General features: G+C 33.6%; 64 protein-coding genes and 1 pseudogene (2 of these 65 cut by a window edge). 16 read left to right on the forward strand and 49 right to left on the reverse strand.

Translation table 11 applies throughout. The features are described 5' to 3' along the window. Positions 1–169: the end of a hypothetical protein gene (locus tag QUF93_RS15735; RefSeq protein ID WP_000606233.1), read on the forward strand. The gene continues 188 nt to the left of window position 1, outside the view; the window shows 169 of its 357 coding nt (coding positions 189–357); its start codon lies beyond the left edge, outside the window; the stop codon is at positions 167–169. Between the two features lie 135 nt (positions 170–304). Continuing rightward, the gene (locus tag QUF93_RS15740; RefSeq protein WP_289375711.1) at positions 305–757 is read left to right on the forward strand and encodes a hypothetical protein; all 453 of its coding nucleotides are present in this window, start codon (positions 305–307) and stop codon (positions 755–757) included. Positions 758–884: 127 nt separating this feature from the next. Here the strand turns inward: QUF93_RS15740 and QUF93_RS15745 are convergent, their stop codons facing one another. Continuing rightward, the gene (locus tag QUF93_RS15745) at positions 885–1022 is read right to left on the reverse strand and encodes a hypothetical protein (RefSeq protein WP_157380761.1); all 138 of its coding nucleotides are present in this window, start codon (positions 1020–1022) and stop codon (positions 885–887) included. 227 nt (positions 1023–1249) lie between these two features. Continuing rightward, positions 1250–1699 (reverse strand): DUF6884 domain-containing protein, encoded by a 450-nt coding sequence (locus tag QUF93_RS15750; protein WP_289375713.1) that lies wholly within the window; start codon positions 1697–1699, stop codon positions 1250–1252. A gap of 319 nt (positions 1700–2018) precedes the next feature. On the opposite strand from QUF93_RS15750, the gene QUF93_RS15755 reads away from it, so the two are divergent. Then, entirely contained in the window at positions 2019–2207 is a 189-nt protein-coding gene (locus QUF93_RS15755) for a DUF4017 family protein (RefSeq protein ID WP_000789863.1), read from the forward strand. Positions 2208–2338: 131 nt separating this feature from the next. On the opposite strand, the gene ppaC is transcribed toward QUF93_RS15755, so the two are convergent. The 3 genes from ppaC to QUF93_RS15770 all read right to left on the reverse strand — a co-directional run bounded on the left by ppaC (position 2339) and on the right by QUF93_RS15770 (position 4778). Next, positions 2339–3268 carry a manganese-dependent inorganic pyrophosphatase gene (gene ppaC / locus QUF93_RS15760; RefSeq protein ID WP_289359387.1) on the reverse strand — a complete coding sequence of 310 codons (930 nt, stop codon included), beginning with the start codon at positions 3266–3268 and terminating at the stop codon, positions 2339–2341. A 217-nt stretch (positions 3269–3485) separates the two neighbouring features. After that, on the reverse strand, positions 3486–4001 hold the full coding sequence (locus QUF93_RS15765) for a DinB family protein (RefSeq protein WP_289375715.1): 516 nt from the start codon (positions 3999–4001) through the stop codon (positions 3486–3488). Between the two features lie 273 nt (positions 4002–4274). Then, a complete protein-coding gene (locus tag QUF93_RS15770; protein WP_289375717.1) occupies positions 4275–4778 on the reverse strand; it encodes a GNAT family N-acetyltransferase in 504 nt (167 codons plus the stop codon). Positions 4779–4883: 105 nt separating this feature from the next. Between QUF93_RS15770 and QUF93_RS15775 the strand changes: the two genes are divergently transcribed. After that, positions 4884–5525 carry an HD domain-containing protein gene (locus tag QUF93_RS15775; protein WP_289375718.1) on the forward strand — a complete coding sequence of 214 codons (642 nt, stop codon included), beginning with the start codon at positions 4884–4886 and terminating at the stop codon, positions 5523–5525. Between the two features lie 61 nt (positions 5526–5586). Next, positions 5587–5883, forward strand: a complete 297-nt coding sequence (locus QUF93_RS15780; RefSeq protein ID WP_289375721.1) for a putative GTPase — start codon at positions 5587–5589, stop codon at positions 5881–5883. 264 nt (positions 5884–6147) lie between these two features. On the opposite strand, the gene QUF93_RS15785 is transcribed toward QUF93_RS15780, so the two are convergent. The 6 genes from QUF93_RS15785 to QUF93_RS15810 all read right to left on the reverse strand — a co-directional run bounded on the left by QUF93_RS15785 (position 6148) and on the right by QUF93_RS15810 (position 13346). Continuing rightward, entirely contained in the window at positions 6148–7638 is a 1491-nt protein-coding gene (locus tag QUF93_RS15785) for an alanine/glycine:cation symporter family protein (protein ID WP_289375723.1), read from the reverse strand. Between the two features lie 138 nt (positions 7639–7776). Further along, on the reverse strand, positions 7777–9261 hold the full coding sequence (locus QUF93_RS15790; RefSeq protein WP_289375726.1) for an aldehyde dehydrogenase family protein: 1485 nt from the start codon (positions 9259–9261) through the stop codon (positions 7777–7779). 18 nt (positions 9262–9279) lie between these two features. After that, positions 9280–10176: a 4-hydroxy-tetrahydrodipicolinate synthase gene (dapA, locus tag QUF93_RS15795; protein WP_289359393.1), complete on the reverse strand. Its 897-nt coding sequence runs from the start codon at positions 10174–10176 to the stop codon at positions 9280–9282. A gap of 22 nt (positions 10177–10198) precedes the next feature. Next, complete coding sequence (locus QUF93_RS15800) at positions 10199–11140, reverse strand: proline racemase family protein (protein ID WP_289375727.1); 942 nt, start codon at positions 11138–11140, stop codon at positions 10199–10201. Next, positions 11137–12174, reverse strand: a complete 1038-nt coding sequence (locus tag QUF93_RS15805; protein WP_289359396.1) for a proline racemase family protein — start codon at positions 12172–12174, stop codon at positions 11137–11139. Before QUF93_RS15805 ends, QUF93_RS15800 begins: the two co-directional genes overlap by 4 nt. Then, complete coding sequence (locus QUF93_RS15810) at positions 12171–13346, reverse strand: NAD(P)/FAD-dependent oxidoreductase (RefSeq protein ID WP_289359397.1); 1176 nt, start codon at positions 13344–13346, stop codon at positions 12171–12173. The genes QUF93_RS15805 and QUF93_RS15810 overlap by 4 nt, the downstream gene beginning before the upstream one ends. 180 nt (positions 13347–13526) lie before the next feature. On the opposite strand from QUF93_RS15810, the gene QUF93_RS15815 reads away from it, so the two are divergent. The 4 genes from QUF93_RS15815 to QUF93_RS15830 all read left to right on the forward strand — a co-directional run bounded on the left by QUF93_RS15815 (position 13527) and on the right by QUF93_RS15830 (position 17250). Then, complete coding sequence (locus QUF93_RS15815) at positions 13527–15188, forward strand: sigma-54 interaction domain-containing protein (protein ID WP_289359398.1); 1662 nt, start codon at positions 13527–13529, stop codon at positions 15186–15188. Between the two features lie 228 nt (positions 15189–15416). Then, positions 15417–15689, forward strand: a complete 273-nt coding sequence (locus QUF93_RS15820; protein ID WP_097903711.1) for a (2Fe-2S)-binding protein — start codon at positions 15417–15419, stop codon at positions 15687–15689. Further along, a complete protein-coding gene (locus QUF93_RS15825) occupies positions 15686–16018 on the forward strand; it encodes a (2Fe-2S)-binding protein (RefSeq protein ID WP_002120007.1) in 333 nt (110 codons plus the stop codon). Before QUF93_RS15820 ends, QUF93_RS15825 begins: the two co-directional genes overlap by 4 nt. Next, complete coding sequence (locus QUF93_RS15830) at positions 16015–17250, forward strand: NAD(P)/FAD-dependent oxidoreductase (RefSeq protein WP_289375729.1); 1236 nt, start codon at positions 16015–16017, stop codon at positions 17248–17250. Before QUF93_RS15825 ends, QUF93_RS15830 begins: the two co-directional genes overlap by 4 nt. Before the next feature lie 24 nt (positions 17251–17274). Here QUF93_RS15830 and QUF93_RS15835 read toward each other — a convergent pair whose 3' ends face one another. Next, entirely contained in the window at positions 17275–17583 is a 309-nt protein-coding gene (locus tag QUF93_RS15835; RefSeq protein WP_000447755.1) for a YxcD family protein, read from the reverse strand. After that, a complete protein-coding gene (locus tag QUF93_RS15840; RefSeq protein ID WP_002120011.1) occupies positions 17571–18020 on the reverse strand; it encodes a hypothetical protein in 450 nt (149 codons plus the stop codon). Before QUF93_RS15840 ends, QUF93_RS15835 begins: the two co-directional genes overlap by 13 nt. Before the next feature lie 260 nt (positions 18021–18280). Here QUF93_RS15840 and QUF93_RS15845 point away from each other — a divergent pair, with 260 nt between their 5' ends. Together QUF93_RS15845 and uptA are read left to right on the forward strand one after the other, a co-directional pair. Next, positions 18281–19045, forward strand: a complete 765-nt coding sequence (locus QUF93_RS15845) for a DUF1836 domain-containing protein (RefSeq protein ID WP_000447223.1) — start codon at positions 18281–18283, stop codon at positions 19043–19045. 387 nt (positions 19046–19432) lie between these two features. After that, entirely contained in the window at positions 19433–20038 is a 606-nt protein-coding gene (gene uptA, locus QUF93_RS15850; protein WP_289375731.1) for an undecaprenyl phosphate transporter UptA, read from the forward strand. Between the two features lie 36 nt (positions 20039–20074). On the opposite strand, the gene QUF93_RS15855 is transcribed toward uptA, so the two are convergent. Further along, on the reverse strand, positions 20075–20563 hold the full coding sequence (locus tag QUF93_RS15855) for a DinB family protein (protein WP_289375732.1): 489 nt from the start codon (positions 20561–20563) through the stop codon (positions 20075–20077). Between the two features lie 140 nt (positions 20564–20703). Here QUF93_RS15855 and QUF93_RS15860 point away from each other — a divergent pair, with 140 nt between their 5' ends. Continuing rightward, on the forward strand, positions 20704–20928 hold the full coding sequence (locus QUF93_RS15860; RefSeq protein WP_002120018.1) for a hypothetical protein: 225 nt from the start codon (positions 20704–20706) through the stop codon (positions 20926–20928). A gap of 42 nt (positions 20929–20970) precedes the next feature. Here QUF93_RS15860 and dltD read toward each other — a convergent pair whose 3' ends face one another. The 18 genes and pseudogenes from dltD to QUF93_RS15950 form a co-directional block, all read right to left on the reverse strand. After that, positions 20971–22152: a D-alanyl-lipoteichoic acid biosynthesis protein DltD gene (dltD, locus tag QUF93_RS15865; protein WP_289375733.1), complete on the reverse strand. Its 1182-nt coding sequence runs from the start codon at positions 22150–22152 to the stop codon at positions 20971–20973. 650 nt (positions 22153–22802) lie between these two features. After that, positions 22803–23183: an ammonia permease gene (locus tag QUF93_RS15870; RefSeq protein WP_289375734.1), complete on the reverse strand. Its 381-nt coding sequence runs from the start codon at positions 23181–23183 to the stop codon at positions 22803–22805. Between the two features lie 37 nt (positions 23184–23220). After that, positions 23221–23685 (reverse strand): helix-turn-helix transcriptional regulator, encoded by a 465-nt coding sequence (locus tag QUF93_RS15875; protein WP_002120025.1) that lies wholly within the window; start codon positions 23683–23685, stop codon positions 23221–23223. Positions 23686–23969: 284 nt separating this feature from the next. Continuing rightward, a complete protein-coding gene (locus tag QUF93_RS15880; RefSeq protein WP_002120028.1) occupies positions 23970–25592 on the reverse strand; it encodes a peptide ABC transporter substrate-binding protein in 1623 nt (540 codons plus the stop codon). Positions 25593–25612: 20 nt separating this feature from the next. Beyond that, positions 25613–26614, reverse strand: a complete 1002-nt coding sequence (locus tag QUF93_RS15885) for a C40 family peptidase (protein WP_088059130.1) — start codon at positions 26612–26614, stop codon at positions 25613–25615. Between the two features lie 45 nt (positions 26615–26659). Next, complete coding sequence (locus tag QUF93_RS15890; RefSeq protein WP_289375735.1) at positions 26660–27715, reverse strand: dipeptide epimerase; 1056 nt, start codon at positions 27713–27715, stop codon at positions 26660–26662. 110 nt (positions 27716–27825) lie between these two features. Then, entirely contained in the window at positions 27826–28152 is a 327-nt protein-coding gene (locus QUF93_RS15895; protein WP_002012954.1) for a DUF3870 domain-containing protein, read from the reverse strand. Positions 28153–28240: 88 nt separating this feature from the next. Continuing rightward, positions 28241–28501 carry a hypothetical protein gene (locus QUF93_RS15900; protein WP_289360987.1) on the reverse strand — a complete coding sequence of 87 codons (261 nt, stop codon included), beginning with the start codon at positions 28499–28501 and terminating at the stop codon, positions 28241–28243. After that, the gene (locus tag QUF93_RS15905; RefSeq protein WP_002120039.1) at positions 28455–28811 is read right to left on the reverse strand and encodes an FtsB family cell division protein; all 357 of its coding nucleotides are present in this window, start codon (positions 28809–28811) and stop codon (positions 28455–28457) included. Before QUF93_RS15905 ends, QUF93_RS15900 begins: the two co-directional genes overlap by 47 nt. 664 nt (positions 28812–29475) lie before the next feature. Beyond that, positions 29476–29706 carry a hypothetical protein gene (locus QUF93_RS15910; RefSeq protein ID WP_000789035.1) on the reverse strand — a complete coding sequence of 77 codons (231 nt, stop codon included), beginning with the start codon at positions 29704–29706 and terminating at the stop codon, positions 29476–29478. 165 nt (positions 29707–29871) lie between these two features. After that, a pseudogene (locus QUF93_RS15915) lies at positions 29872–30000 on the reverse strand (invasion protein); the annotation flags it as partial. Continuing rightward, entirely contained in the window at positions 29996–30733 is a 738-nt protein-coding gene (locus QUF93_RS15920; RefSeq protein ID WP_289375736.1) for an anti-sigma factor, read from the reverse strand. The pseudogene QUF93_RS15915 and the gene QUF93_RS15920, both read right to left, overlap by 5 nt. Before the next feature lie 10 nt (positions 30734–30743). Continuing rightward, positions 30744–31295 carry an RNA polymerase sigma factor gene (locus QUF93_RS15925; RefSeq protein ID WP_289375737.1) on the reverse strand — a complete coding sequence of 184 codons (552 nt, stop codon included), beginning with the start codon at positions 31293–31295 and terminating at the stop codon, positions 30744–30746. A gap of 221 nt (positions 31296–31516) precedes the next feature. Then, positions 31517–32008, reverse strand: coding sequence for a COG4315 family predicted lipoprotein (locus tag QUF93_RS15930; protein WP_289375738.1), 492 nt, complete (start codon positions 32006–32008; stop codon positions 31517–31519). A 234-nt stretch (positions 32009–32242) separates the two neighbouring features. Further along, positions 32243–32509, reverse strand: coding sequence for a hypothetical protein (locus QUF93_RS15935; RefSeq protein WP_289359410.1), 267 nt, complete (start codon positions 32507–32509; stop codon positions 32243–32245). A gap of 274 nt (positions 32510–32783) precedes the next feature. Beyond that, positions 32784–34580: a Xaa-Pro dipeptidyl-peptidase gene (locus tag QUF93_RS15940; RefSeq protein ID WP_289375739.1), complete on the reverse strand. Its 1797-nt coding sequence runs from the start codon at positions 34578–34580 to the stop codon at positions 32784–32786. A gap of 138 nt (positions 34581–34718) precedes the next feature. Continuing rightward, a complete protein-coding gene (locus QUF93_RS15945) occupies positions 34719–36095 on the reverse strand; it encodes a sensor histidine kinase (protein WP_289375740.1) in 1377 nt (458 codons plus the stop codon). Continuing rightward, positions 36088–36735: a response regulator transcription factor gene (locus QUF93_RS15950; RefSeq protein WP_289375741.1), complete on the reverse strand. Its 648-nt coding sequence runs from the start codon at positions 36733–36735 to the stop codon at positions 36088–36090. Before QUF93_RS15950 ends, QUF93_RS15945 begins: the two co-directional genes overlap by 8 nt. 121 nt (positions 36736–36856) lie before the next feature. Between QUF93_RS15950 and QUF93_RS15955 the strand changes: the two genes are divergently transcribed. Next, positions 36857–37273 carry a hypothetical protein gene (locus QUF93_RS15955; RefSeq protein ID WP_002120064.1) on the forward strand — a complete coding sequence of 139 codons (417 nt, stop codon included), beginning with the start codon at positions 36857–36859 and terminating at the stop codon, positions 37271–37273. Between the two features lie 39 nt (positions 37274–37312). Here the strand turns inward: QUF93_RS15955 and QUF93_RS15960 are convergent, their stop codons facing one another. The 7 genes from QUF93_RS15960 to QUF93_RS15990 all read right to left on the reverse strand — a co-directional run bounded on the left by QUF93_RS15960 (position 37313) and on the right by QUF93_RS15990 (position 44271). Beyond that, a complete protein-coding gene (locus QUF93_RS15960) occupies positions 37313–37762 on the reverse strand; it encodes a GNAT family N-acetyltransferase (protein WP_289375742.1) in 450 nt (149 codons plus the stop codon). Between the two features lie 29 nt (positions 37763–37791). Further along, positions 37792–38814: an aminoglycoside phosphotransferase family protein gene (locus tag QUF93_RS15965; protein ID WP_289375743.1), complete on the reverse strand. Its 1023-nt coding sequence runs from the start codon at positions 38812–38814 to the stop codon at positions 37792–37794. 88 nt (positions 38815–38902) lie between these two features. Further along, positions 38903–39577: an HAD family hydrolase gene (locus QUF93_RS15970; RefSeq protein WP_289375744.1), complete on the reverse strand. Its 675-nt coding sequence runs from the start codon at positions 39575–39577 to the stop codon at positions 38903–38905. Between the two features lie 19 nt (positions 39578–39596). After that, positions 39597–40298, reverse strand: coding sequence for a 5'-methylthioadenosine/adenosylhomocysteine nucleosidase (locus QUF93_RS15975; protein ID WP_289375745.1), 702 nt, complete (start codon positions 40296–40298; stop codon positions 39597–39599). A 17-nt stretch (positions 40299–40315) separates the two neighbouring features. Beyond that, complete coding sequence (locus tag QUF93_RS15980; RefSeq protein WP_289375746.1) at positions 40316–41065, reverse strand: WecB/TagA/CpsF family glycosyltransferase; 750 nt, start codon at positions 41063–41065, stop codon at positions 40316–40318. Positions 41066–41077: 12 nt separating this feature from the next. Further along, positions 41078–42661 carry a M3 family metallopeptidase gene (locus QUF93_RS15985; RefSeq protein WP_289375747.1) on the reverse strand — a complete coding sequence of 528 codons (1584 nt, stop codon included), beginning with the start codon at positions 42659–42661 and terminating at the stop codon, positions 41078–41080. Between the two features lie 338 nt (positions 42662–42999). Then, positions 43000–44271 carry a helix-turn-helix domain-containing protein gene (locus tag QUF93_RS15990; RefSeq protein WP_289375748.1) on the reverse strand — a complete coding sequence of 424 codons (1272 nt, stop codon included), beginning with the start codon at positions 44269–44271 and terminating at the stop codon, positions 43000–43002. 464 nt (positions 44272–44735) lie between these two features. Between QUF93_RS15990 and QUF93_RS15995 the strand changes: the two genes are divergently transcribed. Next, entirely contained in the window at positions 44736–44939 is a 204-nt protein-coding gene (locus tag QUF93_RS15995) for a hypothetical protein (RefSeq protein WP_289359420.1), read from the forward strand. Positions 44940–44991: 52 nt separating this feature from the next. Here the strand turns inward: QUF93_RS15995 and QUF93_RS16000 are convergent, their stop codons facing one another. Next, positions 44992–45852 (reverse strand): fatty acid kinase binding subunit FakB, encoded by an 861-nt coding sequence (locus QUF93_RS16000; protein WP_289375749.1) that lies wholly within the window; start codon positions 45850–45852, stop codon positions 44992–44994. Positions 45853–46079: 227 nt separating this feature from the next. Between QUF93_RS16000 and QUF93_RS16005 the strand changes: the two genes are divergently transcribed. Beyond that, positions 46080–46511: a GNAT family N-acetyltransferase gene (locus QUF93_RS16005; RefSeq protein ID WP_289375750.1), complete on the forward strand. Its 432-nt coding sequence runs from the start codon at positions 46080–46082 to the stop codon at positions 46509–46511. Positions 46512–46708: 197 nt separating this feature from the next. Here the strand turns inward: QUF93_RS16005 and QUF93_RS16010 are convergent, their stop codons facing one another. From QUF93_RS16010 to QUF93_RS16025, 4 genes are all read right to left on the reverse strand, one after another. Beyond that, on the reverse strand, positions 46709–48133 hold the full coding sequence (locus QUF93_RS16010) for a BC_2427 family protein (protein WP_289375751.1): 1425 nt from the start codon (positions 48131–48133) through the stop codon (positions 46709–46711). A 127-nt stretch (positions 48134–48260) separates the two neighbouring features. After that, the gene (locus QUF93_RS16015) at positions 48261–48956 is read right to left on the reverse strand and encodes a CsxC family protein (RefSeq protein ID WP_002110393.1); all 696 of its coding nucleotides are present in this window, start codon (positions 48954–48956) and stop codon (positions 48261–48263) included. A 593-nt stretch (positions 48957–49549) separates the two neighbouring features. Further along, positions 49550–50320: a GNAT family N-acetyltransferase gene (locus tag QUF93_RS16020; RefSeq protein WP_289375752.1), complete on the reverse strand. Its 771-nt coding sequence runs from the start codon at positions 50318–50320 to the stop codon at positions 49550–49552. Between the two features lie 398 nt (positions 50321–50718). After that, positions 50719–51501 (reverse strand): BC_2878 family exosporium-associated protein, encoded by a 783-nt coding sequence (locus QUF93_RS16025; RefSeq protein ID WP_289375753.1) that lies wholly within the window; start codon positions 51499–51501, stop codon positions 50719–50721. A gap of 412 nt (positions 51502–51913) precedes the next feature. Here QUF93_RS16025 and QUF93_RS16030 point away from each other — a divergent pair, with 412 nt between their 5' ends. Then, positions 51914–52234: a hypothetical protein gene (locus QUF93_RS16030; protein ID WP_002120092.1), complete on the forward strand. Its 321-nt coding sequence runs from the start codon at positions 51914–51916 to the stop codon at positions 52232–52234. Between the two features lie 54 nt (positions 52235–52288). On the opposite strand, the gene QUF93_RS16035 is transcribed toward QUF93_RS16030, so the two are convergent. The 5 genes from QUF93_RS16035 to QUF93_RS16055 all read right to left on the reverse strand — a co-directional run. Continuing rightward, the gene (locus QUF93_RS16035) at positions 52289–53824 is read right to left on the reverse strand and encodes an MDR family MFS transporter (RefSeq protein WP_289375754.1); all 1536 of its coding nucleotides are present in this window, start codon (positions 53822–53824) and stop codon (positions 52289–52291) included. Between the two features lie 24 nt (positions 53825–53848). Further along, complete coding sequence (locus tag QUF93_RS16040; RefSeq protein WP_289359429.1) at positions 53849–54556, reverse strand: polymer-forming cytoskeletal protein; 708 nt, start codon at positions 54554–54556, stop codon at positions 53849–53851. Between the two features lie 17 nt (positions 54557–54573). Beyond that, positions 54574–55284, reverse strand: coding sequence for a polymer-forming cytoskeletal protein (locus QUF93_RS16045; protein ID WP_088059163.1), 711 nt, complete (start codon positions 55282–55284; stop codon positions 54574–54576). A 13-nt stretch (positions 55285–55297) separates the two neighbouring features. Next, on the reverse strand, positions 55298–55921 hold the full coding sequence (locus tag QUF93_RS16050) for a YhbD family protein (RefSeq protein ID WP_289359430.1): 624 nt from the start codon (positions 55919–55921) through the stop codon (positions 55298–55300). Positions 55922–56079: 158 nt separating this feature from the next. After that, on the reverse strand, positions 56080–57671 hold the 3' portion of the coding sequence (locus QUF93_RS16055) for an ABC transporter substrate-binding protein (protein ID WP_289360988.1). 184 nt of this gene lie beyond the right edge of the window; the window shows 1592 of its 1776 coding nt (coding positions 185–1776); its start codon lies beyond the right edge, outside the window — the gene reads right to left on this strand; it ends in the stop codon at positions 56080–56082.

The following is a 57671-nucleotide window of genomic DNA, read 5'->3' on the forward strand; positions in this document are numbered from 1 at the left end:
TAAATCTCTCGATGATTATACTGGACAAGTATTCCCCTTCTTAAGCGCTAAAATAGGAAAAGGACTTCTCAGAAACTTAAATTACTACTTTTCTTACGTTGATGCCTATGATAAAAAACCACCTGTTAAGGAAATAAGACCCCTTATGAAACAAGTAACTAACAGATAGTGCTAATTGCCAAAAAGAAAGTATCTAACTTCGGATGCTTTCTTTTTGAATTACTTTATTGCTAGCTTTCATCCTCTTCTAAATATATGTATCCAAGCATACTTTAAAATAAAAAACATTGGAGGATTAAGCTGAATGAAATATTCAGAAACAATCGTAAGTAAACGACTTCGCAAACTTAGAACAGCTGGTATGTTTTTTATATTATTTTTAATCGCATGGCTTGGATATACAAAATCCCTTTATGGAAATGGTTTTCTTTTAGAAAAGAAAAATTCAGTTGAAGTAATGAATATTAACGTTACTGGAGAAATAGAAAAGAATTTCCATGTAAACTTACAAGGCTTTCGTAAAACGAACCTTGATACTCTAATAGATGCAAGTAAGACTGACCCGAGCGAACTATCATTAATCGAGCTTATCAACACATCGTGTTCACAAGATTGCACAGGTGAACCTTCAGCTTACGTTAAATCAAACCACGGATATATCTTTTATACAGAATCTAATGGTACGAATGTAGCTTTAAAAATAATAAAACAAGATTCATGGGGAATTGAAAAGAAATCCGTTCAAAAAGGAATTTAAACATGCATTTAATATAAACTACCGTTAGCTTTTCACTATAGAAATAGCTCCTATCCCCTTAGGGGTTATATTTGTTTGACGAGTCTACTTATCACATAAATAAAAAGAGTACTTCAAAGTACTCTTTTTATTTATCATTCTTACCATTCTTCGTGTTTACAATGACATTTTTCACACTTGCAATGGCATTTCGGTTTCTCTTTACAGCGACATTTGTCACAATCACATTTCGGCTTTTCCTTGCAACAACACTCATCACAATCACATTTCGGTTTTTCCTTGCAACAACATTCGTGACAATCCTTACGTTTGCATCTACATCTTCCGAACATTAACTCATCCCAAAAACTATTACAATTATTTCTCATGAGAATACGATTCCTCCTCTATAGATTTCATCATATTCTATGTTTTAAAGTGTAAAATAGCTTGTTTGCTAGTCTATTTTATATGTATAAATGTAATTTAATTTGAATCTAGTACTATTCATATCTATGCTTCTCGCTGCTTTTCCACAGCCCCTTTCAATCTCTGCAACATATACCCAATTCCTTTACATCCTTCTAATGGATATGTAATGATTTTTTCTGGATATAGCTTCGTCACAACTTTTTTATGCTTCTTCCCTGCAAGTAAGACTATTTCATCAAACTGAAGTAAGCTTTTATCAATCATCTGTTGTTTTAATTGTTCTATACTAATAATTTCATTACTCTTTGAATCAAATGCAAGATCATAGTTTTCCTTTACAATATCATTTGGTCGTAAAAATCCATGCTTTGCTGATAATATAACCCAGTTCTCAAAAAACTCAGTTGCATACGCCTGACATGCTTTTCCGAATGGACTAATATATACATCTTTTGCCTCTACCTCTCCGTAATCTGGGTACTTATCCCAAATTTTCTTCTTTCCGCATGGAATTATGCATAACCTTTTCATCGTTATTTCTTACCTCGCTTCTATCTTTCTTATGAAACATCAATTTTCCAGTACATTTTTTTACAGAATACTATATAATAATCTTGAAAGATAAAATTACATTATCTTCTATATTTAGTTTAATTTATTTCAAAACAGTCGATTAAGTATATATATTATTACATAAACACACCGTACTAAAGTCACTTTCATACAGCATGCATATACCTCATCCTTTAGTCGTTTTGTGAAGATTTCGTAAAATCAAGCATACTTAACCTCCCAATCGCTATTCAATAGTACAATATATAAATGTAGTATGAAAAGGAGGTGAACAACTATGAAAAATATACTCCCAGCATTATTAGCTTATATTATTGTTTGTATCATCGCGATTATCATTCCAGCATCTGACGGCTATAATACTGTAGGTTGGAAATTCTTTGTTGGGCAAGCGTACGCAATACCTATTTTCATTATCGCTGCTATTATCACATTTTATATAAATAAGAAACGATCTTATGAATAAACGATAAGAAGGATAGCTATTGCTATCCTTTTTTATTTCCATCCAATAGGCTCGTCTGTAATTTTATAATAAAAAAGGACAAGCAGCCAATCCGACTACTTGTCCTTTCTGTTTATCCATACTCAATAATATTAAGCTTGGAATGTTTCTGTTAATACAGGAACGATTTGTTTTTTACGAGATACAACACCTTTTAAAGTAGCTGTGTTGTTTTGTAATGTTACGTTGTATGCTTTCTCAACAACATTTGCTGCTTTACCGATCGCAAGACCAACAGAGTCGTTAGTTAAGATATCAGTTACAACGAATAAGAATAGGTCTAAACCTTTTTCTTCTACTACTGCAGAGATAACTTTTTCAAGTTCCGCTTGGTGTACAAGAACGTCGTTTGTATCAACAGCGTTTACTTGTGCGATTTCAACTTTCGCGTTACCCATTTGGAATTCTTTAGCGTCAAGGGAGATTAATTGCTCCATTGTTTTTCCGCTTAAGTCAGCACCAGCTTTTAACATTTCTAAGCCGTAGCTATCTGCATCTACACCAGCGATTTCCGCTAATTCACGAGCTGCTGCTACGTCTTGTTCTGTGCAAGTTGGAGATTTGAATAGTAAAGAATCTGAAATGATTGCAGATAACATTAAACCTGCAACTTCTTTACGAATTGCAACACCATTTTCTTTGTACATTTTGTTTAAGATTGTAGCTGTACAACCAACTGGCTCACAACGGTAGTATATAGGATCGCTTGTTTCAAAGTTAGCAATACGGTGATGGTCAATAACTTCTAACACACGAACAGATTCGATATCGTTAGCACTTTGTTGACGCTCGTTATGGTCAACTAAAATAACGTTGTCCACTTCGTTTGCTACTGTCTCAACAAAACGCGGTCCTTCTACTTTAAAATAATCTAACGCAAATTGAGTTTCACCGCTGATTTCGCCTAAACGTACTGGCTCAGCATTCATTCCTAATTCTTTTTTCAATTCTGCATAAGCAATTGCAGAACAAATTGCATCTGTATCTGGGTTTTTATGCCCGAAAACTAGTACTTTTTCCATGTTTTCCACCTCTTCATGAAAAGGATATCTTAAAGAAGCAAATATGACAATATTTTAGACACATTTTTTTATAAATAATTGCAGTTTCTTCTATATTTTTCATCGTTTCCACAAAAAAGACCATCTAAAATGATTTAGTTGGTCAAAGGTTATCTTTTCATTAAAATAAAGATGTTACTTGCACTACGTTGTTAAATGTGAAATTGACAAAGGCAGTCTAATTATCGAATAGCCCTCTTCCTCTCAAATTTGCGGAAACAGGCTCCTTTCCTATTTCACGTGCCCATATAGATAACTGGCCGATATGGTGGATTTCGTGGACAATGACATGACGTATTATTTCTCCGTGTGTACATTCAATGACTCGGCGCCTAATTGGTGCGTCTCTTGAGCTAATCGGTTCTTCATTGAAATCAGTTTCTGAAAGTTTTCGAGAATCCATTTCATTTGTCCAAGATGTCACAAATGGCTTTACTTTCTCGTGGTATTGAGCGGAAAGATTTTTCACTTTTTGCAAGCTGGAATAATCTTTAAATAACGGTTCCTCAGGCACTGGTTCACCGCACAAACCTAGGATCCACATATATTCCACATCTACAATATGAAATAGTGTATGTAAGATACTGCCTAATCCACCGACCCGTTTCTTTAACAGTTCTTCATCCGACATGTCTTCGCACAATGTAAACCAATCATCACGAACTTGCCAGTTATATTGAAACAGTTTCAACATGACAGCAACCTCCATCTTTTAGATTAACATTTAATATTCACCAAAAGACTTCAAAATCCCTATTTAAATAATAACTCTAAAAACCTGTTAAAACCTTCTACAAACTGGCCCTTTACTTGAACATTCCAGATGAAGTTAAAGGGTCAAAAGAAAAACACTATTATATAGGGTTTATCAAACTTTATTTTAAATTATCAATCTTTTTTACAAATCAACACACAGACATAATAACAAATATGTCGTTTGAAATTATCTCCCTTTTCAAATAAAAAACTAAATCATTTTATAATAAATTACCGTTGCATCTAACTCACCATTCGGAGAAATTGCATAACCTGGTATTTTTCCAGATTCTTGATAGTCTAATGACTTGTACAATCTATTGGAAGTATCTCCTTCTCTAGTATCTAATACTAAAAGAGACCTATTTTCTTGTTTCGCTCTTTCTTCTGCTTTTTGCATAAGTGAGCGTCCAATACCGTTACGTCTAAAATTTGGATGTGTCATCAACTTACAAATTTCGGCTCTATGGATCCCGTTAGGCTTTGTAACAAGATGTAATTGAATACTTCCTGCCACTTCATTGTTTATTTTAGCAACATACAATATCACTTCTGGTGCTAATACAGTTTGCCAATACTGCGTTGCTTCTTTTTCTTCCAGTGGTGGTAAAAAGCCAATTGATGCTCCATCATCTACTACCGTTTTCAAAAGTTTAGAAAGCTCTTCAATATCATTTTCTAGTTGCTTAATTTCTTCAATTACTAAATTTCGCATTACTTTTCCCCCTTTTGTTTCATTGTAACAACTTTTAAAGAAGGAATAATTAAATTCTAAGATGAAATTATTTAAGATATGATTTTTTAGAGAAAGGATAACTATATGAAGTATATATTAGATAGGATATACGCGAGAGAATTACTCCAGTGGGCATATGAACAAAACCCAGGTCTATGGTTCGAACATTCAAGTAATGTTGCCCTTGCAACTGAAAAGATAGTCGTAGAACTTATTAATAATGGGTACGACCTAGATGCTGACATAGCATACAATGCTGCCCTCCTGCATGATATAGGAAGATATAAAGGTTTTACTAAATCTGTTATTCATTCCTATGATGGTTATATGTATATGAATGATTTAGGGTATACAGGGAATGCGATTATTTGTGTGACACATTCATTTCCTTGCAAAAATGAGCATTTAGATATCGCAGCGGAGTGGAGCCTTGTTCCCGATTATATGGAAAGCCGGTTAATTGAAATATTGAATGAAAATAGTGAATACGACTTATACAATAAGGTCATTACCCTTTGTGACGCACTTGCTGACGCGGAAGGCTTTACTACTCTTGAAAAAAGATTGATTTCAGTTGGTTTACGTCATGGAACAACATCTCATACCTCTTTACATTGGAAAGGATTCTATGCAATTAAGAAAGAATTAGAATCTTTAATCGGTAAGAGCATTTACACACTTCTCCCTGATGTAGAGAAATCGATTTATAACAATATAGAATATTAAAATAAACACAACCTAAAAACGATTGAATTTATATGTACGATTCTAAAAAACTTTTTCAAAAGTGGAGGGATTAATTATTAGTAACATAGGATTTGATTTAATAAATCATGAAGGGAACTTTGATTTTGGATATGAAGATATAGCGAATATACCCAGGAGATGTAAATTTTCTAACTGTTCGCATACAAATGAACCACACTGTGCAGTTAAAAAAGCTCTCTTTGACGGAAGTCTTTCTGAAGAAATATTTAATAATTATTATAGAGATATAAACGAGGCACAATATGTTTCTACACAAAGGAATAAAACAAAAGCTATCGATTATATGAAACAACTGAAACTCTTTCAAAAAAATTAGGCTAAAATAAAAAGCTCTCCTTACAAGCTTATTTTAAGGAGAGCTTTCTCGTGTTTAATGACTTTGATTTTTCAATTCCACCATACACTCTTGCACTAAAATTATCGCTTAGCACATTTCAGTTCTCATGAAATTGCAGCTAAAACAAAACAAGCTTCTAAAATCACTTTATTAAGATCAGCCTTTTGTTTAAAATCAAACAAGGACAATATACAATTCAAAAAAATTGAATTTTCAGTTTTTTATTCTTAAAAATTTGCATGTTTAAAATTTAACACTATCATCCACCGATACTTTTTCTTTAGAACTTTCCCTTTCAACCTCTTTACTCCGCTCTTCCCAAATCGTTAAACCTTCAATTCCTACTTTTTTAGGATCGAAAACCGGATCTTTCCCTTCTTTTTTCTGCGTTTCATAATCTTTTAACACTTTTAATGCAGTTTTGCTTAACAATAGGATTGCTATAAGGTTTAACCATGCCATACTACCAATTCCTAAATCTCCGAGGTTCCATAAAAACGAAGCTGATTCTACACTACCGATGTATACCATAATTAAAAATCCAATTTTCAAAACCGATTTCAACCAACTATAGTTGAGCCCACGATCTAAATAAGTAAGCGTCGTTTCAGCGATATAGTAATAAGCAAGCAAAGTTGTAAATGCGAAGAAGAAGATTGCGATTGAAATAAATATTGGACCAAATCCTGTCATAACAGTTTCAACTGCTTGTTGTGTATAAATTGGACCTGCTTCCACATTCCCTATATTTTGTACAATTGCGCTTTTTCCTTCCGGTATTACATTGTACATTCCTGTAATTAAAATCATAAGAGCTGTCGCTGTACATACTACAATTGTATCGATATATACGGAAAACGCTTGAACTAAGCCTTGTTTTGCAGGATGAGATACTTCAGCAGCTGCAGAACTATATGTTGCTTCTCCTACACCAGCAACGTTTGAAAATACCGCACGCTTTACTCCCCATGCAATAGCTGCGCCGACGATGCCGCCAAACATTTCATTTACACCAAAAGCACTTGAGAAAATTAAAGCAAACATACTTGGAATTTCCGTTATATTCGCAATTAAAATGATACATGTAACAATTACATAACCAATTGCCATAAAAGGAACAAGCATTTGTGAAACGCCAGCAATTCTCTTCACACCACCAAAAATAATTGCTGCTAATAATACGACTAATAATATACCAGTTATATATTTGCTAATGCCATTAGAATTTTCAAATCCAACTGCGATACTACTCGATTGAATACCTGGTAATAATACGCCATATGAAAGTGTTACAACTACCGCTACAATAACTGCAAACCATTTCATTTTCAAACCTTTTTCAATGAAATATGGTGTACCACCGCGGTATTCATTGCCTACTTTACTTTTATATACTTGTGCTAATGTTGATTCAACAAATGCACTAGCTGCTCCTAATAGAGCCATCATCCACATCCAAAATACAGCTCCAGGCCCGCCAAAAGCGATAGCTGTCGCGACCCCTGCGATATTCCCTATTCCAACCCTGCCTGACAACGCCAAACAAAATGCTTGAAAGGATGATATTCCCGTCTCCGAGCTCTTCCCTTCAAATAATAGTGTAATCATCTCTTTAAAATAACGAATTTGTAAAAAACGAGTTGCAATTGTGAAATACACTCCTGCTCCTAATGCGAAAACAACTAAACCAATACTCCATACTTGCCCTACTAACCACTCTACTAACTGTTCCATCAAAGTCCCCCTCTTAAGTATTTTGAAAAAGAATATTTATATATAGAAAGCGGACAACCTTTGACTTGCATTCCAGTTGTCCGCTTCTCTTATTTATTCCCTTATTTACGGGCTATAAGACTTCTACTAAATAGAGTTTCACTTAATATTGACCCAAACACTCTTCACTTCTGTATAATTATCAAGCGCATATGAGCCTAACTCACGTCCAACACCAGATTGCTTATATCCACCAAATGGTGCAGCCGCATTTTCTAAGTTATAATCATTAATCCACACTGTTCCTGCCTTTAATTTATTGGCAACTTGATGTCCAGTTTTAATATTTTGTGTCCATACCCCAGCAGCAAGCCCATATGAAGAGCGATTTGCTCTTTCAATTACTTCTTCTGTCGAATCGAACGGGAGTACAACGACAACCGGTCCAAAGATTTCTTCCTTAACAATTGTCATATCATCAGTAACATTTGTGAATACTGTTGGCTGTACAAAATAACCTTTTTCAAATGCACGTTCTCCACCAGCCGCAACAGTAGCACCTTCAGCTTTTCCTTGTTCAATGTAATTTAGCACACGCTCTTGTTGTTTTTTAGATACGAGCGGTCCCATTTCAGTTTCCGCCTCCATACCTGACCCTAGCTTCACGTTATTTGCCATTTTCACAAGTTCATTTACGACTGTTTCATAATGCTTTCGATGAACGAAGACTCGAGATCCCGCGCTACAATTTTGACCATGATTATACATAATTCCTTGGAACGCACCGTTAATCGCTTCTTCTAAGTCAGCGTCTTCTAAAATGATGTTTGGTGACTTACCACCAAGTTCTAATGTTACATGTTTAATTGTTTCTGCAGATTGACGCATAATATATTTTCCTGTAACTGTTGAACCGGTGAAAGCTACTTTATCAATATCATGATGGTTTACAATTGCCGCTCCTGCTTCTTGGCCGAAACCTGGCACAAAGTTTACAACACCGTTTGAAAAACCAGCCTCTTTAAAAAGCTTCGCTGTATACAGTAAAGATAAAGGCGTTTGCTCTGCTGGTTTTAATACAATCGTACAACCTGTTGCAAGAGCGGCTCCCATTTTCCAAGAAGACATAACGAGTGGAAAATTCCACGGAATAATTTGCCCTACAACACCAACAGGTTCATGGCGTGTGTAATTTAAGTAATCTTTTGAAATTGGAATGGTTTGCCCAACAATTTTTGTAGCCCATCCCGCGTAATAGCGGTAATTTTCTACAGTCGCTGAAATATCATCATCAAGTGCTACTTGATATGGTTTTCCATTATCTAAAGCTTCTAGCTGTGCCAATTCTTCTCTATGCTCTTCAATTAAATCTGCTAATTTATAAATAAGATGTGCTCTCTCAGCGGTAGTCATCTCTGCCCACGGGCCAGATTCAAAAGCAAATCTTGCCGCTTTTACTGCGATATCAATATCTTCTTCTTGCGCTTCACACACGACCGCAAGAACATCTTCTGTCGCTGGATTGTAAGTTTCAAACGTCTTACCGCTCATAGAAGAAACAAATTCACCATTAATAAACATTTTAACTTCTTCATTTAAAAACGCTTTCACTTTTGGTTTCAGTTCAATGTTTGTCGTTAACATACATGCTCTCCTCCTTATTTAAACAGCTGCATGAGCTGTAATTTCTGCTAAAATCGTTTGAAGCTTTTGATCTTCTTCTTCAGTTAATCCGAGTCTCGGATAACGTGAAGGTCCCCCGACTTGCCCATGTAATTCCATTGAGCGTTTAACGATTTGTACATATTTCCCTGACCCTTCAAGAAACTCGCAAAGAGGTAAAATAGCATCGTTTATTTCCCATGCTTTTTCTAATTCACCATTTTGAAAATGCTCATACATTTTCGTAACGAGACTTGGAACGATATTTCCTGCTACTGAAACCCATCCCGAGGCACCAACTAAATAAGATTCCATAACTAAATCTTCAGATCCGCAGAAGACTTGAAAAGCACCTTCACTTTGTCTTACTAAATCTCTCGCTTTTCGAATATCTCCGCTAGATTCTTTAATATGTGTAACATTTTCACACTCTTTACCAATGCGGAGCATTAGCTCTGTACTCATATCAACACCAGAAGTAAATGGGTTATTGTATAGCATAATTGGTATATTTACAGCGTTTGAGATTTCTTTAAAATGAAAATAAATTTCTTCTTCTTTCGGTTTACAATAGTACGAGTTTATAATTAATGCACAATCCGCTCCATGCGCTTCTGCATGTTTCGTATATTCAATCGTTTCTTTCGTCGTCTCTGCTGCAGTTCCAACAATGACTGGAATACGGCCATCAACTTCTTTCAAAACAGTTTCTACCATGTTAAATCGTTCTTCTTTTGATAAACTAACAAATTCTCCCGTACTTCCATTAATAATAATTCCAGCTACTTTTTTCTCAATAAAGTAGTTTACGTTTTGCTTTACACCTTTCCAATCAATCTCTTGAAACTCATCCATCGGTGTTATTAATACTGGAAATGCCCCTTTAATATTTTGCATCTTTATCTCTCCCTTTAACATTTTATTTTAATAAAAAACCTGCCGGAAACGGATCTGTAGGGTCTAATAAAAACGTCTGCATACCTGTAATAAACCCTCTACTTTCAAATCGGAAAATGTATCCTAGTTCTTCTTTCTTCACTTGTTCCACTGTTATAAAGCTATTAAAAATACTTTCATTTTTAAAAGGTTTATCCGCTATATAATCATTTTTAAATAAAGCATGAACATAAGACACAATTGTAGAAACAAAACCTGGTGAACGTACGATAAAGTTACCTTCGTGAAATGTGATTGACTTTATATGATTCTTTTCTTTTTGCGAAGAATCTACTAAAATAAGTCTTTTTATAAGTGACTGTTTTTGTATAGCTTCAAGTGTAGCTTCTCCCCATTTTTTTAATTCAGATATATTTTCAACAGAAATTTCAGGCGAATACGTATCCTTTTCTACAACTGCATAAACTTTATCTGCTTGTATGAGAGAGTAATTTATATTACCAATCTTCAAATCTTTCTCAACCACATAACAAAGTTTGCTTTCAAACGAAACAGATACAACTTCATCATGCTCTACATAGGCGTGAACTGAAAAAATTCCAGACAACGTTTCAATTTTGTATTGATCAGACTCTCTCTTTTTTAAATAACCACTTTCTAATAACATTGTAATTACCGCTACTATACCGCCGTAATGAAGAGGAATAGATCCTTCATGATCAAAAAACAATACCGCTGCATCCACTTCCTTATGAATAGAAGGAACGACAATACATCCATTTAAACCTATAAAACCACGTGGTTCATTTAATAAAAGCTGCATTTCTTCTGCTAATTCCCCGGAAAACTGTTCATTTAAATGTTCTAAACTGTAGTAGTATTTGCATGGTACATCTTTTATTACACGAAATGCTTCGCCAGCTACGTGCACATCTACTGTTGTATACATTTTTTGAATGTTCATTTTACATCCTCCGTTTCATGCTCCATCGGCGGAATTAGTAAAAACCCTTCTTTTAGTGGATCCTTTTCATTGTAAAAAAATCTATGCATACCCATAAGCCAAGCTGATCCAGTAATCTTCGTTACTACCGCTTCAATATTTTCTACATATGTCGTATTCATGACACATCCTTTAAATAGAGAGCCAACAATACTCTCATGAACGAACTCTTCATCGATTTCGATTTCTTTACGATCGTATAATACAGCTAATTTCGCAGATGTTCCTGTACCACAAGGAGAACGATCAATTCCTCCTGGCGGAACAACAACTGTATTTTTCACATGCGCACTTTCATGAGTAGGATCTGTATAAAATTCAACATGTGTTAATCCTCTTATAAACGAATACTGCGGATGAATGATTTCAAATTTCTCATTAATAATATTTCTAATGTGAATTGCCTTATCAATGATTGTAGATGCGTTTTCTGGTACTAACTCTAAACCTACTGACTTTGCATCGATAATGGCATAAAAATTCCCTCCATACGCAATATCAGCCTCTACAGTTCCAATTTCTTCGACTTGTACAGTAATATTTTTCAGTAAAAAAGCTGGTATGTTACAAAAGGAGACTTCTTTCGCTTTACCATTTTGAACAGAAATATCTACTTCAACTAAGCCAGCTGGTGTATCGAGCTTTAAAGAAGTAACTGGTTCAAATACGGGAATTAAACCTGATTCAACTAAAGCTGTACATACACCGATCGTATCGTGCCCACACATCGGTAAATATCCGCCTGTCTCTATGTATATAACGCCTATATCCGCTTCTGGATGACACGGGTCTGTTAATAAAGCCCCTGACATTACATCATGACCACGCGGCTCATTCATTAATAATTTACGAATCCAGTCATACTCCTTTTTCATATGTAACATCTTCTCTGCCATCGTCTCTCCAATTAACTTAGGAAGTCCGCTAATTAATGTTCTCGTTGGATTCCCGCCCGTATGTGTATCAATCGTCGTAAAGACTCTTTGTGACCTCATCCGTTTAACACCCTTTCTGTAAAACGACTCAAACGAAGTGGTTCAATAGGAATAATTGTTTCTTTTTCATTTAATAACTCCTCAATCACTTTCCCAGTAACTGCCGCAAGACTAATTCCATCACCTTCATGCCCTGCTGCAATAAAATAATTCGGAATATGTTCCACTCGTGAAATAATTGGCAAATGGTCTTCTGTCCACGGGCGTAACCCAGCATATGAACGTATCACCATCATATCTGCCATTTTCGGATAAAAACGAATTGCTCTGTTCGCAATACATTTAATAACCTCGTTATTTATCTTCGTATGAAAGCCTACAAATTCTCTACTACTACCAATTAAAAAATTTTGGCTTTCTGTCGGTTCAAATACAAGTGCCACCCCATACTTTTCAGTTAAAGCATCCACTTTTCGTTTTCCGCCAAATTTAGAAATCAAATAACCAAATTCCATTACTTTACGACAGCCAACGTGTTGTTGCCTTGAAGCTACAATAATATGTCCCTTTCTCGGTTCAATTGGGATATTCACATCTAACATCTGTCCAATTTTAGGGGCCCACACACCGGCTGCGTTTACCACTTGCTTCGCAGTAAACGTCCCATTTGTTGTTTCTACAATAAAGGAACCGTCTATATCTCTTTTCATTTCTTTTACTTCTGTATGATTAAAAGCTTTCGTACCAAATTTTTTTGACTCTGCGAGAAGTGAAAAAGCAAGAAGGTACGGATTTACAGTCGAATCCGTTGCACATTCTAAACCACCTAATAAATCATCTGCAAAAAACGGTGACTCGTCTCTTATATCTTGTCTATCAAGCATACGAAACGGTAAACCAGCTTCTTTTTGCCGATTGACCCATTGCTGCGCCGCTTCCATCTCTTCGTCTGATTCACAAACGAGAATGCTTCCTGGCGCCCTATATTCAAATGAGTGCTCTAACTCTTCACTTAAATCAGTTACTAATTTTTGACTTACTAACGACATTTGGCTATCAAACCCTGGGTCTTTATCAATCGCCAAAATGTTTCCGTCACACCGTGAAGACGTCCCACTGACAAATTCCCCTTTTTCAATGATTGTTACGTCTCTTCCGTATTTTGAAGTGTAATAAGCGATCGAACATCCAATAATACCACCGCCTATTATTAAAACGTCACAGTGTCTCACATAGCACTCCTCCTTTCTCCTAAATCTCTCACTTTCTTTTATGCAATTGGTGTGCCAACTCTACATACAGAACTATTTATACGAAACAATTTTATTTGTAAAAATATTTTAAATTTATCGTAAATAGGTGTATTATTTCTTTATCACTGTCTAAACTTTTATACATAATAGGAGGGCACTATGGCATTTTCATTTCCAACAATAAAAGAGTTTATAAAAATTTTGTCAATCGATCTTAAAAGTTCCATTCGACACATCAAGCAAGTAGACGAAAAATTTTATTACATCCATTCACCTACTGAAGAATGGAATTGTGCAGTTATATATGAAGATGATTCTTTCACTACTTTAATCGACGCATTTTCACATGAAATAGCCGTTGTCATCATTAACGAAAAACAAGAACCTATATGCTGTATTACTACTAAGCAAATGATTCCTTTTCTTTATAAGTATTACAATGAACTACAAGCGTTTTATAACACTGTTATTCAAACGTCTGATTCTTCTGTTACAGTCATTGACGATAAAGAATGCGTTCGTACTTGGACAGATGGCGCCGAAAAGATTTTTTCAGTCAACAATAATGAAATTATCGGGCAACCGATTACTCGCTTTTTTGATTATAAAGATTTGGAAATTTTGCAATCATTACATAGCGGAAAAAGCATAATCGCTCAGTTCCATCAGCCTCGCCCTGATTTGTTCGTATTAATTAATTCAAACCCTGTTTATTGTAACGATGAAATTATCGGAGCAGTCGTCTCTGAAACTGATGTTACAAATCAAGTCGCTTTAAATGAAAAACTATTTACTATGTCACATGAAATGCACCGATTAGAACAAGAAGTAGCAAAGTATAAAGATACGTCCGATCCTTTCCATGCAATGAACGGAAAAAGCCCTGTCATACAAAGAACGATACAATTAGCTCGAAAGGTTTGTTCTGTGAAATCGACTGTTTTAATACTTGGAGAAAGTGGTGTTGGAAAGGAAGTATTTGCGAAAGCAATACATGAAGCAAGCGAAACAGCAAATGCCCCTTTCATTTCAATTAACTGCGGTGCAATTCCAGAAGCGTTATTTGAAAGTGAGTTATTCGGATACGAAAGAGGCGCTTTTTCTGGCGCAAATAGTAAAGGGAAAAAAGGGAAAATTGAGCTGGCGCAAGGCGGTACTTTATTCCTCGATGAAATTGGCGAAATGCCACTCGATATGCAAGTGAAGCTTTTACGTGTACTACAAGAACGAAAATATTACCGAGTTGGTGGAGAAAAAGAAATAAATATTGATTTCCGCATTATCGCTGCTACAAATCGTGATTTACAAGAAGAAATGAGAAAAGGAACTTTCCGAGAGGATTTATATTATCGCTTAAATGTAGTTAGTTTGCATATTCCTCCACTACGAGAAAGACGAGAAGATATTATCGAATTAACGTACTCCTTCTTAAATGATTTTTCAATTAACTATAACAGACCAGTTCGCGACTTACCTTCAAGTATTATGCATGAACTACTTCATTACAATTGGCCAGGTAATATTCGCGAACTCCGTAATGTAGTTGAAAGACTCGTCGTATTCGCGACCGACGGTATTATTAAACAAGAATATTTACCATTTCACACAAATGATACTTTAGAAAACGAAACGTCTCATTCCCTTTTACACAGCAACAATAACGCGATTCTTTCTTTACAAGAAGAGATGGATGAACATGAGAAAAAAGTCATTGAAAGAGCTTTACGAATTTTAAATGGGAATAAATTAGAATGTGCGAAACAACTTGGCGTAACGAGGGCCACTTTATATAACCGTTTAAAAAGGCTGGGGTTACAATAAAGTGAAACTTTAATCAGTGGGGGTTTTGTTCATCCCCACTTGATTATCAGCCCTCACCAATCGGGCTTTTACGGGCAGTCCGCCCCCCCACCCAACTTCTTTGCTTTCACTGAATTTTGAGGTGGGGTCTTACTGCCCAGCAAATAGCGGGATAACACCTCCCCTCCTCTATATTGGCATAGTTTTTGCATTATAATTTGTGCAAACCGAACTAGAGGAGGAATACATATGACGAATAAAGAGAACTTAATTGTTTGTCGTTGTGAAGAAGTTACATACGGACAACTTCAATCGACAATTGCTGAATATAACTGCTCGGCAAGAGAATTAAAACTAAGAACACGTGCTGGCATGGGATTTTGCGGTGGCCGCACGTGTAGAATGATGATAGATCGGATGATTGAAAATGCGAACCCTGATATAAATTCTAATGAAATTCCATTAAAATATCAGCCACCCGTGCGGGCAGTTACTTTTGGATCGGTAGGTGAAAGTAAATGAGTAGAATTACACATCACCCTATTTTAGGTACTTTACATAGTAGCGAGCGCATCACTTTTCAATTTAACGGTAAACCATACGAAGCATATGAACACGAAACGATAGCTGCTGCCCTATTAGCAAGTGGAATTCGAACGTTAAGAGTCCATGAAGATAGCGGGAGTCCGCGAGGCATTTATTGTAATATCGGGCATTGTTCTGAATGCCGCGTAACTGTAAACAATCAAACGAACGTACGAGCTTGCTTAACTGTAGTTGAAAACAATATGGTTGTGGAAAGCGGAAAACAGCACCCGAATATCGTGAGAGAGATGGTGAAAAAGCGATGATTGATGTAATTATTATTGGCGCAGGACCAGCAGGATTATCAGCTTCCATCTCTTGTGCACGCTTTGGACTTAACGTACTTGTTATAGATGAATTTATGAAGCCAGGCGGGAGATTGTTAGGACAGTTGCATCAAGAGCCTACTGGAGAATGGTGGAACGGAATAGAAGAGTCAAAACGCCTTCACGAAGAAGCAAAATCCCTTTCAGTCGATATTCGGTGCGGTGTTTCCGTCTATAATTTAGATAAAGATGAGAGTTCTTGGTTCGCACATACAAATATCGGTACGTTAGAAGCTCCGTTCGTATTAATTGCTACTGGTGCCGCTGAGTATTCTATTCCCCTTCCTGGCTGGACACTTCCAGGAGTTATGTCAATTGGAGCGGCTCAAGTTATGACAAATGTTCACCGAGTGCAAGTTGGGAAAAAAGGAATCATTATCGGTGCTAACATTTTGTCATTTGCGATTTTAAATGAACTGCAGTTAGCTGGAATTAAAGTGGATCATATTGTACTTCCTGAAAAAAGTGAGTTAAGCCAAAAAGCTGGTGAACCAGAAGAAGTTTTAAATTCTCTTTTACATGCAGCTCATCTCGCTCCTTCTGCTCTCTTGCGTATAGGTAGCCGTTTTATGAAATATGATTGGATTCGAAAAGCTGGATTAACCTTCTACCCAAATAACGGGATGAAAATAAATGGGACACCACTTCATCTCCGTAAAGCGGCACTTGAAATTATTGGAACAGATCAAGTTGAAGGTGTTCGCGTTGCTAACATTGATTCTATAGGGAATATTATTAATGGATCAGAAAAAATATTGGAGGCAGACTTCGTTTGTATTGCAGGTGGTTTATATCCGCTTGCCGAGCTTGCTGCTGTGGCAGGTTGTCCTTTCCGTTACATCCCGGAATTAGGCGGACATGTCCCCTTACATTCCGAAGCAATGGAAACCCCTCTTCCAGGCTTATTTGTAGCTGGAAATATTACAGGAATTGAAAGCGGAAAAATCGCAATGGCGCAAGGAACAGTTGCTGGCTACTCTATTGTAAAACACGCTAATATAAAATCTAATTCGATTGAACAACACTTGCAACAAGCCATTCAAAAAGTTCACTCTGTTCGTCAAAAAGCAGCAATTCAATTTAATCCCATGATTGATGTTGGCAGACGGAAGATGAATGAAATTTGGCGTGATTATTCTTCTACATATGCACATACTAAAAAGAGCTGTTGAGATTACTCTCAACAGCTCTTTTCGCTACTCATCTGAGTTATTAAATTTCGCTAATGCGTAAATGCCTTCTTCATCGTCTAATTCAAGTTGCAATCTTGCCGCAAATGAATTGACGTTGTATTCTCGATCAAGTAGTAAGCGTAATGCTTCAATTAAGTTTGCTTGAATTAAAATTTGCTTGCGACCATTTACCTCTACTTCAGCAGAGAAACCGTAGTCGTCATCATACATTAGTTCAACTAAAACTTCTTCTGGACCAACTTGTCTTTTTTCAGCGATATATACGCAAAGCGCATTTATTAATTCTTGTTCAGAAATTTTTATTGTTTCCATGCTACTTCATCTGCCTTTTTCTTACGTTGGTTTTTGAAGTATTTAAATGCACGAACTGCTAGCATTACGATACCAGCCATTACTAACATATTTACCATAAACGCTAATACAGAACCAAGAGCTCCCATATTTGCAAATAAGCTACCCATTAGTAAACCACCAAGACCACCTAGTAATAAGCCTTTCATAAAGCCACCTTTATTACTTTTTGGTGCTGTGTTTGTTGCTTTTGTTTTTGAATCGGTTGTCGTTTTTTGTGAATTTACATTAGAATCTTTTTTGTTTAAATCAACTTTTGAATTTTGACCAGAACTTGGTGTATATGATTTTTTACCAGATTTGTAACTTTTCGCTTCCGCGTGATTTACGAACATAAAGCTACTAGCTCCAAAGATAACCATGAATGCTGTCATTACTGCTACAAGTTTTTTCAACATATTATATCCATTCTCCTTTTATATAGATATATGTGAAATCTACCTTTCTTTTAAAACAAGAATGATAGATTTATTTTAAAACCTTTTTAAAGGTTCTTATGAACTCATTATATGAACTTTTGTCGAAATATGCAAGTATTATTTACTATCGACAATAATTCCATAACAAAGGAAAAATTAAGAAAAACGGAATTGACTTTAAATGAAACAAAACATATTATAAGTTCATAAGAACTTTTTATAATTTTGGAGGTGAAAAGATGGAAACATTTCATCTCACACGAAACGAAATGGCAACGCTCCTTCTATCACTTAGAGGATGGAATCCGAAAAAGCCTCTTAGCATTTTACAAGAAGCTTGGGCAAAATCACATAAAAAAGATATTGAAAGCGGACAAAGCGTTACAGCTTTTATTACAACCGCACTTTCACCTATTTTTGAAAAATTAATTAAAATCGATGATACGGATGTCGGTTTTTCTTTAAATGAAATAGTTGCGCTTGGTAATCAGATTGAAAACACTAGTTTCTCTGTAACTGCTATGCAAAACTGGGTGAAACGAGATATAAAAGAAATGATTGGCTCCCCTCAAAAAGGGAAGAAATACTCAATCGAACAAGCAGCCTTACTATTTATTGTTGAAGATTTAAAAACAGCGCTTGATTTTGAATCTATTCGTAAACTATTACGACTCATCGTAAATGACCCGGCCGATCGAAGTGATGATTTAATTAATCCTGTTCATTTATATGTAGCTTACTCCTCTTTATTTGAAGAACTAAATCAAGGGAATTGCATACAACTAAATGCTACAGATACAATTCATACGATTGAAAATATTGTAAAAGAAAAAGCGGATAAAATCGCAAGCAAGTTCGATCAAATAAATAACGAACAACGCGAAGCAATTCGTAACGCTATTATTATCGCTACACTATCTGTACATACCGCATATGTACAAATGTTAGCGAAACGTTATGTAACAGCAACGTTATTTTTACAAAATTTAGATGTGAAGCCGTAAAAGAGGAGCCATAGATTATGGCCCCTCTTTTTGTCATTATGAAAGATGAAATTACATCTATTTGAATGAAAATATGTCGTTCATATCTTCAAATATATCAGTGATTCAACAAAAAATATCGATACTACGACAAAAAAGTCAAAACCTTCACCTATCTTTACTATGGATAAAATGAGAAATTTTTAATACGCCTTTCATTCTCTCTTCATGAAAACTTAATTTATATCGTTTACTATAAAAACTAGGAAAACTAATACAAGACATAAAAAGTATTAAAATAGCAATACATTCATTAAATAAGGTATAATTTGCATATAGTGAACTTTTTATGTTATTAAATAAAAAGAGCTTTTACTCGAAAAAACTTATGAACTAGAAGGTGCAACAATGTTAAGTAGTTTTATTCATTCAGTATTAACATTTTTTGAAGGATTAGGTTATTGGGGCATAATGCTTGGACTTATGATTGAGATTATCCCAAGTGAGATTGTCCTAGCTTATGCAGGGTACTTAGTATCAAATGGAAGTATCTCATTTTTAGGCGCAGTTATATTCGGTACAATTGGCGGCGTTATTGCCCAAGTTTTTGTTTATTGGATTGGACGATATGGTGGTCGCCCTGTGTTAGAACGTTATGGGAAGTATATTTTCATTCATAAAAAACAAATTGATGCTGCTGAGGATTGGTTTAATCGTTATGGAACAGGTGTAATTTTCACAGCACGCTTCATTCCAGTAGTACGTCATGCGATTTCAATTCCTGCTGGTATTACAAAAATGCCATTGCTACGTTTTACTGCATTAACAGGACTTGCAATAATCCCTTGGTCTATCATTTTCATTTATTTAGGTGAAAAACTAGGCGAAAACTGGGAGAATATTAATGATATTGCTGGACCGTATGTGAAATCGTTCGCAATTGGCGGCGTCATACTTATTCTTTTATACTTCGTCATAAAAAAATGGACAAAAAAACGTAAAAATCTTGCTTAAGATAATAATAAAAACCGCTAAAATTCATTACGAATTTTAGCGGTTTTTATTATAGACTTGATTATGTATTAAAAATTGTATTATTTCTTCTTTATGCTTTAAGTCATGCTGAATGAGTGATGAAAAATAATTGTTTAGCCTCACTTTTTTTGTACCAAATTGAAATTCATTATTGAAATTATGAGCAGGAATTCGCTCAATTTGACCTACTAATTTTTTACGAGTAAAACTAAATTGATCTAATAGTCCTTCTTTTGAAATACCTGATCTTGCATATATAATTGCACTCTTATTCATTTCCTCTACATCTGTTGAAACATGAGGTACTGATTGTGCACTAAGAAAATAAGGAATTCGATACTTCATTACAAACTCGTCCCAAATGATAAAATGTGAAATTACATCCGCACTTGCCCACGAACCATTTTTAAATGATTGAAACCATATATCATCAGGTACTCCCTTCAACGTTTGGCACCATTCTATTAAATTTAATTTTTCTTCCAAAATATTTTCTTTCTTCATTTTTCATTCCTTTCTCGCACTTATAATTCATTCATATTAATACCTTCTAGAAATTGTATAAAAAGCCTCCATATTTACATGGATAAGCAACAATCCAGTCATTCATTTCGTATATTATTTCAAAAAGGAGTGATTTTCCTATGCATTGGCAACAAAAAATACCATACTTAATCGGACGCCCTATTGGCATTTCCTTCATGAATGGGCAAGGAACTTCTGGTGTATTATGTTCAGCACATGATGGCCAATTATATGTATATGAATACCTGTACCAAGCACAATTCGCCATGAAACATTATGACTTTAGACAAATTCAAGATATACACGCCTTTCCAAATTGCCCACACCAAAATCCTTTATACTAGAAAAACAGGAACGGCTTTATTGCCATTCCTGTTTCTAAGTTGTTATTTCTCAGAATAAAACTTCTGCACCGCTTCATCAAAGTAAATCCAACCTTTCCAACCTAAATGAATTGTATCTTTTAAGAAATACTTATCATATTCATGGCTAGAAAAATCGACTACTGGGTATCCCGCTTTCTCGACTTGATCGCGAACCTTATTATAATACACATCACGGCGTTCTTTCGGGAAACCAGCGTAATCATACCACGGTCCGTTTACAGGAACAGAAATAAAGAGTGGTTTTACATTTTTTTCTTTGAAAAGATCTAAAACAATTTGTAAGTCATCATATTCTGGTGAATCATCATACGATTCATTTGCTCTAAAGTTTTTTAACCCTTTTAATTTTTTCTTGAAATTATGTTTATAGTAATACGGATTTTCAATTCCGAATGTATTTGTAGTGGACTCCGCTTTCCCTTCTTGTTCCGCATGTTTACGTGCATCTTCCCAAGATAGTGAACGTAGTCCCATATTTGTTTTTTCTTTCATCGGTTCAATCTTAAATAGAGAATTAAATAAATCTCGATGATCTAAAATATTCCGGTACATATATGCTAGCGGTTTAGCTAATCCAGCTTTTATGTTATGTTTTGTATCGTTATACACAATACTTTCTAGTGAGCTACTTAATATTGCATCCTTACGAACTACTTTATAATCTAGTAAACGTTTCGCAATTTTTTTCTTCATTTCAGGATTAATTTCGTCATTAAAAATAAAATGATATGCTTGTTGTTTGGAGAAATTATTAGTAAAATCGCCTTGCTGAACACCAGTCTTCGTAAACCACTGTGGTGAAAGAACAAACACGACTTTTTTACCTTCTAACTCATCCATTGTTGACGTCATGTTTAAAATATGAGCCAAACTTTGCGTACCACCAGTCCCGATTAAAAATGGCGTAAAACCTGCTGGATTTACTTTAAAATAGTTAGACGGATGATATGCATCCATTCGCAAAAACTCTGATGAACCGTACATCGGTAAATACTGCGAATTCTCTAACATTTTCTGCTGTAAGAAAACACTTTGTAATTTCTCTTTTTGCAAGGAAGTTGCCGCATCTTCAACTTTCCTATCGCTAATAAGTGATACTAAACTTTTAGATGGAATAAGCACGACAATAAAAAAGAGTAGACATGCTATAATAATTGGACCAAAAGCATGCTTCATCTTCATCGTTTATTCCTCTTCCTCTTGCTATTAAATTGTAACCCTTGTTTTTGACACGTCATCATTTTTCTCCTTCTTCTCTATACATGTTCCATTCTATTTATCTATTATATACATGTATGTATTTCCTTCCTTGTTCTATTACGTCCTATACAAATAGCGCAAGAAAATGTTTCCGTAGAAACACGTTAATTATACAAGATTCTACATACATTTCACACTGGAATTTTACTAATAATTTTATTTTTAAGACATGAAAAAATATATAAAATGTCTATAATCCATCAGGTGATATATTAAATTTAAAATCAGATAAGTATAATCAACATCATGAGTATATTTTCCTTATTTCTCGTACCATTTTATAATACTTGTATATATGGCGCTAGCAGAAAAGAAGGATAGTCTTTTCCCTACTCTTCTTCGTTTGTTTTTGCAGTACTTGATCTTATTAATTATTATATTCAGCTTTCTTATGATAATCTCTTTGATATTCGTTATCTACTAAATACTAAGAAATTTAAACAAGCGTATATTAGCAAAGATCTCAATCATTTTGACCACAGTAGAAAGGAGACGCTATAGCATCTCCTTTGTATTACTATCCTTTTGAATTCAGTATCATATAGTAGTAGATAAGTCGAATTTAGAAAAAACTATCTAATATACATAGAACCAGGTACAGACATTAAATAATAGAAAAAGACTCCGATTATTCCACTAGTAAAAATAATAAATCCCATATTGCGTATGCCTTTAATTTTTGACTGTAAACCTATAACCCCTGATAGTAGACCCGTTAAAGAAAATAGGATCCAGTATAGCTCGGTTGGGATATCAAGATATTGACTACCCTCAACGCCAAGCCCCCAAAAAATATAAGGCAGTACGACAAAGGAAGCACTGAGTAATCCCATAATACTCACGAGTAGTTTATGATATTTGGCCCCTGTTATTATTAAATAAATCCCACCCGTAAATCCGCATAATACAAGATAGGGTGAGTATAGAATCCAAAGAAGACTTAAGATGAGCATATGTAAGTTCCTCCTATTTATTTTGGGTCATTGTAGTCTATTTATTTTCTGAATCTGCTGCTAATTTTTCAAGGTGACCAAGTGATTCTTCTAAATCAAACGAGTTAAACCAACGATAATCTTGTTTATCTAAAATACGATAATGCTGACTAATTAGATTCTGTTGTAAACGAAAGTTCCCTTTTTCTTGAATCTGTTTCCACCAGACTTTTCCTCCCAGTGTTTTCTGTTTGGCGTTGTTCATGCTTTTATGTGCTATAGTTGCAATGACTACTAATGGATCATCTCCTAGACTAGACTGTAAAACCTCGCTATCCCTAAACAATGCACAAATTGCTACGGTATTGGTCCATCCTGCATTTGTTCGTCCCTTCTCAATTTGAACAAGCGTTTTTTTTGAAATACCAAGAACTTCAGCCATTTTTTCCTGTGTGTATCCTTTTTCCGTACGAATTAACTTTATTTTTGTTGATATGAGTTCGATTGTAAGCTCTTTATTCAATTCTCTCACCTCTAAAAGTAACTTATGTATTATTTAGTGTAATTTTACACTATTCCTATTTTGTTATCAACCCATTTTTTTACGTTCACTTTTGTTATTTTAATACAATGAACTAAATCCTCATGAACAATCTTTTTGTACCTATTACTTTCTTTTCTTCTAACATAAGCATCATGCCCCTTCAATCGCTGTTTACAGACTGGTAAATTATAACTTGGACTATTCATCTAACTTTAAATAAAAAAACAGACTGTCACACATGTGCAGTCTGTTTTTCCATACTTTTATTTTTGTACATCTGCCCATTTTAAACTTGTAGCTGGACCGAATTGATGTACATATAAATCTTTCACATTTGGCTTTTGTAAGTATGATAATCCGCGCTGGAATACCGGTGCGATTACTGCGTCATCCAGTAACATTTTTTCAGCATCTTGCAGTGCTTTCCAACGAGCTTTTTCATCATTACCTAATTCTGTTTTAATCTTCTTAATTAACGCATCATATTCTGGATTTGCATACCCTGTATTATTAACACTACTTCCAGAAAGGAATACTTCTAAGTATGTCATCGGATCTGGATAATCAGGTAACCAGCGTGATAATGACATTTCATATTCTTTCTTCTTCTCTAACGCTAGTTTTTGAGTGTGTGGTTGTAATTTCACATTGACTTTTAACCCTGGTAAGTTTTTCTCAAGCTGTTCTTTAATATACTCTCCTACTTTTTTAAAGTTTTCTAAGTCATAGTTTAATAGTTCTAACGTCACTTCATTTGTGCCTGTCTCTTGTTTTGCTTTTTCCCAATATTCCTTCGCCTTTTTTACGTCCGTCTTATTAAACTCTCCTGCTGTACTTCTAAAATCTTTCTTATCTGGTCCTTTTAAAAATCCTTTTGGTACGTAGTAGTTCGCAGCTACCGAACCATCATTTAAAAATGAAGTTGCAAGCCCCTTCTTATCAAACACTGTACTTAGCGCAAGCCTTGCGTTTTTATTTTTAAGAATTGGTACATTTTCATTGAATCGGAAGAAGTACATAACCGGATCTGTATATTGCTTCAGCTCTTTATTATTTTTATATTTATCCACAAATTCTGTTGAAATGACTGCTCTATCAACCTTATCTGTTTCATATAAATTTACCGCAGTTGAAATTTCTTTAACAATTTGATAGTTGACTTCATCTAACTTCACTTCTTTTTTATCCCAATACTTATCGTTTTTCTTCATTGTAAAACTTGCTTCGTGCTTCCACTCCGACAACGTAAACGGCCCATTATACACCGCTTTATTTGCCTCTAAACCGTATTTATCACCTTGCTCTTTCGCAAACTTTTCATTAATTGGATAGAACGACGGTAAAATAAGTAGTTTTGTAAAATACGGTACTGGATGTTCTAATTCCACAACGAACGTTTTATCATCTTTTGCTTTCACACCTAATTCTTCTAAGCCTAATTGTTTCTTATTTATCTTTTCCGCATTTTTCACATCGTACGCAATATATGCATATTGAGAGGCTGTATCTGGATTAATAAGTTGCTTCCAAGCATATACGTAATCATGAGCTGTTACTGGATCGCCGTTAGACCATTTCGCATCACGCAAGTGGAATGTATAAGTCTTTCCGTCTTTACTCACTTCATATTTCTGTGCCCCAGCCTGGATCACTTCATCATTTTTCGATAAACGGAATAATCCTTCCATTACATTATTCAAAACGTTAAACGATACGGCGTCTGTTACTTTTCCTGAATTTAATGACGGAATTTCACCCGTTTCTAATAATTGCAATACTTTCTTCTCATCTTTCGGCTTTGTAGCTGTTTTTTCTTTAGCACAGCCCACTAAAAATGAAGATATAAGTAGAGTACTAACTAATGAGTAGCGAACAACCTTTTTCATATAAAGCCCCCCTATCTTTTTTAAGGTAAGTAACGACGAGCACCAGCATATTCTTCTATATATCCTGGTGTATTTAGCGGTATAATTTCTACCGATCTTTCAGCCTTTGGAGAGTGAATCATATTTCCATCACCAATATACATTCCAACGTGATGAACACTACCTTTTCCTTGATTATGTGCAAAAAATATTAAATCGCCCTTTTGTAGGTTTTCTTTATCAACCGCAATTCCTGCTTTTGATTGTGGTCCAGAATCCCTCGGTATTGTTATGCCATGTGATTTATAAATCGTATGTGTAAATCCAGAGCAATCAAAACCAAATCCACTTGTACCAGCCCATATATACGGTAATCCTAAAAACATTTTCCCTGTGTTGATTAAATCATCAGCGGTCGGAGCCGGAATATCATTTTGAGAACGGTGAACAGTTCCATCATTTTTCCGTAGCCACGCCTTCTGACCATTTGGCAACAACACACGGTATGAAATCGTATCTTCACTAAGTAGCGGTAAACGCGTATTATAGCTAACTTCAAGTGCTTTATGTTTTTCAGAAGGATTAATATATAAAATTGCTGTCGGTTTCGTTATTAATACGAAAGGTTGGTTTGTTTTATCTGCAAATTCTTGATTATACGTTAATTGTTTTTCGGGCATCCATCCCGGATAACCTTCTTCATTTCGCGGTGTTGGCTGTCCGTGCACTAGTACTTTTACCCAATCACCTTTTTTATCAATGACCGTTACTTCTTGACCGAGTAGCGCTTGCGTTTCTAATTTATTTGCACTCGTTAACCAAAGCTTCTCATCAAGCGTCATTGATTTCGTCCACTTCCATAAATCAACTGGATTTGTTGCGCTCGGTGCATCAATTGGTCGTAATGAATCAGGCGCAGTCCAAAGCGTTGCAGCAGATACATCTATAAATGCTTTATTATCCTTCTTCTCTTCAGCATTTGCCGATGTAAACGATGAAAAAATAAATAAAGTTGTTAAAAATGCAGTTCCTACTTTTTTCATATATATCCCCCTTAAAAGATAGTTAACTAGTCACTCCTTCTAAGCTTAAATATTCACTGTCGAATGAAGGTTTACCTTTGATCCGGAATAAGTCATTCCTTCCGGTTCTTCCATTAACCATAGCGGCGCATCAAGGTCGAAATAATGAATATTAGGATGTGCCGCTGCTAAATGAGCAACAGCGCTAACGGAAAGTGAAGATTCCATCATGCTACCAACCATACATTTTATCCCAGCTGCTTCTGCGATATCTGCAATACGCCATGCTTCACGTATGCCGCCACATTTCATTAATTTAATATTGATTAAGTCTGCATACCTTCCTTGAACGAGTTTTAAGGCGTCATTTGCTGAAAATATGCTTTCATCAGCCATAATTGGCGTTTGTACATTTTCTTTCACGTACTTTAATCCATCCCAGTCCTTCGCGTGTACCGGTTGTTCTACAAATTCTATATTTAAATTTCTATTCTCCATTTCTCTAATAATAGAAACTGCTTCTTTCGGTTTCCATCCTTGATTTGCATCTAAACGTAACGTCGTATTCTTTGGAACCACATTTCGAATTGTCTCTATGCGTTCCAACTCTAAATGCGCCTCTTTACCCACCTTAATTTTTAATGTTTGGAATCCCTTTTCGATATGCTTTTTCGCTTCTTTTGCCATTAATAAAGGTTCATCCACACTTACTGTAATATCGGTATGAATCTCTTTTTTTCCACCTAACAATGCATATAACGGTATGTTGTGAAATTGACAATACACATCGTATAAAGCCATATCTACCGCCGCTTTTGCACTTGTATTTCCTATGCAACTCATTTGAATGTGTAATAATAACGTTTGAAATTGCAGTACATCTTTTTCAACTAATACAGAACGAATTGGTCCTAATATTGCTTCCTCCATCCCGTTGGCAAAATCACCTGTAATAACCGGCGTTGCTGCCGCTGCTCCTTTTCCAACAATCCCTTCATCTGTATGAATAAACACATCTATACTTTCAATTTCCGTTACGGTACGAAGCGCAGTTTTAAACGGTGTATGAAGCTTTACATGTCGGCGAATTACCTTCACATCGGTAATTTTCATTTTGTTCATCCTTTCGTTGTCTATAAAGTGATACTTTAATCCACGGGAGGCTTTATTCTACCCATTAATGCGAAACAAAAAAATCCAGCCATAAGAAGATTCTTACGGCTGGATTTTGTCTATGAATGGGTAGACAAAGCAGCGATCTGATTATATTTTTTCTGTGCATCTTTTAGCGCTACAAGTAGCGCCTTTTGAGACGAACCGAAGTATCGATTTTTTATTTCTGTTACTAATGCTGGGTCATTAATATTTTTATGTAGAAACAAATATTTAACAAATTGAGATGTTAATGCAATTGTCGCTGAGCAATCTGCATCTACAATTTCCCCTGTATCCTTCTCAAGTACAAATGCTACAAAATAACTTTTGAACTTTTCGGTAATCGGATTATTTTGAGGTGCTTTCGCATCCCCTACGACGTAAATTGTATTTGAAGCGTACACAGCTATCTTCCTTTCTTATACGAGGATAACGGTTTTCTTAACAGACGTATAAGCTGTTAACTCAACGTTGATCAAAAAATGTATCCGCTTACCTTGTATTATATACAATTGACAGAATTTTAACAATATTTATTTTGACATATATTCCATAATTGTGAAAATCTCTTAAAATAATTAAAAATGGCTCAAACTTCTCATTTTTACAATATGCCATTGCTCCTTGTACCATGACATTCACACTACAAACACCTTTTCCCTCATACATCAAAAAACAGTTAGCTATCGCTAACTGTTCCACCACTTCACTTTGGCAATACGAATATTGTTTCGTTTGACTTAGAAAATTGATACTCTTTTCTCGCGAACTTTAAAATCTCTTCTTCATTATCGGTTAAATTCTCAATGTTAGTCTTTAAAGAACCTTGATCTTTCTTTAAAGAAACTAATTGTTTCTTTTGATTCGTTATTGTATCTTTTTTTTCATTAATTATTTCTTGTTGTTTCGTCAAAATATATTGAACGTACAAAGTAATCGCAGCTATAAAAATGAACATGAAAATAAAACGCCTTAACTTCTTCTTATTTATAGTTCGATTGTCGTTAGGCTGTGATAGTTGCTCTGGTATATTAGGAACATTTACTCTTTTGAGTTTCCTCATTTTCAAATCCCCCTAAACCATATTTTTTCACTACCATAGGCACGATCTCTTATTAACTTAAATTCTATTCTTATAAAATAAGCTCCTTCACAAAAAAATCTCACAAATCAACCAATTAGAGATAGCGTTCGACGACATCTCTGTATTTAAAATGAAAATTTTTATTTATGCTGCTATAAAATAGTAGTTTATGTTATTCTTTTTCCTCTATTGTAGAAGACATTTTCACATACATAAATTTTCTCTTTGCATACCGATGTTATATGATTTGTTTTGTTTTATTTTATATTAAATTTCCGTTTATAAAGATATTATATTTTCTTCTCTTAATAAATTCTATTAGCAAACTTATTCCTTTCCTAATGAAATAGTTTACATAATAATATTATCTTCATTATTTATTATTCCAATAAAAAAACAACCCATTTACCACGCGGATTGTTTTTAAATTTCATTTTTATAATCATTTCAAATTTTCATCATTCTTTATTAAAACTAATTATGTATTATAAAAATGAAATAGAATTATAAACTTAGTGATTGGGAACTTTGTGCATATAAAAACAGGCTAACTTCTTTCGTTTTTATCATTTGAAAACAAAAATGAATTTTACCCTTACATTTGAAAATGCATATGTAACAAGAGTCTATAACGGTACTATTATCATACTAATCTATAACAATTCTGTCTTCTTCCCTTACCTGTATCCTTTAAAACATAAGACTTTAAAACGAGTGCTGTTAGTGAATCTGTTAATGTTTTATATGATAAATTTGAAAGAGCTAATAGATCGTTCGTATATAACATTCTATGCTTCTCTAATAATAATAGTACTAATCGTTCTGACGGTTTTAATGTTTCATCACTTTCTAGTATAAAATCTATATTTTTCATATTCCTACTTCTTACTCCTTATATAAAAAAATGTTTTTAGTAGTTATTTAATATAAAAATACTACATAACAAATTTGAAGATATATCGAAATAACACAACACCCAAATGCTTTTATACTATAACATAAAAAAGACATTTCCCCAAATTGAAAATGCCTTTTATATCTACTTCTCTTTTTTATATAATTGATATGATTGTTCTAGCCCTTTATTATATTTCGTATTATTATCTGTCCATTCTCCCCCTAAATTCCCTGGCCATCCTGCTGATGTATCGGTAACATATGTTTTAAGTCCCTAGTACTTTTTTACCAAGAGGTTTTGTGCTATTAGAATCTGGTTCAATTGTAATACCAATGTTATCAAAGGACTGTTTTTGTGAGATTTCATATGTCAGAAGTCCAGAACCAGTTTCATCAGGTTTAAATATTCCAGCGTTTTTTCTTTCTCCATCTTTTAATAACCAAACTTGATACACTTCTGAATTTTTTACTTGTGGCAAATGATCAGCTTGTACAACTAATTTTTTCTTATCTCCTTGTTGCATAACAAATATATAGCCCCTTGTATTTTCATGGTTTTGATCGATTGATACTAATGGCTGAGTAGAGATTACTTTAATCGGATCACTGCTTAATTCATGCTTAGCTAAAGATTGTATTTTTAATTGCGAATTTTCGATTGTTAATGCTACAGTAATCACTAACATTGTTCCTAGTAATACCGTTGCCAACGGTGTGAATTGTTTTTTTAGTAAAACCGTCCATTCTTTCAATTTCGCTGTTACTATGTTATCTCTACTCGTTTGTTCGTGAACAAATATAAAATCAAACACTTCCGTTTTTAATGTTGCTGGTACTTCTTTCTCTTCAAAATCGAAATGTAACGCTTCCCAAGCTGCCTGCATTGATGAATACTCAGCTTGACATTTCGGGCATGTCTTTAAATGTTCTTGAAACTTTCTTTGTTCTCTATCATCAAATGTATTCGTAACGTAAGATAATAAATGGTCACATTCTCTCTCCATACTATCCCCTCTATTCTAGATATCTTTTTAATCGCTTTAAAGATTGATGAAGACGACTTTTAGTGGTTCCTAATGGTTCACCTTCCATTTTAGCAATCTCACTAAGGGAATAACCTTTCCAATATAGCAAGTCGATTAATCTTTTTTGAGATACAGACAAGTTCTGCTTTGCCTTTTGAATTTCAACACTGTGCATTCTTTTTTCAATTTGATTTTCTGAATCTGCTATATGCATATGTTTTTCAGAATCATAAATATTATGAAAATTTCTATACATAAGTTCTTTATTTTCTTTTCGGACATAATCAATACAAATATTCCTCGTAATAGTAAGTATCCAATTTACGAAATCACCTTTTGAAGGATTATACATACTTTTAGTTGTCCAAATTTTCAAGAAAATTAATTGAACAACTTCTTTTGTTTTGTCTTCATCTCCTTGGAAAAATTTAAAAGTGAAGCTATATATCAACTTAATATATCGTTCATATATTTCTTCTAATGCAGGACGATAGTTTCCTTTTACTAATTGCATTAACTCATAATCATTTTTTTCTTTCATTCTCACCTGCACTCCCTATTGTTTTTCTTTAATTACAGATAATTCTAAATTAACTTAATTATATAATCCGAATAGAGAAAAAGGAACCACCAACAACGTTGGTCGCTCCTTTTAGCAGAGTATTTATCCCGCTATTCGCGGGCAGTAAGATCCCCACCTCAAGATTCAGAGAAAAGCGAAGAAGATTAAAGTGGATAACTGCTGGCATGCGCTGCTTCCCATCACTGTTTAAATGTAGTTTCACTATTCAGTACAAACCATATATCTTTAACCCCTTGTCCATTTATATCCCCTTTTGATTTATCATTAGCAAAATAGTAAAGGGGATAGCCTTTATACGTTACTTGTTGTTCTTTCGTATCTTCTCTTGTTATCGTAGCAAAGTCTTTTTTATCAAATCCTTTTGGAACTTCAAAATCTTTCGCAACAAATGGCGGCCAAAGTTTTACACAGTCACCACTACAATTACTTACCTTAGATGTGTCTTTTGCAAAATAATAGAGTGTCTTTCCGTTTGAATCTGTTAAGTATTTTCCAACCTTATCGTTCTCTAATACTTGTAAACTAGGAAATTCGTTTTTATCACTACTAACTTCACTCACCTTTTCTCCACTCGTTTTCTTACTTTGAGAATCTTCTTTCTTATCGCTATTACACGCTGTTAATAAAAAAAGGCTTGCTAATATGGACACAATACATTGCCATGCTTTCATACTGACTCCTCCTTCAATTTTTTATTTATATTTAAGGTAACGATAGAAAGGTTTAATTGGTTTGATAAAAAATAAAAAAAGATGCAAGTTGGTCATCGCTCCCTCTGCTTACATCTTTTTTAACTCTATCAATTTATGCATTTTTCTTATACAAAAAGTGCTATTCCCCTCGGATTATTCTGTAGCGTTAAAAATTATGGGACTGCCAACGTCTTTTTGATTAACATTTTTACCTTATATAATATCTTTTGCAATATGCGGTTTACTATAATGACTCGTTCCACCACCGCCTACTATTACTTTTCCACCTTTATCAAAGATTAATAATTTTCTTGAACCATCAGAAAGTAAAACTACTACTTTCGCATCGTCATTCATAGCCGTATATATTACATATCCACTTTTCGAAATACAAGTTGTCCAATTCTCATCAAATTCCGATCTTAATACTCGATTAGAATACACTTGATTTTCAATTCTTCCAGATTGTTCATTTTCCAATTTCTTCTTACCTTCCTTCTGGAGTTGTCATTTTTATATAAATGACGGTTTTCCAATAAATTAGTGACCGTCTTTAATATAAATAGTATATGTGTTTATTAAGAAAATGCTTGGACAATGAAAACGTAACAGCATTTAAGTATTTTACGATTAAGATGTTGATAAAAACATTTCAAAGCGTCTATAATATTCCCTCGCGATTGAATATATAAAACTTGAAAATTCTGATTATAAATAAAGAGCTTACTATAGTAAGCTCTTCATCAAAAACCATTTATTTCACAATTGGCAATGTCACTTCACTCAATTTCACCGCTAACTTTGTTCCTGCTTTCGGTCTAATTGTATAATCGTAGTCACTTGCGATTAAAACAACCCCTATTTGATGCCCTGCTTTAAATACGTAATCATCTGGCTGCATGTCCCATGTAAATGTATAATCTTTACCAGGTTGAATCGCTGTTGAATTTTCTATACTATTTAAGTTTTGCGGATCCATCCAGCCTCTCGTTACAATTTCAGGCTTCGCTCCACCGTAATCAACGAGTAAAGCTGTTAAATTTGAAACAGCTCGATCAATATTTCCTGTTATTGAAATCTTAGGCGTTCCACTTATTCGCATATCTTTTTGCAGTACAGGCATTGTATATACTAATCGATTCGCTATTTCTAACTCTGGGTTTTCTACTAGTTGATTTGACTTTATTTTAGCATCATCTACTAATGAGAAAACATTGTTAACCGATCCCATACTTAATGGCAGGTTGACCGCTTTATTACTTAAATACATACGGACTTTTGATGGTACAGCCGCCGGATCTGGCCAATTTTTTATTTTTTGCCACGATTTATTTTCACGTTGTACATCTACCATCGGTTCATCCATAATTCCATTTTCAATTCCATATAACCAATAATCGAACCATTTATTTTGCGTTTGCTGCCAGTTATTACTTGATGTTCCGCCGTGTCCACCTTGATGTAACCACATTTTACGAGGTACATCATTTTCTCCAAGCGCATCCCACCATTGTGAAAATTGCTTCGTTTTGACGTTCCAATCGTTTAAACCATGAACGACAAATACGCTTGCTTTTATATTTTTAGCATCTTTTACATAGTTTCGTTTATCCCAAAAATCATTATAATTACCTGTTTTTCGATCTTGTCCAGCAGTGAGTTCTTTAATTATCGGACCACAAACTTCTGGATTCTTTCTTGTCAGTACTGCTTCAGCCATATTATCTGTATCTTCTCCTTGATAACCTCCTGGCGCAATGACTGCACCATTTGCACGATAATAATCATACCAACTACTAATCGCTGCGATTGGAATAATTGTTTTTAATCCTTCAACTCCAGTCGTCGCAACAGCATTCGGTAACGTACCATTATAAGAAACCCCTGTCATTCCTACATTTCCCGAAGACCAATTTGCATTTACTTCCTTACCATCCTCTGTATATGCTTTCGCACGCCCATTTACCCAATCAATGACAGACTTTGTCCCAAGTATTTCTTGCTCATCTCCAGTTGTCGGACACCCATCTGATTTTCCAGTTCCGATACTTTCGCCTAAAATGACTGCATATCCTCTTGGAACATAATAATTACCATACGATCCAAGATTAACTGCCCCATACGGTTTTCCTTCATACGCATACAATTCTTCATCAACATTATAAACAGGAACATCTTTTAAACCAGATCGATATGGACTCATTTCATAAATAACAGGAACTTTCACATCCGGATTCGTCTTTGGACGCATAACCTTTACTGATACACGATCTTTTTTACCATCTCTATCACTATCGACTTCTGTCTCTACAAATAAATTTTCAATAATTGCTTCATCAAGAGAATAGATTGGTTTTGTCATGCCATTTTCCAATTGAATTTTCGTGTTTGGAGTTAAAGCTTCTGAAACTTGTCCATTTAACTTAACATCATTCTCATTTATGTAGTTTGTTTCTTTATTTTCTGCATACGCAGTCATACTAGAAACTCCTGAAGTAATTGATAAAGATAATATAGCTGATAGTGTAATTGCTACTTTCTTTTTTTTCATGCCCTTCCCTCCCCATATATTCCTTCTTTAACTATACATTAAAATCACAGAAAATTCAGTTTATATTTTATATAAATAGTTGAGAAATTTGTAGAACTATCAAATCTTTTTATATAAAAGAAAAGGAACTAATAACAATTAGTTCCTATCTATATACATATAAAATTGTATTTCCCCATCTACTACCGAAACCCCGTATTCAAATCCATGCCTTTCTAAAATACTTTTTACTATCGCTAGTCCTAATCCTGTACCTGATTTTTCTTTACTACGAGAAGATTCTAATACGTAAAAAGGTTCCCAAATTTTATCTATTTCTTTAATTCCCTCAGCGGCAATATCATTTTGAATTTGAAAATACACAATGTCATTTTTCTCTTCAAATGTGATTCTTATATTTTGATTCGTTGTATATTTTATCGCATTAGAGATTAAATTTTGAAAGACCATTCTCATTTTATTTAAATCAGCATAAATAATCGCGTCACCAGCATTATAGTTCACTTGCAAATTGATTTCTTTCGACTCCAGTTCAATCTTATGCTTATCTATTATACTTTGGACCAACGGCTCAATAAGGAATTCTTCTTTTTGCAAAACATCTCTTTCTAATTTAGAAAATCGTAATAATTCTTCAATTAAATTTGATATTTGATCTGTTTGTTTAATGATTGTGTCCACGTACGTACCATCATCTAAACCATCTTTTATTCCCATAGAATACGCTTTTACTAATGCGATTGGTGTTTTTAATTCATGAGTTACATCTCCCATAAATCGTTTTAAGTGGTCATTTCGATCTGTTAAATCTTGATGCGCTCCATGTAATTTATCACTCATGATGTTAATACTATTTGCTAAATCACCTATTTCATCATTCGTTTTAACTTTCGTCCGTTTAAATTTCAGACGTGAAATATCTTCTGCGACATCACTCAATTCTTTCAGTGGAGTAGTGATTGTTTTTGAAAGAATCCAAACAAGCACGATAATAAGAAATAGTGAGAATCCCAAAATGTATAAATAAAATGAGTTAAGCGTTTTAATTACTTCATTGGAATGTGCGATAGAAACTCCTACTAAAATCAACATATCATCTTTCGCAATGTATTTCGCAAAAAAACTAGATTTTATCTTTTCTTGATCATATATTTTATTCGATTGTCCGAGGTTCTTCACTTTCGTAATTTCTTCTTTTGTAATCCAAAGTTTATTCAATGCAACTCTCTTTTTTGTAAGTTGCATGCGTAATTCTTCATTAATAGCATCTTCTGAATTATTTATTGATGTATATGCAATCGTAACATTACCTTCATTTTCAATACGGTTTATAGCATCATCCAGTTCTTCACGCGGTACCGACTGTATTTGCGCTGTAATGCCTTCTAAGCTTTCACGTGTTTTGTGCACATTATATTTTGGTAAAAAATAGTTAATTAATAATAAAGAGATGACAAAAATAAGGATGACTGTTAAAGAAATGCTGAAAAACAACTTTTTACCGAGCTTATTCACACTCTTCCTCCAAACTGTATCCTAAACCACGATGTGTCTTTATAATATTTTCTCCTATTTTTTTACGTAATCTTCTTACATGCGTATCAACCGTTCGCTCTTCCCCAAAATAATCAAATCCCCAGACGATATCTAACAACTTTTTCCGTGTTAAAATCGTGCCTTTATGATTTAAAAAGCACTTTATTAATTGTAATTCTGTCTTTGTAATTTCTAATTCTTTCGTATTTTTATATACTTTATTTTTGGTGAAATCTATTTTTAAATCTTGAACTTGAATAACATCTTCATGCTGCACAAGCTTTTTCGCTCGGGTTATTAGCACCTCTGGGTGAAATGGTTTTTTCACGTACTCATCTGCCCCGCATTGAAGAGCTGCTAATTCATCTTCACTTTCACTTTTCGCAGTAAGCATTAATACTTTCACACTTGAATTCTTTTTTATTTCCTGACAGACAGTAATACCACTATTTTTCGGCATCATCCAGTCTAAAATAGCTAAGTCAATTTTCTCATCGTAAAATATTTGAAGTGCTTCCTCCCCATCCCTTGCTAATAAAACTTCGAAGCCTTCTTTTTCAAAATACGCTTTTAAAATTTTCAGCATATCCTGTTCATCATCTGCGATTAATACTTTCATTACATTTCCTCCGTTACCTATACGTAAATCTAAATTTTATCATACAACTTCATTGTTACATGAATGTGACAGAAAAATATTTACAACATTTGAGGGTATAGTAAGTGTGAGGTGTTGTTTTATGTTCAAAAAAATAGGAGTCATTACTCTGCTTTTCTTTTTATTATCAACAAATGCGTTCGCAAATACAAATCAACAAATTGAAGTATTTGATTGCAAAAAAGAAATGGTAGTCCAAAAACAATCTTTAGATCCAGCGATTCAAAAAGAAGCAGTTCAATTTGCAAAATCAATTACCGGTCCATTCAAAAACTTAAATGTCGTTCCAAAAGATGGACATATGATAAAAATCCCTTTATCTAAACCTGTTTCTATTACAAATCAATGGTTACATACAACAATTGATGAAGTACTCATCCTTCTCCCACTTAACGAAAAACCTTACATTATGCTTTACGATGATGAGAATAATCCGCATTTTTATTATGTAAAAGGTGATCCGAAGGGTTTATTGAAACAAATGAAAGTTAAGATGTAATTGCTTAAGAAAGGTTCCGTACATGAGTATGGAACCTTTCTACAATCTTATAAAGTGACTTGAACCCTTATAATCTTCTCCTTTTACAAATCCATTTGCGCAATAAAACTCATCACCTTGCTTTGTATCCGTATGTAGAACAACAACGTGAAAATACTTTTCCGCATGTCTTAATAGTTGCTTTAATAACAACTTCCCTAATCCGATGCACCGATAATCCTTTGAAATATAAAACCTTCTTAATCGGCCAATCTTAATATCTTTCGTATTTGGATCTTGATTTAATCCTCCTATTCCAATTATCTTATCCTCTCGAAAAATCCCATATAAACATTCGCCTCGTTTACTAAATGTATTTCTTTTACTTTCATATTCATTTATTAATTTTATTAGGAGGTTAAATCCTTCTTCTTTACTTCCCATAACAAGATGATTGATCTCATATTTTAGTAAATCTTCAATTTTCTTAATTTGTATATCTTGCAGCATAATTACCTTCTCTTTCTATCGAAATCATTTCAGACTTCTTCTTTATCATTATTTAACCAATTAACTAATTTAAGAATTGTATCTGCATAGAAATTAATATCACGTATTGTTTCTACTACTTGGATCGTTCCTAATTTTTGTTCTTCTTCGTCTACACATTCAATTCGTAACGAGCGTTTTAAATTATATTCAAGCCATCCTAACCTTCCTAAAAATCCAGTTGCTAATACTATTTTCCAGTTTGCGTGTAGTTCACCATATTTCTTTTTATATCCACTTATAATAGAGGAGAATCTTTGTTTATCAAGTTCACTTTTTTCATTTTTTGACCAGTAAATTGCAGTTTCGATTAAATCTTGCATCGGATTGATATAACCAGCTGATTCCCAATCAATAAGCACTGGTTTATTTCTATTCCACATTACATTTTTAGGATCTAAGTCTCTATGACTTATTACCAGTGATGTTGAAAGTATTTCAGATGCTTCAATTGCCGCTGCGTTCCACTTTATAAGTTTTTCATAGCTTTTTAGGAGTAACTCCCCCCATTCCAATTGTTCTTCTTTACCTCTTAGCAAATAATAGTTCCAATCAATTAATTGGTCATTATCAAATCCGTCATTAGTTATATCTAACTCCGAAAAATCCGTTTTATGTATTTCCGCAAGAATTTCACCTATCTTTTCACAATGGACATTATTTATTTCATCGTCTGTCAGACTTTCGCCTTCTATCCAATCAAATATGAGATAAAACTGATCATTTATTTTTTGTATAGAATCACCTTTAATTTTTTTGGCTGGGAGAGCTGGTACCTTTTTAGATGCAAGAATAGCTATTTTTTCTGAATTAATATAGTTTTGCATTGCCGTTGGTCTAAGCATTATTTGAGGATTTAGAAGTTTTATCGCATACTTTCCTTTTGTTGTTTCCATGGCATACATCCTATGTAAAAGTCCACCACATATAGATTCAGGAACATTTAACATCTCGCCAGGTAAAGAGTTTTTGCACATCCTATCAAAGTCTAAGTAATATTTGATACCATCCATTTTCTCACCTACTTTTCTATGTAGTAGTTACAAAACAAAAATGCTCTAAAATATATTATTTTGAGCATTCATTTGTCTGTTCACTTATTCAATTTGTAGTGTAAGAATTCTTCAATTCAGGTAATATTCCCTTCAATTTCATTAAATCATTTATTACTAAATCAGCATGAGCGAGTTCCTCTTCTTGCGCAAAATCAAAATTACATCCAATCGCAATCAAACCATTATCTTTTGCTGCGTTAATATCAGATAAACGATCGCCAACAACCACTGCCTCTTTTATATCGTATTTTTTCAAAATACTTTTTACTAAGTCACTTTTATTAAGCGATTGAATTTGTTCGATACTAAACGTTTCAGTAACCCATTGATCTAAGTCATAATAAGATACGATTGCTTGCAAATATTCTGTTAAACCATTACTAGCTATGTAAATTGAGCAACCACTTTCTTTTAAATAATTGAAAACTTCCTTTACATTCGGATATAAAGCCCCTTTTCCACTCTTTATGTTTTCAATTAATCTTTCTAAAAAATAAGCATCTGTTTGTTTTCTTACTTCATTTGAATGATCAGGTAACAGTGCTTCCCAAACCTTTGGTAAAGGCACACCCATAATTTCACGATATTTATTAATTGGTGTTATCGTATCCCATAATTGTAGTGAACGTAAATGATCAAATGTATCGTCTAGTGATAACTCTAAAATTTTGTCTGTTTGAAATAAAGTTCCATCCATATCGAAAATTAGTGCTTGTAACATTTTGTTCTCTCCCTTTGAGCTATAATACAGTTTTGCTCGACATATTTTTAAGTAACTCAACGATAATTTCTGAACAATAATTCGCTGCCGTTTTCGCGAAGTCATCATAAGAAACTTGAGCCTCATCGTCTGCACTGTCAGAAATGCATCTCAAAACGAGAAACGGTATGTCATTTATATAAGCAACATGTCCAATTGCCGCTCCTTCCATTTCTGTACAATGAGGTGCATATTCAGTGACTAATTGCTCCTTTAATTTTGAATCCTCGACGAAACATTCTCCGCTTATGATTCTTCCTTCATGAACAGTAATATTTAAACTACTACTATTAACAGCTTTTTGGGCTAAATCTCTTAATTCCTCGCTTGCTTGAAACGCTGCTTGAAACGGAAATAGATTCTTCATTGGATTTTTATTAACATCATGATACGTAACATTTGTAGAAATAACTAGATCGCCGACTTTCACATCAGGATGTAATCCACCCGCAACACCTGTATTAATGATAGAGTCTACATCAAACTTATTAATTAATATTTGTGTACATGCAGCTGCATTAACTTTTCCTACACCAGAGCGTGTAATAATTACTTCTGTTCCCATGAATTTTCCAACGTAAAAAGGTATTCCAGCAATTGTTTGTTCTTCTTTTATAACTAGTTTTTCTAAAAGTAAGTCTATTTCAATTTGCATTGCTCCGATAATACCGATTCTGTTCATGTATGTAGTCCCCTTTATTAATTACTCCCTTTAATTCTTTCAGACATAACCGAAAATAAAAATTTCGGAAGTACAAATTGTCTCTTTAACCGTTTCGGCTGTGAGAGTAACCTATACAGCCATTCGGTTCCAGTATCCCTCATAATTTTCGGTGCTCTTTTTACAGTACCAGATATTATATCAATCATGCCTCCAATACCAATAGATAGCGGAACGTTTAATGTTTGTATGTTTTCATAGATGAATTCTTCTTGTTTTGGTGAACCTAGTCCTACTAGCAATAAATGCGGCTTGAATTGCTTGATTTTTATTTTTACTTCTTCTATTTCTTCAACATTTACAAATCCATGCTGTCCTTTAAACTGTGCTCCTGGGAACTGCTCATTTAATTTTAATAATGCCTTTTTATTACTTTCTGGTGCGGCTCCAAAAAGAAAGACACGGTATCCATTGTCATTACAATATTTTATTAAATCGTGAGTAATATCTGCCCCAGTAACACGTTCTTTCAAAGTTCCCTTCAATATTTTCGAGCCAATTATGACGCCAATCCCATCCGCTGTTATTAGATCCGCAGATAGTAACATCTTTTTAAACTGCTTTGATTTTTCTGTGTTTTCCTTTTCAGACATAACAATTTCAGGATTTGCAGTTACTACAAACCTTGATTTCTCTTGTTGTTCATGTAGCCAACCTTTTAATAAACTTATAGCTTTTGCATATTCTAAAGTTGAAAAAGGTATTCCTTTTATAAGCTGGTAATCCACTATACTCTCCCCTTACGTAAGCTGCAAATATTCATCGATATCTATAGAAATTTGTTTAAAAGCTTTATCCCAAAATTCATAGCTTGTTATATCTATTTCAAAATGTTTTTTCATAAGCTCTTCCACTGGAGCTTTTCCTGTTTCTCGTAAAAACTCTTTATATTTCGAATGAAAAGTACTTTTAGTTTCTTGAGCCATCTCTAATAAACTAAAACTAGCTAAATAACCAAATGTGTATGGATAATTATAAAAAGGAATATCTGCTATATAAAACTGAACATATTTCATCCAAACAAACGGCTGATATTCTGATAATGCACTCCCATATGCTTTTTCTTGCGCTGCTATAGATAATTTCTCGATTTCATCAGCACTTAAAGAACCTTCTTTACACTTTTCATAAAAATTCTTCTCAAATTCAAACGATGATCGTATTGCCATTACATAATTAAAACTGTTTTTTATTTTCCAGCTAAGCAATGACTTTTTCATATCTATACTATCTGTTGTTTGAATTAGATAATTTATGAGCACGGTTTCAAAGAAAATAGACGCTGATTCAGCCGTACTCATTGGCAAATAATCATCTAAAAAAGAAGTAGATTGTTCAAAACTCATATTATAAAAATGCCAAGCATGTCCTAATTCATGGGCAAGTACTCTTACACTATCAATACTTCCGTCATAACGCATAGAGATTCGTGATTCTTTTTCACTGAAAAAAGGAGCGCAAAACCCACCTGGTGGTTTATTATCTCTCGGTTCCGTATCTACCCATCCACTCTCTATTGCATTACGTGCAAATTCTGCTAATTCTTTATCAATATCCTTTAATGCATTATATATATTTTGTACTGCTACCGAAAAAGGAATAATAGCCTCATTATTTTCCTTTACTGTCATAAGTTCATGCCATGTAATCGAAGCTTTCCCTTTCTTATACATATTTAAAGCACTTACTAATTTATCAAGATTTTCTTCTGTCGCATTCCACATTTGTAATAATACAGTTTCAGAAATGCCATTCGCATGAAGAGATTGTGTCAAAATCTCTCTATCTTCTAATTCATTATTCTTTGTATTGCGCAATCTTCCTATTTGATTTAATACAGTAGCAAAGATTTCTTTTTCCTTATGTAAAGTACTTGTTAATAACTCGAATACTTCTAATCTTTCCTTTTCATTATCACTATTCATTGCAATATTATTTGCTTGGCCAAATGAAATTTGTTTATTATTGTGCTCTATTTCTATCTTATTTCTTAATTGCATGTACATATTTTCCCATGCATGAAGTTCATCTTTTATTAATCTAGTATTATCGGTAGTTTCCACTTCACTTTGTTGTATTACTTGTTGCACTTCTCTTTTCAGATTTTTTACTGTAGCAGTCAATATAGTAAGGTCAGATGAAACACTTTCTTCAGCCGATTGGCAATACAAATAGTATTCTGCTTTTTCAATAGCTTGTATAAGTTTTGAAAGAATCCCTACATCTTTTGTCGCATAATATTGTTCTTTCAACCCCAATATTGGAGTTAGAATATCTTCAATCGGATACAATCGATCTAAATCCCAACTAGCAATTTCATGCATTTTTATAGCCGCCTCCTATTTTTACAAATAGTTACAGATATTTCTCCCAACACAATTATATATGAAATGGTAAAATTTTGATATCTTTAAATATTTAGATTTCTATTAACACATTCTTATTTATACTCTTTTCTGCTGCTACCGAAATGCACATAACATAGACAGATGAGTGGTATTGCCACTGGAATAAGTATTACTTTCTAATAAAAGGAAAAACCGCTATATCAACCAGTAAGTAATTATAGAGTAACAATAAAAAAGATCATCCAAAAAGTATAAAATATCCTACTCTTTTGGATAACCCTTTACAATTTATAAGATCTTTTAACTAAACCTCTTTATAAATCCATTTTATTTTCAGCTGAAATTTTAAAGTACTTCGCAGATAATTTATAAGAGCGATTCTCATTATAAAAGTTACCTAATTCATAGGATAATTCAGCAACTAAGCGATGTTGCTTTTTTTCTACTCCCACTTCAATTACTTTTTGCATATTTTTCTCGTATTCATAATAATCTCCACGTATTTTGAATACTTTAGCTTTCAAACCATATAGTTGAACATATGCAATTGGTACATCATAAATCGATAAAAAATGAAATGCTTCATCCATAACTTTATTAACATTTTTCCAATCTTTAAGTTCTATGTACACCTCTATCATGTTTCGTAATGCATATACCTTTTGATCTTTCTCCGATAAAAATTCACTTAACTCCAAAGTTTCTTCATAGTATTTAATGGCATTCGTATAGTCTTTCAAGCCTTGATAAATTTTCCCGTAATCATAAGAAATGATAGGTAAATACTTTGAATCACCATTAGTAGCCAAACTATTTTCTACCTGCTGTAAAATTTCAAGTGCCTTTTCATATAACTCATCCATAATATACAATACGGCAAGCATTAAAAGTGCATTTATGACGTTTTTCTGCATACCGTTTTTTCTGTATATATCGAAAGCTTTTAAGGCATACAAACGACTAATACTTTTATCTTTATAAAGCTCCTTATATACATGACATAAATTATAGTATATATGAGCATGTTGTTCAGTTTCTTCTACTCCAAGTAAACTCTCAGCCTGTACATAAATATCATGCGCAGCAATGTAGTCTTGTTTATTATAAAAATAATAACCTCGAGATTTTAAATAATAAATATAATCTTCAGAATCTTGTATTTCGACCTGACTTGGTATCATTTGCGAAGCTTGATCTACAAGCGACTTCACATATAACAAGTTTTTTTGTCGGGCATGATAGTATATAAGTACACCATATACCTTTAATAATAAAGAGATTGAATCCACTTCACGAACATATAATTCTAATGAGGATAATTCAGCTTCAGTTATACTTTTATCTTTTTTATATTTATTACATATTTCAAGAATAGTAAGCTTTATCTCCTCGTGATTACCTTCTATGAGATAATCGCCATCAACATTCAGCTTCTTAGAAACTTTCTTTAAAAAAGAAGATGATGGTTTTATTTTCCCACTCTCAATTCTACTTAAATAGGTTACTGAGCATATTTCTGATACGAGCTCCCCCTGTGTTAATCCTTTATGCATACGAACTTGCCGAATACGTTCCCCAATTTCCATCTCTCTACTCTCCCTATTTAACCATTTCATGCTTTTTACTAATTAAGTCATTATGTATTTCTTAACCTTTCATACTATATAAAATGGGCATTCTCACATATGTAAAAAAATGTATCGATTATTTAAATTGTACATTCATACTTTGATTATTTCTATACTTCTTGTTAAATTAAATGGTAAAAAATCGGTTTTTCCGGCTATTTTTTTCATACAATTTTACTACTTGTTATTAACAAAAACAGAGATATATACTTGAATTACGATAAACTTAATAAAAAGGATCTAACTAAATGTAAACTATTATTCTTAATTTAGATCGTATGGTTAATTACATTTACCTAGTACATGGAAGACATCTATTATAAATCAAAATAAATTAAATGAACTTAATAGATGAATTATTAATATCACATCCTAGAAATTAGTTTGTCGAATTATTTTTTTAACACGAAAGGATGATAAACATGATTGTAAGACTTAAAGATGAATCCGCACGAAAAATAGTAAGATATGTTGGAGGCGCTGCTTTACTTTTAATAATCGCTTCTTTCCTTTATCAGTGGAAAAATGACTTAATAATTGATCATACTGAAAGAGTCAGCTTTGGACTAGTTCTCATCACTTTCATATCTACCTTCTTTCCTATAAAACAAAGCACTCATAAATAATAAATTCTATATTTTATTTAAAGAAAAAAGGATTGATCAAAAGATCAATCCTTTACTCTACTTCATTTAAGAAAAATAACGTTATAACACCAGGTCCTGTATGCGCTCCGATTGCTGCTCCGATTGTATTTACAATGAAGACTTCGCAGCCAAATCTTTCAGTAATTAATGCTTTTAACGCTTCGGCTGTTTCTAAATCATCACCGTGTGTCATACCGATTGTTTGACCTTTTAGGTCTTTCCCGCGCTCTTCCATAATGTCAACAATTCGGCTTAATACTTTCTTTTTCCCTCTTACCTTTTCAAGTGGTACAAGTTTTCCTTCTTCCACATTTAAGATCGGCTTAATGTTTAATAAACCACCGATGAATCCCGCTACTTTACTTAAACGTCCACCTCTAACAAGGTACTGTAAGTCAGCTACAGTGAAGATATGTTCCATATGCTTCATTAGAAAAGCGACACGGTTTAAGATATCTTCTTTTGTTGCGCCTTCTTTTGCCATTTTAGCAGCCTCTAATACGACAAGCCCTTGACCTAGCGAAGCGCATTTCGTATCGATAATTTCTAAATCTAAGTCAGCATATGTTTCTTTTACTTCTTCTTTAATAAGAACTGACGATTGATATGTACCTGATAGTTCAGATGAGAAAGCTAAATATATACAAGGATTACCTTCTTTTGCATAAGAAACAAATTTTTCTTGGAATGTTTCAAGTGAAGGCAATGACGTTCTATAAGCAGCGCCTTCTCTCATGTTTTGCAATAATGTAACTGAATTTAATGTAACTCCATCTAAATACTCTGTTTCTGCTTCATCATACACACGGAGTGGAATTAAATCAATATCATATGCCTGCAGCAATTCTACCGGTAAATCCGCCGCACTATCCGTAATGATTTTAACGCCCATTTTTAAACCTCTATTCTGTTATAAATATATAAAAAAATAAAATGAAAATATTACTTTTAAATTATATACGTAAAACAAGATTGAAGAAAGAGAAAGTACTTTATATTGTATGCACTCTTCTTCAAAACTTGAACCGTTAGTTAAAATGATTTCGCTTTATCCTCTTTTCGCTAGTTATTGGGTTATATATAATGAGAATATTAGAACTCTTCCAAAGGAGGGCGCATATGAGTATTCAACTAGCTACATCTAAGGATTTAGAATGGATTAATATTCAATATGAATCTATAGGATTTGTACAAAGCGATTTAACTCGAGATAAAGTTGCGATCATTACATACAACAATGAGTATGCAGGTATAGGACGTTTAGTCCAAATAGATGAAGATACAATTGAATTGGGTGGCATTTTCATACTACCTAACTTTAGGGGATTACAATTAGCAGGAGAACTCGTTTCATTTTTAGTACAAACGGCGAAAAAATCACATATTCAAAATGTGTATTGTCTCCCTTTTGAGGAATTAGAAAACTTTTATAAAAAATACGGCTTTACTGAAGTCGATACTACTCAAGAAGTTGTCCATCCAATTATTCTAAAAAAATATAATTGGTGTTTAGAAACGTATGATAAACATGTGTTGCTGTTTAAGTTGTGAGTTTTCTAAAAGGGGAACGTATACAATTTGTATTACACCTCATATATTAATAAACATTTATCTTTGTTATCTATTTAATTGACTCTCTTATTTTAAGCGACCGATTAACAATCCAATAATTCGTTAAAATAGATATGTTTTTTATTTCTTCTACATTATATAGCTGTATTCATCATCTACCTATAATTTGATGAATTTTATGTAATTCGTACCTGTACTTCCTGTTCTTGTAATACTTGGACAGTTAATCCCAATACAATATTTTGCATTAACTGATACACATTATCATGAAATGTACTTTGCTCTATAATATATTCAATATATTGAAAGATATAGCCTTCTACAAGTAAGCTCCCTTTTTCAACTGTAAACGGATTCTGTCCTGTCTTTTTTATTTTTGGTAATAAAATTTCATTTTTTGTCAAAATAATCTCCTGTGACACCTCTTTTATTTCTATGACTTTTTCTTTAAATATCACCTTTTCTCGCAAACTAATTTCCCCTTCATACCTCCCAATTTCTATTGGTAATGTCGCTGTTATATAATCATTAAATTCACCTTCACTTCCCTTCTCTAATATCATACTATGGATAGGAATCCACGAAGATGTCTCTATCCTATTCTCTTTAATATCATCTTTAACTTTTGGATTAGAAAATTCTAAAAGCACTCTCTTTTCATGAAGATTTGAAGAAACTAATTTACAATAAGCCTCTCCATGATAATGTTGCACTGTAGTTAATAGCTTTGCATCTAGTTCTCGATACCCCTCTTCTTTTTCATTTTGGAATACAAATGTTTCTTGTTTTTTTACATTTATATTAGGATAGTTTAAAAACCTAGACACTTCCGAAATAATAGAAAATGGGATTTTCACTACCATAAAACGTACTGAAGTATTTATTTCTGATTCAGGTTCTACATCTTCTTTCTCTAATCCAGGTTCTTTATCTCCTTCCTCTGATCCTGCTTCTACATCTTCTTTCTCTAATCCAGATTCTTTATCTCCTTCCTCTGACCCTGCTTCTACATCTTCTTTCTCTAATCCAAATTCTTTATCTTCTTCCTCTGATCCTGTTTCTACATCTTCTTTCTCTAATCCAGATTCTTTATCTCCTTCCTCTGACCCTGCTTCTACATCTTCTTTCTCTAATCCAGGTTCTTTATCTCCTTCCTCTGATCCTGCTTCTACATCTTCTTTCTCTAATCCAGGTTCTTTATCTTCTTTCTCTGATCCAGATTCTACACATTCTTTTTCTATTTCAGATCCTTTATCTTCTTCCTCTGATCCTGCTTCTACATCTTCTTTCTCTAATCCAGATTCTTTATCTCCTTCCTCTGATCCTGCTTCTACATCTTCTTTCTCTAATCCAGATTCTTTATCTCCTTCCTCTGATCCTGCTTCTACATCTTCTTTCTCTAATCCAGGTTCTTTATCTTCTTTCTCTGATCCAGGTTCTACACATTCTTTTTCTATTTCAGATCCTTTATCTTCTTTCTCTGATTCAGTTTCTAAACTTCCCTTTTCTTTTCTTATTTCGCATGAATCATCTTGAATATTCAGTTTTTCTTCCTTGTAAATTTTGTTCCATATTCCCTTACCAATCCATGGCTTATTCATCACCATCCCCCCATCTGATGAAATTCATAAAAATATGTTTTTTGTACGCGACCATTTCATCATTATATATGTTTTATACTAATAAAAAAGACATTGTCTTTTTATTAAAGACAATGCCTTTTTAGTTTTATACTTGTACTTGTTGTACTTGTAAAACTTTTAAAGTAAGATCTAGTACAATTTTTTCACGAAGAGTATCAAATGGTTCGTTTAGGTCTGTTGGACAAGGAGAAAAGTCTAATTCGAAAAATTGAGCGCTGACTAATTCGCAATATGGTTGCTCGTTATAAAAAACTGTATTTTCGAAGAAGTATTTGTCTAAACGTGGGATATCACCATTTTTAGGATTAATAAAGTGAGAAGTAGTATCTGAAGAAGCAGCTACTATAGCTTGTGATAGAAAATCTGCTGCTGTTAAATCTGCAAAACCAGAAAATGGAACATTTGCAATACGATCATATAGTACTCCATTACACTCATCATTTGCATATTCGATATTTTTACGAATATATCCTTGTACAAATAATTTTGCTCTTGTAACTCGGCGGTAATTTGTACCTGGTACTGGAGTAAATGCTACAGGAACTAACTTACATTGTGTTAAAAATGCATTTTTTAAGATACGTTTAATTTCAACTGCTGGAGGATCTAATGAAATATCAGATTCTACAACAATTTGAATTGTTCTTTCTGCTAATACAACTGGTATTTTTACAATCGGTGCTCCTGGAGTAAGAATTGGTGTTGCAGCTGCATCACTTAATGGTGTTTGAGTTTGTCCATCTACCTGACATGGTACATTAATCGGGCATTGTTCGCTCATGTTTTATAATCTCCTTTATACAATATTTTGGAGTTTTTTAACTCTCTATACTGTATATGTATCTCTTCTATTAATGCGTGGGTTTGTATCATAGTCACTTTTATCATTTACAAAAAAATTTCTATTTTTTTGCTAGTTAAACACTCCCAACTAAATATATTGAGACTTTATATGTATCTACCTATATAAAAAGAGAATTTCTGAACCTTCATCGTGGAAATAGGAACTGATGTGTTAATTATATTCAATAGTAATAGAAGAAAAATTAATATTGATATCAATCTACTGTTGAAAAAAATAAAAACCGACTAAAAAAAGTCGGTTTTTATACCCAAATTTTTGTGGAATCTCTTCATCCTTATCATTAATATCATTGTTTTATTCTCAAGTTTTTCACTAGAATTTATCAACTCTTCTTAGGAAACCAATCTTGTCGTCATTCTTTCCCCTTAATTTCATTTATTAACATCTCTTTTAATGCCTTTTTATCTTTGGTGAGTTTAGTTTTTGTTTGCAATTATAAAAAATAAGACTACTAAACGTTAATTTACTAGTCTTATGACGTTGTACAATCCGTACACGCTCCCGTTCATTCACCTATTATTTACAAAATAAGTATCATATGCCTTATCAAAAACATACCCTAGTTTATCTGCTAATTTGGCCGAAGTACTATTCGCTGCGTCCCAGTTTGGATACTTACCCTTTTCTAAACAATCCAATATTAAGGCCGCACAAACTATAGTCGCCAATCCCTTTCTTCTATGATCAAGATCAGTAGCAACTTCGATTTCAATACCATCATCATAAATACTATATGATGATGCACCACATACGACTTCTCCATTATACAAAATACAATAACCTGTACCTCGATTTACGTAATCATCAATCGATCGAAATTGGCTTGTAAAATCTTCAGAAACGTTGTGTAATGTTGGATCATTTGCGATATGCTCATCTATTTTTCTTAATTCATATCCTTTTGGAAGTGCAGTTATAAAAGATTGTAATTTTGAGCGATTAAATATTTCTGCATTTCTTTTAAATTTATATCGTAAAAACTTATCTATTTTTCTTTCATGAAATGTTTCTAAACGCTTTTTCCACTCATCACTATTAACGATTACTAAAATTCTTTCAGGAATGTTACGCAATAACTCTTCTGTTTCTTTCGCATTTGAGTCTCCAGCGTAAAATGTAAAAATCCCTACGGTAATTTGTGCTACTTTCGGATTTTCAAGATCGTTCACCCACGCGTTACCCATATGCCCTTGTAAATAAGAAAGAAGAACAACATTGTTAAAATCCTCAAACATAGAAACTAATTTTTTTCTTGTATGTATATTTGCTTCATATATCATTTACATTCCTGCTTTCCTTAAAATCAAATTAACTCAAAATTTTCACAAGTAAATTTGTACAAGTTTTCTATACACATGCGTTTATTCATCATGTAAGTAAACGTCTATTAAACTCAATTGTTAAATATCAAAAAATTATAAATCATACGCAAATACAAGCTTATTATAACATCTAATTCTATTGAAATGATTGCCCTATCAAAAAATGCTACATACTTATCTACTCATTAATTTAGAATTAATATTCCTACTTTATGCAAACTTTACTCAGTTTCAGTAAAAATTTAAAGAATTAGAGCGACGGGATCCAAGATACATTTAATCGACTAATATATTTTATGTAACAACTCTCATACATAGCATAGTGTAGTGTATGAGAATCAATTGAAATAGATACGTTATACCTCCTTCTTAGAAATATAAGATTCCGTCTCACCATTTATATATAGTTTAGTTAACTTAATAATTGAATTGTACATCATACTATTGTCGTTAATAATCTCTTTTTTCATCTCTTCTATTTCGACATTACCTGTTCCACTCTCTATTTTTAAACAGTTCGTTATATTGAGGTATCCCCTTGATGCGAAAAGAATGATAAACGTAATATCAGGGAAATTAATAAATAGTAATCCGAAGTTCAAAGGATTCCCAGCTGTATCCGATAAGATTAATCGAAAATCTAACAGTTCAGGTACCGGAACGAAATCTTTAGAAACAATCGCTTCACCTACTATAGTAATTTGCTTTACTAAATTTCCAAGTTCATCTACAAATTCAACACATCTAGGTGGATCAATCGTTTTTGCTTGTAAAGATAAATTTAAGTCAGGATTATTAAAATCAAAAAAAAGTGTACTTCCCTCAGTTAAGCATTGTGGACAAACATTTCCAAGTAAACTGAATTCCTCTTCAATAAATTTAACTTTCACTTTGCAATTACAAACTTTTCCTATTTGAATCGCATCAATCCTTGAACAATCTACAAATATAACCTCACTGTCTTCTTGTGCAAACGACACTATACCTTTCATTTCATTAAATGAAATAAAATATGATACACCGATTTCGTTTCCATCTATTACGATACCCTCAACCCTAGAATACGGATCTAAACTTTTTAAAAATTCACATATACTATTTTGACAACACCCACAATCACGTTTCGGCTCACAATCCACTGATTCTCCATTCCTTTCCTATATGTTTTACCTAATAAATATAATATGAAAGGCATGTAAGAAAAGCTTGGACAATATAACTCTAATATTAGTCTAGATAAGTATACCGACATATGCCTGTCAAATTAAGAAACTAATCGTTCCTCAAATAAGTAATAAAATATATTTTTCACTATAAATGCATATAACAATTTCATCTTTCAACAAAAAAGCGTTATAATAAAGTGAAGCTTCTATTAGTGGGGAGCTTTATCTCCTACTAATGGTTAGCCCTCACCAATCGGGCTCTTACGGGCAGTTATCTCCCGCCGTCCTCATCATTTGCTTCTTCATCTTGAGGTGGGAGTCTACTGCTCGTTATTGCGGGATGAATTGCAGCCTCAAAGATTACGTTATAAAGGAGATTAAAACAATGACTAAAATTAAAGTATATCAAGTAAAAGAAGAAAATATGGAAGCAGTAAAAAACATTATTGATGTTGAGGAACAAAATCCAACTGCTGAAAACTTACAAAATCTATATACATGTGTATTAGATACTGAAGATATGGCATTGCCTGAATCATACATTGAAGAAGATATCTTAATTGATTCGATGGAAGTTATGGTTAACGCTTCTCAAAGCAAGCTAAGAGACTTAGGTACATATGATGTAATCGAAGTTCACAACAAAGGTAAGAAAACACAAGTTTTATTATTAGCAGACGAAGAATACGAAATTATCAACGGCTAATCTAAATCCGTACATAAGAAAAAGCTCCTTTCAAAATTGAAAGGAGCTTTTTCTTTATGCTTTTGATGTTTCACTTTTCACCTTGCTTTGTTCTTTCTTATATACCATTCGCTCATTTCCCATAAAGAAGATGAATACGAACGCTAAACTTGCTGGGACTAACGCCCACATAAATGTCTGAACGATTGAGCTAGAAAGAGCTTCAATAATTTTATCTAATATTTGCGGTGGAATTTGAGATCTTGCCGATTCTGATAGAATGGCTCTTGAATCTCCTAAAGCGTTTGTATTCATCCCCCCGCTCATACCTTTAAACGCTTCTTCTAATTGATCCTGAAAACCCGTTCTTTGAATCATTCCGAAGATTGTAATACCAAGTGTCATACCTAATGAACGAATGAAGTTACTCGTTGAAGTCGCAGACCCGCGTTGCTCCATACCGAAGTTATGAATAGCAGCCATACTTAGTACAGAGAATGAGAAACCAACTCCAAAACCGATAATAATCATATAAATTGTTAATAATATACGACTTGTTTCTGGCGTTAATGTACTTAATAAGAATAATCCGATTAGCATAATAACAGCAGAAATAATCATAATGTTACGGTAGCTAAGTTTCGATGTTAAAAATCCACCTAACTGTGCTGTAACTACTGATCCTAACATCATTGGCAATAACAATAATCCTGAGTTTGTTGCCGTACCACCGTATACACCTTGAATAAATAACGGAATGTACACAGTTGCTGACATAAATGCCGCCCCATAACATAAGGCGATAATTGTACTCATTCCAAACAGACGTTGTTTAAACATCTCAAACGAAATGATTGGTTCTTCTACTTTTCGTTCAATAATAATAAAAGCAATTACTAAAATAGCGAACCCAGCAAATAAACTTAAAATAAAGCTAGAATCCCAATCATACTTTTGTCCGCCTAATTCTAAGGCAAACATTAAACAAACTACTGCACCAACTAAAGTAATTGCGCCAAACCAATCAATCTTTTGCTCTCTATGAACTCGTGACTCTTTATAAAATAATGTAATAAAAATAAGTGCTAAAATTCCAAGTGGTAAGTTAATATAAAACACCCAGTGCCAGCTAATATAATCCGTAATATATGCGCCAAGTAATGGCCCGAAAATACTTGATAAACCAAATACTGCTCCGAATAAACCACCCATTTTCCCGCGCTTTTCTGGAGGGAAAATATCAAAAACGATAGTAAATGCGATCGGCACTAGTGCCCCGCCGCCAATACCTTGAATGGCACGATAAATACCTAACTGTGTAATATTTTCAGCAGTACCACAAAGTGCCGAACCAATCATAAAGACGATTAAACCGAAAATAAAGAATCTCTTTCTACCATACATATCTGATAGCTTACCGAAAATCGGCATACCTGCCATTTCTGCAACCATATAGGCAGAAACAACCCATACAAAGTTTTCAAGACCTCCTAAGTCACCAACAATCGTTCCCATTGCTGTTACGACAATGGTATTATCCATTGATGCCATTAAGATACCCAGCAATAAACCGGCAACAACGAAGCCGAGTTTATTATTCTTCTCAACCATATTTCTTGCTCTCCCTCATACTACTTATATTTGTTTGTGTTCTTTTACGACTGAATTTCCTTTTAGGTTAAAACTAGTATGATATTCTACAATACTAATTTCACAGCCAGGGCCAATTATAACATGATTTCCTCTTACTACGTCTGCTATTGTATGTTCTAAATAAATATCATCCCCCTCAATAATTGATGTTTGAAGGCTTCCTGCATGACTTGTAAAAGGAATAAATCTCGCTTTTTTACGTACTGTAATCTTTTTCCCGCCGATTTCTCTTACTTTACTTCCTTCATAACGAAGTGAGATTTCAATATTTTCAGCATTAAGCAAACCATCACTTTCAAGACCGCCAGTTAGTAATAATTCCTCTACTTCTATATCTCCTTTCACATTTAAAGCGCCTTTCACATCTACGCGATCACCGGTTAGCTTCCCTTTAAATTCTATCATACCTCTAACTTTTGTTTTATGAATTTGTCCGTCGCCTTGTACTTGGGCATTACCATATATTTTTACATATTCCGCCTCCATATTCCCTTGTACTTCACTATCTCCATACACGACATAATTTTTTGCTTTCATATTGCCACGTACTTCACTCGTACCGTACGTTTTAAAATCATTACAACTCATATTATTAGAGATTGTTCCTTCGCCGCGAATCTTCACTTTATTATAATCTCCACCTGCCGAGCTACCTGATCCATTAACAGTAAGACTATGTTGATTTTCCATATCGATTGCTCCCTTCTTTAAGCCTGCTTAATTTCCTTCACACTTGCGTTTTTATCAACATTAAGAACACCAGTATATTCAATCAGTTCAATCTCACAGTTCGGTCCTACTGTAACATTGTTTCCTCTTACCGTTTTAATGTGAGCATAATCAATATCGATATTATCACCTTCTAGCAGTTCAGCTTCCAACTGCAAACCAAATACCGTTTTAACTAATCTACTAAAAGCGCTCAATTTATGTCTTACTTTAATTGTTTGACCGCCAATTTCTTTCGCTCTACATGTACCGTGAATATTAATATTAATTTCATCTGCGCTTAATAAACCACCTACCGTAAACTGTCCCTCTGAAGAAAAAACATCAACCTCGCAATTACCATCAATCGTCGCTTGGCCACTGACCTTAAATTCTTCACCAGTTACATTACCACCTATCGTCCCTTTCCCCGCAATTTTTAAAGTATTCGCCTTTACATCTTGCGTTATTGTCGCTTTCCCATCAATTCGCATACTATCTGTATTTACTGTACCATCTACTTTACCCGATCCACTTATTCTTGCTCTATCACTTTTCAAATCTCCATTTACACTTCCAGAACCGTTACATTCAAATTCGTCACATTCAACATCTCCATTAACTGTCCCTTTACCATTTAATTGCACTTTACGAAATTCTCCGCCATTGGATGAACCGTAACCGTTTATAATTAAATTTTCTGTACGCATTATTTCTCCTCCACTACAATAGTTTTGTTTTTAATGCTTCTGTATAATTCATAATTGCTACACGTACAACGATTTTCGCTGCTTTTTCGAAAATTAAATCCTCCACGTTTGATACTAAGAAACATGTAGAAATCCCTAACTTTCGAACGATAACTAAATCACAATTTTTATGCTTAATCGTTTCATAATTTTCACTTAAAACTTGTAAAACCATTTTTCCCTCTTCTAAACTAACGTCTCCTGATTGAAGAAGTTCTTCTAAAATGTACACATAAAGAATATCTACAAATTGAAACTCTGTTACTTTGTTCGTCTGCTCCATAAAAAATTGTAAAACAGGTTCTGATGTAATCTCTTTACGGATGAGATCTTCTTTTGTTAAAAGAATCTCTGTTACGCTTGGTGAAAACATATTTGCCAATTCATCAAGTGATAGATCCTCTTTCATCGTTTGAATTTTATCAATACGCTCTAATATCTTTTCTTTCGGAAAAAATGTTTCCTGACCTGTGAACGTTGACTTCCGTACAAACCAATCTTCCGGTATTAAATTTTTTCTCTTCCACCTATATAACTGTCCGTATGAAATACCAGTTAACTCTAATAAATCTTTTTTTGAAATTAAATCTGTAATCAACTGTATGTCACTCCTTCCTAATAACAATGTAACATAACACTGTTACGCTTTAAATGAACTTTAATAACATGTAGCGTAACAATGTGCAAAACAAACCTCATTTCCATACAAAAAAGGTTCTTACACATCTTAATAAAATGCATAAGAACCTTTATATATCAAGGTTTAAACCATATTTGATAAAAATCAATCCAACCTTGTGAATTAATCATTATATTTTGTATTTTTTCGTGTGAACTTACTCGCTGTTTATTGCGATATAAAGGAATGATATGTATTTCACGTAACAGTGTGCCCTCAATATCGCGTAACAGTGTCACCCGTTTCTCTAATTGATTTTCTGTAAAATAAGGCTGTAATACTTCGTTAAACCTTATATTGCTATGCTGATGAATAAAGCTATTTTTTGTAAGAAACATATATAGTAAACTATCGTCTATCCGTTCACTAATCGTCGCACTATCGTGCATTATATCAGCCTTTTGTATCGTACTTGTTTGCAATAACTCTTCTTGTTCAAGAAACTCAATATCAATTTTAATTCCGTATTTTGCACATTCTTTTTGTATCCAATGCGCATCTTCAACGTGATCTTCTCCTGTAAATGTATATAGTCGTAGTGTTTCATTACGGTAAGATCCGCATTTAATAAGTGTATGTATATCCTTGTTAATTTGAATTGTACCGTTCTTTGTGAGTACTAATTCATCGGCTACTTCCCCGCGTTCTTCCTGTAATTCTTCAACAATTTTATTACCATGAATAATTTTATATAAAGCTCTCCGAAACATTGCATTTTGCATAGGTCCTTCTTTTTCAGTATTTAACGTAATGTAAGTTACATTCGACTCAAGTCTAGATACTTCTTTATGGTGCTTTTCTATATTTTTATAACGTGCTTTCGCTAATATATCGCACGTATTAACTCTGTGCTCTACATTCCATAATTCAATTCGATCGAGAAATGGTCGCTCGCGAAAATATAAATCATTTGCTTCTAATACGAATACATCCTCATTCTTTTCACATAACCGAAACGGTCCAGTACCGATTAACCTTCCATCTTCATCTCCATTTACAATAGAACACTGTTCTGTACTTAAAGCATGTAAAAACAACTTATTATCTGTAGATAAACGAATCTGCACAATGTAGTCATCAAGAATATGTAAACTTTCAACGTGCTGTAACATCCAAGCATGCGGATTATTTTTCGCTTTCAAGAATCGTTTAAATGTCTGTTCAACATCATAAGCGGTTAGTTCTTTTCTATTATGAAATTGAACACCTTTTCGTAAGTAGAAGGTCCATATATATTTCTGGTCATCATATTCCCAATAAAACGCAAGTCTTGGCTCTACACTGTTTGTATTTCCGTCTACATACACTAATGTGTCGTATATATGTTTTACCATATGACATTCCGAACGCATCGTAGCGTAAACAGGATCTAATGCAATGTCTAAATTCATTTGGACTTGCAAGCGAAGCACATCTTTTCTTCCTTGAGACGTCCTTTCGACTTGATAACCGAATATCGAATCTATCCAAGTTTGAAATTGAGTTTGAAGCGATGGAAAATATGAGCTATACCTTTCAATAAATGCACTTCCGCTTTTTACATCCCCTTGTTTCGTTATCTCTTTTCCTCTTTCTAAAATTAAAGAAAGTGGATATTTTTGAAATAACAACTTTGAACGTTTCCCTCTCCCTCGGCCTGGAAACCACATAATCCAATTTAATTCTTCTA

The organism is Bacillus hominis (assembly GCF_030348325.1).
Taxonomy (GTDB): Bacteria; Bacillota; Bacilli; order Bacillales; family Bacillaceae_G; genus Bacillus_A; species Bacillus_A hominis.

Bases quoted from the DNA above. Each gene is read 5' to 3' on its own strand.
- QUF93_RS15840 (WP_002120011.1), bottom strand. From the start codon at position 18,020: ATGTTGAAAAAACTTGTAGCAGTAATGACAGCATTCATGGTTATCTTT.
- QUF93_RS16020 (WP_289375752.1), bottom strand. From the start codon at position 50,320: ATGATATATGAAGCAAATATACATACAAGAAAAAAATTAGTTTCTATG.
- QUF93_RS16010 (WP_289375751.1), bottom strand. From the start codon at position 48,133: ATGAATAAGCCATGGATTGGTAAGGGAATATGGAACAAAATTTACAAG.
- QUF93_RS15940 (WP_289375739.1), bottom strand. From the start codon at position 34,580: ATGAAAAAAAAGAAAGTAGCAATTACACTATCAGCTATATTATCTTTA.
- QUF93_RS15835 (WP_000447755.1), bottom strand. From the start codon at position 17,583: ATGGAAACAATAAAAATTTCTGAACAAGAATTAATAAATGCGCTTTGC.
- QUF93_RS15750 (WP_289375713.1), bottom strand. From the start codon at position 1,699: ATGAAAAGGTTATGCATAATTCCATGCGGAAAGAAGAAAATTTGGGAT.
- QUF93_RS15960 (WP_289375742.1), bottom strand. From the start codon at position 37,762: ATGCTGCAAGATATACAAATTAAGAAAATTGAAGATTTACTAAAATAT.
- QUF93_RS15805 (WP_289359396.1), bottom strand. From the start codon at position 12,174: ATGAGGTCACAAAGAGTCTTTACGACGATTGATACACATACGGGCGGG.
- QUF93_RS15965 (WP_289375743.1), bottom strand. From the start codon at position 38,814: ATGGATGGTATCAAATATTACTTAGACTTTGATAGGATGTGCAAAAAC.
- QUF93_RS15950 (WP_289375741.1), bottom strand. From the start codon at position 36,735: ATGAAAGTATTAATCGCAGATGATGAACAGGATATGCTGAAAATTTTA.
- QUF93_RS15920 (WP_289375736.1), bottom strand. From the start codon at position 30,733: ATGGAGAGAGAATGTGACCATTTATTATCTTACGTTACGAATACATTT.
- QUF93_RS16015 (WP_002110393.1), bottom strand. From the start codon at position 48,956: ATGAGCGAACAATGCCCGATTAATGTACCATGTCAGGTAGATGGACAA.
- QUF93_RS16030 (WP_002120092.1), top strand. From the start codon at position 51,914: ATGACTAAAATTAAAGTATATCAAGTAAAAGAAGAAAATATGGAAGCA.
- QUF93_RS16040 (WP_289359429.1), bottom strand. From the start codon at position 54,556: ATGGAAAATCAACATAGTCTTACTGTTAATGGATCAGGTAGCTCGGCA.
- QUF93_RS15740 (WP_289375711.1), top strand. From the start codon at position 305: ATGAAATATTCAGAAACAATCGTAAGTAAACGACTTCGCAAACTTAGA.
- QUF93_RS15855 (WP_289375732.1), bottom strand. From the start codon at position 20,563: ATGAAGAAAGAAAATATTTTGGAAGAAAAATTAAATTTAATAGAATGG.
- QUF93_RS15765 (WP_289375715.1), bottom strand. From the start codon at position 4,001: ATGTTGAAACTGTTTCAATATAACTGGCAAGTTCGTGATGATTGGTTT.
- QUF93_RS15815 (WP_289359398.1), top strand. From the start codon at position 13,527: ATGGCATTTTCATTTCCAACAATAAAAGAGTTTATAAAAATTTTGTCA.
- QUF93_RS15890 (WP_289375735.1), bottom strand. From the start codon at position 27,715: ATGAACAAAATGAAAATTACCGATGTGAAGGTAATTCGCCGACATGTA.
- QUF93_RS15755 (WP_000789863.1), top strand. From the start codon at position 2,019: ATGAAAAATATACTCCCAGCATTATTAGCTTATATTATTGTTTGTATC.
- dapA (WP_289359393.1), bottom strand. From the start codon at position 10,176: ATGCAAAATATTAAAGGGGCATTTCCAGTATTAATAACACCGATGGAT.
- QUF93_RS16035 (WP_289375754.1), bottom strand. From the start codon at position 53,824: ATGGTTGAGAAGAATAATAAACTCGGCTTCGTTGTTGCCGGTTTATTG.
- QUF93_RS16045 (WP_088059163.1), bottom strand. From the start codon at position 55,284: ATGCGTACAGAAAATTTAATTATAAACGGTTACGGTTCATCCAATGGC.
- QUF93_RS15930 (WP_289375738.1), bottom strand. From the start codon at position 32,008: ATGAAAGCATGGCAATGTATTGTGTCCATATTAGCAAGCCTTTTTTTA.
- QUF93_RS15825 (WP_002120007.1), top strand. From the start codon at position 15,686: ATGAGTAGAATTACACATCACCCTATTTTAGGTACTTTACATAGTAGC.
- QUF93_RS15990 (WP_289375748.1), bottom strand. From the start codon at position 44,271: ATGGAAATTGGGGAACGTATTCGGCAAGTTCGTATGCATAAAGGATTA.
- dltD (WP_289375733.1), bottom strand. From the start codon at position 22,152: ATGAAGATGAAGCATGCTTTTGGTCCAATTATTATAGCATGTCTACTC.
- QUF93_RS15910 (WP_000789035.1), bottom strand. From the start codon at position 29,706: ATGAAAAATATAGATTTTATACTAGAAAGTGATGAAACATTAAAACCG.
- QUF93_RS15785 (WP_289375723.1), bottom strand. From the start codon at position 7,638: ATGGAACAGTTAGTAGAGTGGTTAGTAGGGCAAGTATGGAGTATTGGT.
- ppaC (WP_289359387.1), bottom strand. From the start codon at position 3,268: ATGGAAAAAGTACTAGTTTTCGGGCATAAAAACCCAGATACAGATGCA.
- QUF93_RS15845 (WP_000447223.1), top strand. From the start codon at position 18,281: ATGGAAACATTTCATCTCACACGAAACGAAATGGCAACGCTCCTTCTA.
- QUF93_RS15860 (WP_002120018.1), top strand. From the start codon at position 20,704: ATGCATTGGCAACAAAAAATACCATACTTAATCGGACGCCCTATTGGC.
- QUF93_RS15790 (WP_289375726.1), bottom strand. From the start codon at position 9,261: ATGTTAACGACAAACATTGAACTGAAACCAAAAGTGAAAGCGTTTTTA.
- QUF93_RS15775 (WP_289375718.1), top strand. From the start codon at position 4,884: ATGAAGTATATATTAGATAGGATATACGCGAGAGAATTACTCCAGTGG.
- QUF93_RS15995 (WP_289359420.1), top strand. From the start codon at position 44,736: ATGATTGTAAGACTTAAAGATGAATCCGCACGAAAAATAGTAAGATAT.
- QUF93_RS15770 (WP_289375717.1), bottom strand. From the start codon at position 4,778: ATGCGAAATTTAGTAATTGAAGAAATTAAGCAACTAGAAAATGATATT.
- QUF93_RS16005 (WP_289375750.1), top strand. From the start codon at position 46,080: ATGAGTATTCAACTAGCTACATCTAAGGATTTAGAATGGATTAATATT.
- QUF93_RS15800 (WP_289375727.1), bottom strand. From the start codon at position 11,140: ATGAACATTCAAAAAATGTATACAACAGTAGATGTGCACGTAGCTGGC.
- QUF93_RS15970 (WP_289375744.1), bottom strand. From the start codon at position 39,577: ATGTTACAAGCACTAATTTTCGATATGGATGGAACTTTATTTCAAACA.
- QUF93_RS15905 (WP_002120039.1), bottom strand. From the start codon at position 28,811: ATGAGGAAACTCAAAAGAGTAAATGTTCCTAATATACCAGAGCAACTA.
- QUF93_RS15870 (WP_289375734.1), bottom strand. From the start codon at position 23,183: ATGCTCATCTTAAGTCTTCTTTGGATTCTATACTCACCCTATCTTGTA.
- QUF93_RS15820 (WP_097903711.1), top strand. From the start codon at position 15,417: ATGACGAATAAAGAGAACTTAATTGTTTGTCGTTGTGAAGAAGTTACA.
- QUF93_RS15880 (WP_002120028.1), bottom strand. From the start codon at position 25,592: ATGAAAAAGGTTGTTCGCTACTCATTAGTTAGTACTCTACTTATATCT.
- QUF93_RS15975 (WP_289375745.1), bottom strand. From the start codon at position 40,298: ATGAACAGAATCGGTATTATCGGAGCAATGCAAATTGAAATAGACTTA.
- QUF93_RS16000 (WP_289375749.1), bottom strand. From the start codon at position 45,852: ATGGGCGTTAAAATCATTACGGATAGTGCGGCGGATTTACCGGTAGAA.
- uptA (WP_289375731.1), top strand. From the start codon at position 19,433: ATGTTAAGTAGTTTTATTCATTCAGTATTAACATTTTTTGAAGGATTA.
- QUF93_RS15985 (WP_289375747.1), bottom strand. From the start codon at position 42,661: ATGCATGAAATTGCTAGTTGGGATTTAGATCGATTGTATCCGATTGAA.
- QUF93_RS15955 (WP_002120064.1), top strand. From the start codon at position 36,857: ATGTTCAAAAAAATAGGAGTCATTACTCTGCTTTTCTTTTTATTATCA.
- QUF93_RS15885 (WP_088059130.1), bottom strand. From the start codon at position 26,614: ATGAAAAAAGTAGGAACTGCATTTTTAACAACTTTATTTATTTTTTCA.
- QUF93_RS15830 (WP_289375729.1), top strand. From the start codon at position 16,015: ATGATTGATGTAATTATTATTGGCGCAGGACCAGCAGGATTATCAGCT.
- QUF93_RS15925 (WP_289375737.1), bottom strand. From the start codon at position 31,295: ATGAAAGAAAAAAATGATTATGAGTTAATGCAATTAGTAAAAGGAAAC.